The organism is Micromonospora sp. NPDC005686, assembly GCF_042871665.1.
Classification (GTDB): Bacteria; Actinomycetota; Actinomycetes; order Mycobacteriales; family Micromonosporaceae; genus Micromonospora.
This window is the reverse complement of sequence record NZ_JBIAIY010000008.1, coordinates 1-54,222: the sequence shown is the minus strand read 5'-3', so window position 1 is coordinate 54,222 and position 54,222 is coordinate 1. Positions and strand designations below refer to the sequence as shown.

Annotated in this window: 58 protein-coding genes and 2 pseudogenes (1 of these 60 only partly in view); 30 read left to right on the top strand and 30 right to left on the bottom strand. The window is 72.9% G+C overall.

Annotated elements, in window-relative coordinates; genetic code table 11:
• From ACFYON_RS19235 to ACFYON_RS19220, 4 genes are all read left to right on the top strand, one after another.
• On the top strand, positions 1-57 hold the 3' end of the coding sequence (locus tag ACFYON_RS19235) for an ATP/GTP-binding protein (protein ID WP_354871077.1). The gene continues 546 nt to the left of window position 1, outside the view; only the last 57 of its 603 coding nucleotides appear in the window; its start codon lies beyond the left edge, outside the window; the stop codon is at positions 55-57.
• Positions 58-154: 97 nt separating this feature from the next.
• A complete protein-coding gene (locus tag ACFYON_RS19230; RefSeq protein WP_387188696.1) occupies positions 155-1,198 on the top strand; it encodes a lactonase family protein in 1,044 nt (347 codons plus the stop codon).
• A gap of 176 nt (positions 1,199-1,374) precedes the next feature.
• The gene (locus tag ACFYON_RS19225; RefSeq protein ID WP_354871073.1) at positions 1,375-3,129 is read left to right on the top strand and encodes a VWA domain-containing protein; all 1,755 of its coding nucleotides are present in this window, start codon (positions 1,375-1,377) and stop codon (positions 3,127-3,129) included.
• A gap of 211 nt (positions 3,130-3,340) precedes the next feature.
• A complete protein-coding gene (locus ACFYON_RS19220; protein WP_354871070.1) occupies positions 3,341-4,822 on the top strand; it encodes a sugar transferase in 1,482 nt (493 codons plus the stop codon).
• Between the two features lie 10 nt (positions 4,823-4,832).
• Here ACFYON_RS19220 and ACFYON_RS19215 read toward each other — a convergent pair whose 3' ends face one another.
• On the bottom strand, positions 4,833-5,963 hold the full coding sequence (locus ACFYON_RS19215; RefSeq protein ID WP_355095278.1) for a PP2C family protein-serine/threonine phosphatase: 1,131 nt from the start codon (positions 5,961-5,963) through the stop codon (positions 4,833-4,835).
• Between the two features lie 95 nt (positions 5,964-6,058).
• On the opposite strand from ACFYON_RS19215, the gene ACFYON_RS19210 reads away from it, so the two are divergent.
• Entirely contained in the window at positions 6,059-6,574 is a 516-nt protein-coding gene (locus tag ACFYON_RS19210; RefSeq protein WP_387189172.1) for a MarR family winged helix-turn-helix transcriptional regulator, read from the top strand.
• Position 6,575: 1 nt separating this feature from the next.
• Here ACFYON_RS19210 and ACFYON_RS19205 read toward each other — a convergent pair whose 3' ends face one another.
• The 3 genes from ACFYON_RS19205 to ACFYON_RS19195 form a co-directional block, all read right to left on the bottom strand.
• Entirely contained in the window at positions 6,576-7,580 is a 1,005-nt protein-coding gene (locus ACFYON_RS19205; RefSeq protein WP_355095268.1) for a cobalamin-dependent protein, read from the bottom strand.
• Entirely contained in the window at positions 7,577-9,094 is a 1,518-nt protein-coding gene (locus ACFYON_RS19200) for a PP2C family protein-serine/threonine phosphatase (protein WP_355095265.1), read from the bottom strand. Before ACFYON_RS19200 ends, ACFYON_RS19205 begins: the two co-directional genes overlap by 4 nt.
• Positions 9,095-9,377: 283 nt before the next feature.
• A complete protein-coding gene (locus ACFYON_RS19195) occupies positions 9,378-10,637 on the bottom strand; it encodes an ROK family protein (protein ID WP_355095263.1) in 1,260 nt (419 codons plus the stop codon).
• A 53-nt stretch (positions 10,638-10,690) separates the two neighbouring features.
• On the opposite strand from ACFYON_RS19195, the gene xylA reads away from it, so the two are divergent.
• The 3 genes from xylA to ACFYON_RS19180 all read left to right on the top strand — a co-directional run bounded on the left by xylA (position 10,691) and on the right by ACFYON_RS19180 (position 14,855).
• A complete protein-coding gene (xylA, locus tag ACFYON_RS19190) occupies positions 10,691-11,878 on the top strand; it encodes a xylose isomerase (protein WP_354871058.1) in 1,188 nt (395 codons plus the stop codon).
• Positions 11,879-11,889: 11 nt separating this feature from the next.
• A complete protein-coding gene (gene xylB / locus ACFYON_RS19185; RefSeq protein ID WP_354871055.1) occupies positions 11,890-13,344 on the top strand; it encodes a xylulokinase in 1,455 nt (484 codons plus the stop codon).
• Between the two features lie 77 nt (positions 13,345-13,421).
• A complete protein-coding gene (locus ACFYON_RS19180; protein WP_355095261.1) occupies positions 13,422-14,855 on the top strand; it encodes an MFS transporter in 1,434 nt (477 codons plus the stop codon).
• A 58-nt stretch (positions 14,856-14,913) separates the two neighbouring features.
• Here ACFYON_RS19180 and ACFYON_RS19175 read toward each other — a convergent pair whose 3' ends face one another.
• The 5 genes from ACFYON_RS19175 to ACFYON_RS19155 all read right to left on the bottom strand — a co-directional run bounded on the left by ACFYON_RS19175 (position 14,914) and on the right by ACFYON_RS19155 (position 21,170).
• Positions 14,914-16,557 (bottom strand): alpha-amylase family glycosyl hydrolase, encoded by a 1,644-nt coding sequence (locus tag ACFYON_RS19175; RefSeq protein WP_354871281.1) that lies wholly within the window; start codon positions 16,555-16,557, stop codon positions 14,914-14,916.
• Between the two features lie 41 nt (positions 16,558-16,598).
• Positions 16,599-17,687 carry a LacI family DNA-binding transcriptional regulator gene (locus ACFYON_RS19170; protein WP_355095259.1) on the bottom strand — a complete coding sequence of 363 codons (1,089 nt, stop codon included), beginning with the start codon at positions 17,685-17,687 and terminating at the stop codon, positions 16,599-16,601.
• Between the two features lie 61 nt (positions 17,688-17,748).
• Positions 17,749-18,711, bottom strand: a complete 963-nt coding sequence (locus ACFYON_RS19165) for a carbohydrate ABC transporter permease (RefSeq protein WP_354871048.1) — start codon at positions 18,709-18,711, stop codon at positions 17,749-17,751.
• Position 18,712: 1 nt separating this feature from the next.
• Positions 18,713-19,759, bottom strand: a complete 1,047-nt coding sequence (locus ACFYON_RS19160; protein ID WP_354871045.1) for a sugar ABC transporter permease — start codon at positions 19,757-19,759, stop codon at positions 18,713-18,715.
• A 70-nt stretch (positions 19,760-19,829) separates the two neighbouring features.
• Positions 19,830-21,170, bottom strand: coding sequence for an ABC transporter substrate-binding protein (locus ACFYON_RS19155; RefSeq protein WP_354871042.1), 1,341 nt, complete (start codon positions 21,168-21,170; stop codon positions 19,830-19,832).
• Between the two features lie 235 nt (positions 21,171-21,405).
• Here ACFYON_RS19155 and ACFYON_RS19150 point away from each other — a divergent pair, with 235 nt between their 5' ends.
• Positions 21,406-22,182: a peptidoglycan DD-metalloendopeptidase family protein gene (locus ACFYON_RS19150; protein ID WP_354871039.1), complete on the top strand. Its 777-nt coding sequence runs from the start codon at positions 21,406-21,408 to the stop codon at positions 22,180-22,182.
• 43 nt (positions 22,183-22,225) lie between these two features.
• Here the strand turns inward: ACFYON_RS19150 and ACFYON_RS19145 are convergent, their stop codons facing one another.
• From ACFYON_RS19145 to ACFYON_RS19125, 5 genes and pseudogenes are all read right to left on the bottom strand, one after another.
• Positions 22,226-22,723, bottom strand: a complete 498-nt coding sequence (locus ACFYON_RS19145; protein ID WP_354871036.1) for a TspO/MBR family protein — start codon at positions 22,721-22,723, stop codon at positions 22,226-22,228.
• A 144-nt stretch (positions 22,724-22,867) separates the two neighbouring features.
• On the bottom strand, positions 22,868-23,014 hold the full coding sequence (locus tag ACFYON_RS19140; protein ID WP_013288160.1) for a GPGG-motif small membrane protein: 147 nt from the start codon (positions 23,012-23,014) through the stop codon (positions 22,868-22,870).
• Positions 23,005-23,785: pseudogene (locus ACFYON_RS19135) on the bottom strand (metallophosphoesterase). The gene ACFYON_RS19140 and the pseudogene ACFYON_RS19135 overlap by 10 nt, the downstream one beginning before the upstream one ends.
• A 10-nt stretch (positions 23,786-23,795) precedes the next feature.
• A complete protein-coding gene (locus tag ACFYON_RS19130) occupies positions 23,796-24,005 on the bottom strand; it encodes a hypothetical protein (protein WP_354871279.1) in 210 nt (69 codons plus the stop codon).
• Positions 24,006-24,061: 56 nt separating this feature from the next.
• Positions 24,062-24,643: a nucleotidyltransferase gene (locus ACFYON_RS19125; RefSeq protein WP_354871034.1), complete on the bottom strand. Its 582-nt coding sequence runs from the start codon at positions 24,641-24,643 to the stop codon at positions 24,062-24,064.
• Positions 24,644-24,789: 146 nt separating this feature from the next.
• Between ACFYON_RS19125 and ACFYON_RS19120 the strand changes: the two genes are divergently transcribed.
• Positions 24,790-25,539, top strand: coding sequence for a dTMP kinase (locus ACFYON_RS19120; RefSeq protein WP_354871032.1), 750 nt, complete (start codon positions 24,790-24,792; stop codon positions 25,537-25,539).
• Here the strand turns inward: ACFYON_RS19120 and ACFYON_RS19115 are convergent.
• Positions 25,524-26,201 (bottom strand): SDR family NAD(P)-dependent oxidoreductase, encoded by a 678-nt coding sequence (locus tag ACFYON_RS19115; protein WP_354871030.1) that lies wholly within the window; start codon positions 26,199-26,201, stop codon positions 25,524-25,526. The genes ACFYON_RS19120 and ACFYON_RS19115 overlap by 16 nt on opposite strands.
• A 261-nt stretch (positions 26,202-26,462) precedes the next feature.
• On the opposite strand from ACFYON_RS19115, the gene ACFYON_RS19110 reads away from it, so the two are divergent.
• The 3 genes from ACFYON_RS19110 to ACFYON_RS19100 all read left to right on the top strand — a co-directional run bounded on the left by ACFYON_RS19110 (position 26,463) and on the right by ACFYON_RS19100 (position 29,781).
• Positions 26,463-27,377 carry a MurR/RpiR family transcriptional regulator gene (locus ACFYON_RS19110; RefSeq protein ID WP_354871027.1) on the top strand — a complete coding sequence of 305 codons (915 nt, stop codon included), beginning with the start codon at positions 26,463-26,465 and terminating at the stop codon, positions 27,375-27,377.
• Positions 27,374-28,321, top strand: a complete 948-nt coding sequence (locus ACFYON_RS19105; protein WP_354871024.1) for an N-acetylmuramic acid 6-phosphate etherase — start codon at positions 27,374-27,376, stop codon at positions 28,319-28,321. Before ACFYON_RS19110 ends, ACFYON_RS19105 begins: the two co-directional genes overlap by 4 nt.
• A gap of 470 nt (positions 28,322-28,791) precedes the next feature.
• Positions 28,792-29,781: a sigma-70 family RNA polymerase sigma factor gene (locus ACFYON_RS19100; protein WP_354871276.1), complete on the top strand. Its 990-nt coding sequence runs from the start codon at positions 28,792-28,794 to the stop codon at positions 29,779-29,781.
• A gap of 70 nt (positions 29,782-29,851) precedes the next feature.
• On the opposite strand, the gene ACFYON_RS19095 is transcribed toward ACFYON_RS19100, so the two are convergent.
• Complete coding sequence (locus ACFYON_RS19095; protein WP_354871021.1) at positions 29,852-30,817, bottom strand: NlpC/P60 family protein; 966 nt, start codon at positions 30,815-30,817, stop codon at positions 29,852-29,854.
• 415 nt (positions 30,818-31,232) lie between these two features.
• Between ACFYON_RS19095 and ACFYON_RS19090 the strand changes: the two genes are divergently transcribed.
• A complete protein-coding gene (locus ACFYON_RS19090; protein WP_354871019.1) occupies positions 31,233-31,751 on the top strand; it encodes a DUF6232 family protein in 519 nt (172 codons plus the stop codon).
• Between the two features lie 7 nt (positions 31,752-31,758).
• Here the strand turns inward: ACFYON_RS19090 and ACFYON_RS19085 are convergent, their stop codons facing one another.
• Both ACFYON_RS19085 and ACFYON_RS19080 read right to left on the bottom strand, forming a co-directional pair.
• Entirely contained in the window at positions 31,759-32,088 is a 330-nt protein-coding gene (locus tag ACFYON_RS19085) for a DUF3817 domain-containing protein (RefSeq protein ID WP_354871016.1), read from the bottom strand.
• A gap of 25 nt (positions 32,089-32,113) precedes the next feature.
• Positions 32,114-32,566, bottom strand: coding sequence for a hypothetical protein (locus ACFYON_RS19080; protein ID WP_354871014.1), 453 nt, complete (start codon positions 32,564-32,566; stop codon positions 32,114-32,116).
• A gap of 124 nt (positions 32,567-32,690) precedes the next feature.
• On the opposite strand from ACFYON_RS19080, the gene ACFYON_RS19075 reads away from it, so the two are divergent.
• From ACFYON_RS19075 to ACFYON_RS19065, 3 genes are read left to right on the top strand one after another with little or no spacing between them, the layout of a single operon-like run.
• Entirely contained in the window at positions 32,691-32,984 is a 294-nt protein-coding gene (locus tag ACFYON_RS19075; RefSeq protein WP_354871012.1) for a DUF6158 family protein, read from the top strand.
• Positions 32,984-33,301 carry a hypothetical protein gene (locus ACFYON_RS19070; protein WP_120573496.1) on the top strand — a complete coding sequence of 106 codons (318 nt, stop codon included), beginning with the start codon at positions 32,984-32,986 and terminating at the stop codon, positions 33,299-33,301. Before ACFYON_RS19075 ends, ACFYON_RS19070 begins: the two co-directional genes overlap by 1 nt.
• 33 nt (positions 33,302-33,334) lie before the next feature.
• Positions 33,335-33,877 carry a DUF1360 domain-containing protein gene (locus ACFYON_RS19065; RefSeq protein ID WP_354871009.1) on the top strand — a complete coding sequence of 181 codons (543 nt, stop codon included), beginning with the start codon at positions 33,335-33,337 and terminating at the stop codon, positions 33,875-33,877.
• A 62-nt stretch (positions 33,878-33,939) separates the two neighbouring features.
• On the opposite strand, the gene ACFYON_RS19060 is transcribed toward ACFYON_RS19065, so the two are convergent.
• Genes ACFYON_RS19060 through ACFYON_RS19050 form a run of 3 tightly spaced genes read right to left on the bottom strand, consistent with a single transcriptional unit; the run spans position 33,940 to position 35,537 of the window.
• Positions 33,940-34,149 carry a hypothetical protein gene (locus ACFYON_RS19060; RefSeq protein ID WP_354871007.1) on the bottom strand — a complete coding sequence of 70 codons (210 nt, stop codon included), beginning with the start codon at positions 34,147-34,149 and terminating at the stop codon, positions 33,940-33,942.
• Positions 34,150-34,174: 25 nt separating this feature from the next.
• Entirely contained in the window at positions 34,175-34,408 is a 234-nt protein-coding gene (locus ACFYON_RS19055; protein WP_387188710.1) for a hypothetical protein, read from the bottom strand.
• Between the two features lie 40 nt (positions 34,409-34,448).
• Positions 34,449-35,537, bottom strand: a complete 1,089-nt coding sequence (locus ACFYON_RS19050; RefSeq protein ID WP_387188712.1) for a 3-deoxy-7-phosphoheptulonate synthase — start codon at positions 35,535-35,537, stop codon at positions 34,449-34,451.
• Between the two features lie 259 nt (positions 35,538-35,796).
• Here ACFYON_RS19050 and ACFYON_RS19045 point away from each other — a divergent pair, with 259 nt between their 5' ends.
• Positions 35,797-36,018 (top strand): hypothetical protein, encoded by a 222-nt coding sequence (locus ACFYON_RS19045; protein WP_354871002.1) that lies wholly within the window; start codon positions 35,797-35,799, stop codon positions 36,016-36,018.
• Here ACFYON_RS19045 and ACFYON_RS19040 read toward each other — a convergent pair.
• A complete protein-coding gene (locus ACFYON_RS19040) occupies positions 35,993-36,706 on the bottom strand; it encodes a phosphodiesterase (protein ID WP_387189174.1) in 714 nt (237 codons plus the stop codon). The genes ACFYON_RS19045 and ACFYON_RS19040 overlap by 26 nt on opposite strands.
• 85 nt (positions 36,707-36,791) lie before the next feature.
• On the opposite strand from ACFYON_RS19040, the gene ACFYON_RS19035 reads away from it, so the two are divergent.
• From ACFYON_RS19035 to ACFYON_RS19010, 6 genes are all read left to right on the top strand, one after another.
• Positions 36,792-38,081: a M16 family metallopeptidase gene (locus tag ACFYON_RS19035; RefSeq protein ID WP_387189175.1), complete on the top strand. Its 1,290-nt coding sequence runs from the start codon at positions 36,792-36,794 to the stop codon at positions 38,079-38,081.
• The gene (locus tag ACFYON_RS19030) at positions 38,081-39,424 is read left to right on the top strand and encodes a pitrilysin family protein (RefSeq protein WP_354870996.1); all 1,344 of its coding nucleotides are present in this window, start codon (positions 38,081-38,083) and stop codon (positions 39,422-39,424) included. The genes ACFYON_RS19035 and ACFYON_RS19030 overlap by 1 nt, the downstream gene beginning before the upstream one ends.
• 97 nt (positions 39,425-39,521) lie before the next feature.
• Positions 39,522-40,544, top strand: coding sequence for an aspartate-semialdehyde dehydrogenase (locus ACFYON_RS19025; RefSeq protein WP_354870993.1), 1,023 nt, complete (start codon positions 39,522-39,524; stop codon positions 40,542-40,544).
• 81 nt (positions 40,545-40,625) lie between these two features.
• Positions 40,626-41,042 (top strand): CBS domain-containing protein, encoded by a 417-nt coding sequence (locus ACFYON_RS19020; protein WP_354870991.1) that lies wholly within the window; start codon positions 40,626-40,628, stop codon positions 41,040-41,042.
• Positions 41,043-41,201: 159 nt separating this feature from the next.
• A complete protein-coding gene (locus ACFYON_RS19015) occupies positions 41,202-41,573 on the top strand; it encodes an SCP2 sterol-binding domain-containing protein (protein ID WP_354870988.1) in 372 nt (123 codons plus the stop codon).
• A complete protein-coding gene (locus tag ACFYON_RS19010; RefSeq protein WP_354870985.1) occupies positions 41,573-43,633 on the top strand; it encodes a glycogen debranching N-terminal domain-containing protein in 2,061 nt (686 codons plus the stop codon). Before ACFYON_RS19015 ends, ACFYON_RS19010 begins: the two co-directional genes overlap by 1 nt.
• A 25-nt stretch (positions 43,634-43,658) precedes the next feature.
• Here the strand turns inward: ACFYON_RS19010 and ACFYON_RS19005 are convergent, their stop codons facing one another.
• Both ACFYON_RS19005 and ACFYON_RS19000 read right to left on the bottom strand, forming a co-directional pair.
• Positions 43,659-44,048 carry a VOC family protein gene (locus ACFYON_RS19005; protein ID WP_354870982.1) on the bottom strand — a complete coding sequence of 130 codons (390 nt, stop codon included), beginning with the start codon at positions 44,046-44,048 and terminating at the stop codon, positions 43,659-43,661.
• A 9-nt stretch (positions 44,049-44,057) separates the two neighbouring features.
• Positions 44,058-44,717: an alpha/beta hydrolase gene (locus tag ACFYON_RS19000; RefSeq protein ID WP_354870980.1), complete on the bottom strand. Its 660-nt coding sequence runs from the start codon at positions 44,715-44,717 to the stop codon at positions 44,058-44,060.
• Between the two features lie 99 nt (positions 44,718-44,816).
• Here ACFYON_RS19000 and ACFYON_RS18995 point away from each other — a divergent pair, with 99 nt between their 5' ends.
• The gene (locus tag ACFYON_RS18995; RefSeq protein WP_354870978.1) at positions 44,817-45,569 is read left to right on the top strand and encodes a lysophospholipid acyltransferase family protein; all 753 of its coding nucleotides are present in this window, start codon (positions 44,817-44,819) and stop codon (positions 45,567-45,569) included.
• Between the two features lie 20 nt (positions 45,570-45,589).
• Here the strand turns inward: ACFYON_RS18995 and ACFYON_RS18990 are convergent, their stop codons facing one another.
• The 5 genes from ACFYON_RS18990 to ACFYON_RS18970 form a co-directional block, all read right to left on the bottom strand.
• Positions 45,590-46,333 (bottom strand): hypothetical protein, encoded by a 744-nt coding sequence (locus ACFYON_RS18990; protein ID WP_354870976.1) that lies wholly within the window; start codon positions 46,331-46,333, stop codon positions 45,590-45,592.
• 74 nt (positions 46,334-46,407) lie between these two features.
• On the bottom strand, positions 46,408-47,124 hold the full coding sequence (locus tag ACFYON_RS18985; RefSeq protein WP_354870974.1) for a response regulator transcription factor: 717 nt from the start codon (positions 47,122-47,124) through the stop codon (positions 46,408-46,410).
• A complete protein-coding gene (locus tag ACFYON_RS18980) occupies positions 47,094-48,239 on the bottom strand; it encodes a hypothetical protein (RefSeq protein WP_354871270.1) in 1,146 nt (381 codons plus the stop codon). The genes ACFYON_RS18985 and ACFYON_RS18980 overlap by 31 nt, the downstream gene beginning before the upstream one ends.
• 37 nt (positions 48,240-48,276) lie before the next feature.
• Positions 48,277-49,452 carry an ATP-binding protein gene (locus tag ACFYON_RS18975; RefSeq protein WP_354870971.1) on the bottom strand — a complete coding sequence of 392 codons (1,176 nt, stop codon included), beginning with the start codon at positions 49,450-49,452 and terminating at the stop codon, positions 48,277-48,279.
• Positions 49,453-49,587: 135 nt separating this feature from the next.
• Positions 49,588-50,388 (bottom strand): class I SAM-dependent methyltransferase, encoded by an 801-nt coding sequence (locus ACFYON_RS18970; protein WP_354870968.1) that lies wholly within the window; start codon positions 50,386-50,388, stop codon positions 49,588-49,590.
• A gap of 72 nt (positions 50,389-50,460) precedes the next feature.
• On the opposite strand from ACFYON_RS18970, the gene ACFYON_RS18965 reads away from it, so the two are divergent.
• Positions 50,461-50,901: a hypothetical protein gene (locus ACFYON_RS18965; protein ID WP_354870966.1), complete on the top strand. Its 441-nt coding sequence runs from the start codon at positions 50,461-50,463 to the stop codon at positions 50,899-50,901.
• A 41-nt stretch (positions 50,902-50,942) separates the two neighbouring features.
• Positions 50,943-51,353, top strand: a complete 411-nt coding sequence (locus ACFYON_RS18960) for a TIGR03618 family F420-dependent PPOX class oxidoreductase (RefSeq protein WP_354870964.1) — start codon at positions 50,943-50,945, stop codon at positions 51,351-51,353.
• A 3-nt stretch (positions 51,354-51,356) separates the two neighbouring features.
• Here the strand turns inward: ACFYON_RS18960 and ACFYON_RS18955 are convergent, their stop codons facing one another.
• Positions 51,357-51,803, bottom strand: a complete 447-nt coding sequence (locus tag ACFYON_RS18955) for a hypothetical protein (protein WP_354870961.1) — start codon at positions 51,801-51,803, stop codon at positions 51,357-51,359.
• Positions 51,804-51,924: 121 nt separating this feature from the next.
• On the opposite strand from ACFYON_RS18955, the gene ACFYON_RS18950 reads away from it, so the two are divergent.
• The 3 genes and pseudogenes from ACFYON_RS18950 (at position 51,925) to ACFYON_RS18940 (ending at position 53,884) form a co-directional block, all read left to right on the top strand.
• Entirely contained in the window at positions 51,925-52,572 is a 648-nt protein-coding gene (locus ACFYON_RS18950; protein ID WP_354870959.1) for an aminopeptidase, read from the top strand.
• Positions 52,573-52,598: 26 nt separating this feature from the next.
• A pseudogene (locus tag ACFYON_RS18945) lies at positions 52,599-53,138 on the top strand (barstar family protein); the annotation flags it as partial.
• Positions 53,139-53,482: 344 nt separating this feature from the next.
• Positions 53,483-53,884, top strand: coding sequence for a nuclear transport factor 2 family protein (locus ACFYON_RS18940; RefSeq protein ID WP_354870957.1), 402 nt, complete (start codon positions 53,483-53,485; stop codon positions 53,882-53,884).
• Positions 53,885-54,222 lie beyond the last annotated feature (338 nt).

Here is a 54,222-nt window from a genome sequence, read left to right as displayed (position 1 = left end):
ATCTCGCTCGTCGAGCACGTGGCGCGGCAGCGCGGCGAGCCGGTGCCGGTGGGATGAACCTCCCGCGGCGAATCCCGTCGGCTGTCGCGGGACTGATCGGCCGCCTTACCGGGAAGCCTCTGGTTGGATCTCCGGAGAACAGGACCGACGAGAGGTGGGAGCGGTGACCGGGCGGGACGAGATCGTCCACATCGGCGGCTACACGGCGCAGACGGGCGGGCGGGCCGAGGGCGTCGTGGCGGCCCGGCGGGACCGGGCGACCGGGGAACTGACCCCGCTGGGTGTCGTGGCGGTCACCCCGTCGCCGTCGTTCCTGGTGCGGAATCCCGTGCTGCCGGTGCTGTACGGGTGCAACGAGCTGCCGGACGGGCTGGTGAGCGCCTTCCGGGTGGCCCCGGACGGTGACCTCACGCCGCTGGGCGTACGCGAGACAGGTGGCGCGGAGCCGTGCCACCTGGCGGTCGCCCCGGACGGGCGGCACCTGTTCGTGGCGAACTACGGCGGCGGCAGCGTCGCGGTGTTCGGCCTGGACGCCGACGGCGTGCCGGGGGAGCGCACCGACCTGGTCCGGCACTCCGGTCACGGCGCCGACCCGCAGCGGCAGGAGCAGGCGCACTGCCACATGGTCTCGCCGGACCCGGCCGGTGACGGCCTGCTCGCCGTCGACCTGGGCACCGACTCCGTCTACCGGTACGACCTCGACGCCGCCACCGGCCGGCTGGCCGAGCGGGAGCCCCGGGTACGGACGGCGCCCGGTACCGGGCCCCGGCACCTGGCCCGGCACCCGGACGGGGGGCGCTGCTGGCTGGTCGGTGAGCTGGACGCCACGGTCACCGCGTACGAGCTGACGCCGGACGGCCCGCGGCAGCGCAGCCGGGTCGACGCCAGCGGCCGGACCGGGCACGTGCAGCCCTCCGAGGTGGCCGTCGGGCCGGGCGGGCGTTTCCTCTACGTGGGCAACCGCGGAGTCGGCACCGTCGCGGTCTTCGCGCTCGGCGGCGCCGCGCCGGAGCTGGTGGCCGAGGTCGACACCGGCGGCGAGTGGCCCCGGCACTTCGCGTTCGCCGGGGAGCACCTGTACGTGGCCGACGAGCGGGCCGACATGATCAGGATCTTCCGGGTCGATCCGGACGGCGGGGTGCCCGAGCCGGTGGGGGAGCCGGTGCCGGTGGCGAGCCCGACGTGCGTTCTCCCGTGACCGGGCGGTCACCGAAGGGCGTCCGAAGTGGACTGGAGTCACCTTAAATGACTGATCAGTAACTTAACGTATGGGTTGGCTGATCAACTGTTTCTGCTGCGTAACTTTCGTCCGAACGGTTGTGGTGGTAACCCCACGAGGTACGCAAGATGGTCACCGTGTCTGGCCGCCATCGCATGAGTTCCCACCTCCGCGGAGCAGGTGCCGCCGCCGTGGCGACAGCCCTTGTCGCCGTCGTAGCCGGCTCCTGGTTCGGCTACCAGCAGCTGGCCGGCCCGAACTGCTCGGGCCGGATCGAGCTGTCGGTGGCGACCGCCCCGGAGATCGCCCCCGCGGTGCGTGCCGCCGCCGACCAGTGGGTCTCCGACGGCGCCGCGGTGGGCGGAACCTGCATCGCGGTGAACGTCTCCTCGGCCGAGTCGGTCGAGGTGGCCGCCGCGGTTGCTAGCAAGCACGGCGCCACGCTGGCCGGCGTCGGGCAGGCCAGCGGCACCGCCGTCACCCCTGACGTCTGGGTGCCGGACTCCTCGACCTGGCTGGTACGGCTCAAGAGCGGTGGGGCCAGCGCGTTTGCGCCGGCGAACGGCGCCTCGATCGCGCGCAGCCCGGTGGTGGTGGCGCTGCCCGAGCCGGTGGCCTCGCGCATCGGGTGGCCGGACAAGAAGCTCCGCTGGTCCGACCTGCTCACCCAGGTCACCGCCAGCAAGCCGCTGCGCGCCGGGATCGTCGAGCCGACCCAGGACGCGGCCGGCCTGTCCGGCCTGCTGTCGCTGACCGCGGCGGCGAGCTCCACCGGCGAGTCCGGCTCGCCGAAGGCCCAGGAGGCTATGGTCGGTGCGCTGCGTGCGCTGGCGACCAACCGTTCCTCGCTGCGGCAGGACCTCCTCGCGCGGTTCCCGCGCTCGTCGGATCCGACGGCGATCGCCAACGCGCTCGGCGCGGCGGCGCTGTCCGAGGAGGACGTGATCGCCTACAACAGCACCAAGCCGCCGATCCGGCTCGCCGCGCTCTATCTGGAGCCGCCGCCGATCTCGCTGGACTACCCGTTCGCGGTGCTGCCCGGCATCGAGCCGGCCAAGGCGTCCGCCGCCAAGGTGCTCTTCGAGGTGCTGCGGACGCCGGGCTTCAAGGACCGGCTCGCCTCGCAGGCGCTGCGCGCGCCGGACGGCAACTGGGGGCGCGGTTTCCAGGCCCCGACCGGCGCGCCGAGCCCGGCCAACGGCGGCGAGCGCCAGGTGCCGCCGTCGGGTCAGGGCGGTGCCGCAGGCCTCGACCCCGGCGCCATCTCGACCGCGACCACGACCTGGTCGGTGGCCACCCAGTCGGGCCGGATGCTCTGCGTCGTCGACGTCTCCGGTTCGATGAAGAAGCCGGTCGCCACCGCCAACGGCGCCAGCCGGGAGCAGGTCACCGTCGCCGCCGCGAGCCAGGGCCTCGGGTTGTTCGACGACTCCTGGTCGATCGGCCTCTGGACGTTCTCCACCAACCTCGAAGGCTCGCAGGACTGGAGCGAGCTCGTCGGGATCAAGCCGTTGTCCAGCAACCGGGGCGCCCTCCAGCGCGGCCTGGCCTCGATCAAGCCCTCCAACGGCAACACCGGCCTGTACGACACGATGCTCGCGGCGTACAAGAAGGTGCAGCAGGACTGGGAGCCGGGCAAGGTCAACTCGATCGTGCTGTTCACCGACGGCAAGAACGAGGACGACAACGGCATCTCGCAGAAGGCGCTGCTGGACCAGTTGACCAAGCTGCAGGACGACGAGCAGCCGGTACAGGTCATCATCATCGGCATCGGCACCGAGGTGAACCGGGCCGAGCTGGAGTCGATCACCAAGGTCACCGGCGGCGGCGCCTTCGTCACCACCGACCCCAGCAAGATCGGCGAGATCTTCCTCCGGGCGATCGCGCTCCGGCCGCCCGCCCCCCGCTGACCTGAAGCTCAGCGCTAGTCTTCCGCCGTGCCGGAAATCCGGTACGGCGGAAGGCTTCCCGGGTCAAGACCGGGATGAGAACTGACGGTAATGCGTCCGAATCAATCGGTAACCATAATTGTCCAGGCATGATGACCGGGTGCCTCGACCGCAGGCTCCACACCGGAGTCGGGCGGGGACGAGGCGGTCCTGAACGAAGTGGGGAGGACCGGTGACCTCGGCGACGCTGTTGACCCCTGCCACGTCGTCGCGACCCGGTGGTGAACGCCCGGGCAAGACGACGCGATCCGCGGAGCGGGCCTACATCCGGGTCCTGCTGGTGCTGGACACGGCCGTGCTCGCCGTGGCCATCCTGGTGGGTTACCTGGCCCGGTTCGGCGACGAGGAGCCGACCGGCTCCAAGATCCCGTACGTGGTGGTCGCCCCGGTGCTCCTGCTGGTGTGGCTCGTCTCGCTCAAGGCGATGCGCTGCTACGACGACCAGGTGCTCGGCTACGGCGCCGACGAGTACCGCCGGGTCAGCGCGGCCAGCATGCGACTCGCCGGCGGCATCGCCATCGCCGGGTACATCGCCGACGTCGGCGTCTCCCGGGGCTTCCTGGCCATCTCCTTCGCGGTCGGCACGGTCGGCCTGGAGGTGGCGCGCTTCGCCGCCCGCAAGCGGCTGCACCGGGCCCGCGACCGGGGCGCCGGCTGGTCCCGCAAGGTGCTCGTGGTGGGCGACACCGCGCACGTGCTGGAGCTGGTGCACACGCTGCGCCGGGAACCGTACGCCGGCTACCAGGTGGTCGGCGCCTGCATCCCGGACGCGCTGCTCGCCCCGGTGCCGCAGCGGCTGGGCGACGTGCCGGTGGTCGGGAGTTTCCGGGGCATCCCGGAGGCCGCCACCGCGATCGGCGCCGACACGGTGGCGGTCACCGCCTCCGGCGAGCTGACCGCGACCCGGCTGCGCCGGCTCGGCTGGCAGTTGGAGGGCACCGGCGTCGACCTGGTGGTGGCGCCGGCGCTCACCGACGTGGCCGGTCCCCGCATCCACACCCGCCCGGTCGCCGGCCTGCCGCTGATCCACGTCGAGGCGCCCGAGTTCCGCGGCGCCCGCAAGCTCGTCAAGGGCTTCGTCGACCGGTCGATCTCGCTGATCGCCCTGCTCGTGCTGGCGCCGCTGCTGACCGTGATCGCGCTCGCCATCAAGATCGACAGCCGTGGCCCGGTGCTGTTCCGGCAGACCCGGGTCGGCCAGGGCGGCGAGGAGTTCGGCGTCTTCAAGTTCCGCACCATGGTGGTGAACGCCGACGCCCTGCTCGCCGAGCTGGCCGCGCGCAACGAGACCGACGGCCTGATGTTCAAGATGCGCGACGACCCGCGCGTCACCCGGGTCGGCCGGCTGCTGCGCAAGTGGTCGCTGGACGAGCTGCCCCAGCTGGTCAACGTGCTGCTCGGCCAGATGAGCCTGGTCGGCCCGCGCCCGCCGCTGCCGTCCGAGGTGGCCCGCTACGACGGCGACGTGGCACGCCGGCTGCTGGTCAAGCCCGGCATGACCGGCCTCTGGCAGGTCAGCGGCCGGTCGGATCTGAGCTGGGAGGACGGCATTCGGCTGGACCTGTACTACGTGGAGAACTGGTCGCTGGCCGCCGACCTGACCATCCTCTGGAAGACGTTCGGCGCGGTGGTCAACAGCCGCGGCGCGTACTGATCGGGGCGGGTCAGGGCTGCGGCCCCAGCCAGTCCAGGCAGACCACCACCGCGTCGTCCACCAGGTCACCGGCGACGAAGGCCCGCAGGTCGCCGATCAGCGACCGGACCGCGTCCAGCGGCTCCATCGGCCCGGTCCGGCGCAGGAACCGGTCCAGCGCCGCCTCGCCGTAGCGCACCTGCTCGGTGGTGGCGTCGATGACGCCGTCACTGACCACGAAGAGCCGGTCCCCGCGCTCCAGCCGGAACCGCTGCGGGCGGTAGTCGGTGCCCTCGAACATGCCCAGCGGGAACTGCTTGTCCAGCTCCTGCTCGGTCACCTCGCCGGACCGCAGACGCAGCAGCCGGGGCGAACCGGCGTCGACGACCGTCATCTCGCCGGTGGCCAGGTCCACCTCGACCAGGAGCACGGAGACGTGCTGTTCACCCCGATGCTGGGCGTAGATGGCCTGATCGGCCAGCGCGGCCTGGTCGGCCAGGTCCAGCCCGGCCCGGCGCGCGTTGCGCAGCGCGTACGTGGCCAGCGAGGCGAGCAGCGCGGCGGCCACCCCCTCGCCGTAGCCGTTCAGCACCGCCAGCCAGAGCCGGTGACCGTCGTCGGACCAGTCGAAGCTGTCCCCGCGCACCGCGTACGCCGGCTCCAACTGCCCGGCCAGGCTGAACGACGGCCGGATCCGGCTGCGTCCGGGCAGCAGATCCCACTGCATCTCGGCGGCCAGCGTGAGACGCCGGCTGCGCCGGGCCGTCCGGTAGAGGTCGGTGGTCGGCGTGACCGCGCTCAGCTCGTGCCCGAGCACCGTGGCGATGGTGTCCAGCTCCCGGCGGGCGTGCGGGTCGGCGGGCACCGGCGACACCTGGAGCACGCCCCGGCGTTCGCCGCGCATGCCCACCGGGAACCAGCCGACGCCGTCGGCGATCACCGGCTCCTGGTGGTCGAAGGCACGCCAGGCAGGGTGGCCCGGCCCGGTGAGCGATGGGCCGTCGTCCAGCGGCAGCAGTTCGGCGAGCCGGTAGTCGACCTGGTAGAGCGCGGTGCGGGTGACGCCGTACGTGCGCGCCAGCTCGGCGGCGAGGCGGTCCACGATGAGATCCGTCGGCGCCTCGGTCAGGAGCCGGCGCGCGCGGCCCTCCGCTCCGCTCATCTTTGCTCCTTTGCACAGGTCGCCCGGCAGGTCCGGGGAGTAGTCTCGGGCCCACCATGACCGAAGAGCGCGGTCCCCGGGGACCTGAAACGAGTATGTCCGCTGTCCTGGACGAGGCGGCAGGCACCTTGCTCGCCGTCTGGGAGGCGGCCCGGGAACGCACCACCAGCCGGCTGTCGAGTGCCCAACTACGCGCGATCATGGTCGTCGAGCAGTATGACGGCATCAACCTCCGCCGGCTCGCCACGCTCACCGACATGTTGCTCTCCTCCGCCAGCCGGCTGTGCGACCGGCTCGTCGCGGCCGGGATGCTGGAACGCGAGCCGGGCCGCTACGACCGGCGGGAGATCTCCCTGCACCTCACGCCCGCCGCCATCGGGCTCCTCGCCGAGCTGCGCGCCGACCGGCGGCGCCGGCTGGAGCGGATCATGGCCGGGATGAGCCCGGAGGGCCGGCTCGCGCTGGTGCGCGGCATGCGGGAGTTCGACGAGGTGGGCCGGCGCGGTGGGGCCGCGGTGGCGGAGGGCTGGCCGATGCTTCAGCCTTCCGGGGAACGGATCGGCGATCCCGCCCGGCCGTCCGGCGAGTCACCGGTGGCCCGTACCGCCTGACTCAGTCGGCGCGGGCGGAATCGTCCGGCACGCCTTCGCGCGCGGCCCGCAACCGGGCCACCACCCGGGGATGCTCGGTCAGCGCCCGTTCCAGCGTGTCGAGCACCTCGTCCAGCAGCGCCCGGCCACCCCGGGACGTGAGCGCCTCCTCCTGCCACTCGACGAAGTCGCGCAGCAGCCGGTCGTCGTCCACCCGTACGGCCGCGATCAGCGCGTCCACCAGGTGCGCGATGCCGGCGGCGACGTCCTCGGCTGTCTCCGGCGGCGGGTCCATCGTGGACAGCGCGAGCCGGACCAGCTCACGCCGCCGGTGCAGCACCGGCACGTACGAGTCGTCGGGCGGGGGCGGCGGCGCACCGGTGTGCGCGGCCGAGCGCGGCCGGTCCAGCAGCGCCACCGCGTCCCGGGCGCTGGCGCCCCAGGCCGCCGCGCCGATCGTGGTGGCCCACCGGCCGTCCGCGCCGAAGCCGGGGCCACCGGCGAGCACCGGCACCCCGGCCGCGCGGCTGGCCCCCACCATCCGCGCCGCCCGGACCAGCCGGTTCGGCTGCACGCAGCTCAGCAGCACCGCGTCCGGGCCGGTCTGGTGCAGGTAGGTGACCAGGTGCCGGGCCGGCACGCTGGCGCCGAGGAACGTCACCCGCCAACCGGCCGCCCGGACCACCTCGGTGACGATGCGGGCGGCCAGCGCGTGCCACTCACCCTCGACGCAGGCCATCACCACGTGCCCGCGGCGCGGCGGGCCGATCGTCGCGCTCACCGCGTCCACCACCTGCTCGCTGACGTGGGTGGCGGCGTGCTCCTGGGCGACGCTCCACGACCCGGCCAGCCAGCGCCGGCCGATCTCCCGCTGCGCCACGGCGACCAGGTCGACCAGGACGTCCGCGATCGAGAAGCCGTCGGCCAGCAGGCCGCACGCCAGCTCGACCGCACCGGCCCGATCGGCGGCGTCCAGGTGATCGAGGTACGCGGCGAGCGCCTCCGGCCCGATCCGCCGGGGCGTCATCCGGCCGCCACGGCGAGCATGGCGATGTCGTCGTGGGGTTGCCCGTCCAGCCACTCGTCGACGAGCTGGAGCACCCGCTCGACGAGCGCGGCGGGCGGAAGCCCGGCGCCGGTGGCGAGCGCCTGACGCAGCCGGGCGTCGCCGAACATGGCCGGCTCGGTCGGGCCGCCGCGGGCCTCGGTCACCCCGTCGGTGTACGCCAGCAGCAGGTCACCCGGCGCCAGCCGTACCTCGGCGCCGGCGAACCGGGCGTCGGTGAGCGCACCCACCGGCATGCCGCCCACCCGGACCGTCCCGACATCGCCGCCGGCGCGGACGACGAACGGTGCCGGGTGCCCGCCACCGGCGAGCCGGACCAGCAGCCCGCCGTCCGGCTCGCGGCGCAGCGCGCCCAGCAGGAGCGTGGTGAACTGGGCCCGGCGGGCCGCGTCGGGGGCGTCCAGCAGCGCCCGGTTGAGCAGTTCCAGCAGCTCCCGGGGGCGCTGCTCGACCAGGCGCAGGGTCTGCAGGGACTGGCGGACCCGGCCGGTCAGCACGGCCGCGCCGACGCCCTTGCCGCAGACATCGCCGAGCGCGAACAGGCCGCCGTCGCCGGTGGGGAACAGGTCGTAGAAGTCGCCGCCGATGCGCAGGCTGTCCCCGGCGGCGCGGTAGCCACCGGCGAGCGTCATCCCGGGCAGCCGGGGCAGCTCCGGCGGCAGCAGGCTGTTCTGCAGCACGCGGGCCAGGTGGGCCTGCTCGCCGTACAGCTCGGCGGCGGCCAGCGCGGCGCCGGCCCGGCCGGCGAACTCCCGGGCCAGGGCGATCTCGCGCTTGTCGAAGCCGGGCCGCTCCGGGCGGCGGGCCAGCAACAGCGCGCCGGCCGGACCGCCCGCGCTGGGCATCGGACTGATCAACACGGTGCCGGGGCGGCCGAACCCGGCGGGCAGCACCTCGGCCAGGTCGGCCAGTTCGGCGTCCAGCCAGGGAGTCGGTTCGGTGAGGTCGCCGTCGAGCGCCTCGACCAGGCCGGGTACGGACTCCACAGTGGCCCAGCCGGCCAGGCCGGTGACCGGGCCGGGGTCGCCCGTGGCGTACCGGATCCAGTGGGGTTGGTCCTCGGCGGGCGGCGGCGGGCGGTGCACCACCACGGCGGCGTCGGCCAGGTAGGGCACCGGCAACGTCACCGCGGTGCGCAGCGTCTGCTCCCGGTGCAGGGACAGCCCGAGCCGGCTGCCCGCCTCGGCGAGGAACGCGGTGCGGGACCGTTCGGTGAGCAGCGCGTCGGTGCGCGCGTGTTCCTCGGTGACGTCGCGGACGTACCAGGCGTTGCGGTCCTCGGCCAGAGGGCGCCGCAGGCCGCGCAGTCGTCGGCCGTCGTGTTCGGTCTCGAACGTGTCCGATCCGGCGACCGCCGCGCCGGCCAGGGCCGGCACCCGGCACGCGGCCAGGTCGACGCCAGGTGTGACCTCGGGGAGCAGGTCGGTGGCCATCGCGTTGACGAGCGTGACCACGCCGGCGTGGTCGACGGTCACGACCGCATCGGCGAGCCCGTCCAGCAGCTCCCGGGCCAGATGGCCGTCAGCCGGAAGCGCGGCCCCGGCGACCCGCTGGGGCCGTCTCCGCGGGGTGTGTCCGCCGCCGCTGACCGGCCCCGTGACACCGCCCCGGCGCGCGGCGGTCACCTCCGGTGGCCGGGCGCTTCGGTCGGTCGACCCCTGCGCATGCTGTCGGTGCACCCCTCGTTCGGTAAACAGGTTGCCTGCCGGCAAGAGTACCGAGCACAGGCACGGAATGCCTGCCGACGATCATCCGGGGTCAGGTGGTCCGGGCCAGCCAGCCCACCGGCCGGTCGACGATCCGGCGGACCACCGAGCCGGCCCCGCCGACCGCCGCGGACTGTGCCCCGAGCACGGCCGGGCGTACCGTGACCGGCGCCCAGGCGGCGGTGAGCACCCGCCGGGAGACCTCCGCCTCCACCGGCGGCCGTAGCCAGGGCGCGAGCCGGGCGTATCCGCCCCCGAGCACCACGGTATCCAGATCCAGCAGGTTCACCACACCCGCCACGGCGACCCCGAGGGCGGTGCCGGCGTCGGTCAGGGCGGTCAGCGTGGCCGCGTCACCGGCCTCGGCCAGGTCGGCGAGCCGGGCGGCGGCGGTGTCGGCCGGCAGTTCCGCGCCGGTCAGCCCGGCGGCGGCCAGGATCGCCTCCTGGCCCGCGTACCGCTCCAGGCAACCCTGGCCACCGCAGCGGCACGGCCGCCCCTGCGGCTGGACCGGGAAGTGGCCGATCTCTCCGCTCCAGCCGCGTGCGCCCCGGTAGAGCGAGCCGTCGAGCACGATACCGGCGCCGATGCCGATCTCGCCGGTGACGTGCAGGAAGCTGCGCGGGCCGGCCGGACCGGCGTACAGCTCGCCGAGCGCCGCCAGGTTGGCCTCGTTGTCGACCACCAGCGGCGGCACCCCGTCGACCGGCTCGGCCAGCGGGTGCCCGGCGAGCAGCGCCGGCACGTCCACGTCCCGCCAGCCCAGGTTCGGTGCGAGCCGGACCAGGCCGCCGTCGCCCACCAGGCCCGGCACGGCGAGCGCCGCGCCGGCCAGCGTCAGCCCGTCGCGTACGGCGGCGGCGCGCGCCTCGGCGGCCAGCGTGGCGAGCCGGGCGAGCGCGTCGGCGGGGGAGACCGGGCGCAGGTCGGCGCGGCGGACCAGGTGGTGCCGGACCGTGCCGGTCAGGTCGACGACGCAGGCGGCCAGGTAGTCGACGTTGACCTCCAGGCCGAGCCCGGCCGGGCCGTCGGAGGCGAGCACCAGGCCCCGGGCCGGGCGGCCCGCCCCGGTACGCGGCTCCGGCTCCGCCTCGGCGACCAGCCGGCCGGCGATCAGGTCGTCCACGACGGCGGAGACGGTGGCCCGGGTCAGGCCGGTGTCGGCGGCGATCCCGGCGCGGGAGGGCGGCCGCTCGGCGGCGGCGATCCGCCGGAGCACCACCGCGAGGTTCAACTCGCGCAGGCTGCCCTGCCGGACCGCCCCGGCGGTGCTGGCGCTTGTCACCTCTTGACACTGCCACATCGCCGCCATTTAATTCAACCGCTGAACAAATCGCGGACGACACCACCACCTGGAGGTCTGCCATGGCACCCCGCCCCACCCCCGCGGACAAGTTCTCCTTCGGCCTCTGGACGGTGGGCTGGCCGGCCCGCGACCCGTTCGGTGACGCCACCCGGCCCGAGCTGGACGCCGTCGAGGCGGTGCACCGGCTCGCCGAGCTGGGCGCGTACGGCATCACCTTCCACGACGACGACCTGGTCCCGTTCGGCGCGGACGCCGCCACCCGCGACGCCCGGCTCAGCCGCTTCCGCAAGGCCCTCGACGAGACCGGCCTGGTCGTGCCGATGGTCACCACCAACCTGTTCAACCACCCGGTGTTCAAGGACGGCGGTTTCACCAGCAACGACCGCGACGTACGCCGGTACGCGCTGCGCAAGGTGCTGCGCAACATCGACCTGGCCGCCGAGATGGGCGCGAAGACGTTCGTCATGTGGGGCGGCCGGGAGGGCGCCGAGTACGACGTCGCCAAGGATGTCCAGGCCGCGCTGGACCGCTACCGCGAAGCGGTGGACCTGCTCTGCGAGTACGTCGTCGACAACGGCTACGACCTGCGCTTCGCCTTGGAGCCCAAGCCGAACGAGCCGCGCGGCGACATCCTGCTGCCCACCGTCGGCCACGCGCTCGGCTTCATCTCCACCCTGGCCCGCCCGGAGATGGTCGGGCTCAACCCGGAGGTCGGGCACGAGCAGATGGCCGGGCTGAACTTCGCCCACGGCATCGCCCAGGCGCTCTGGCAGGGCAAGCTGTTCCACATCGACCTCAACGGCCAGCGCGGCATCAAGTACGACCAGGACCTGGTCTTCGGCCACGGCGACCTGCTCAACGCGTTCGCCCTGGTCGACCTGCTGGAGCACGGCGGCCCGAACGGCGGCCCGGCGTACGACGGCCCGCGTCACTTCGACTACAAGCCGTCCCGCACCGAGGACATCGCCGGCGTGTGGGCCTCCGCCGAGGCGAACATGCGGACGTACCTTCTGCTCAAGGAGCGGGCCGCGGCGTTCCGCGCCGACCCGGAGGTGGTCGAGGCGCTCGCCGTCGCCCGGGTGGCCGAGCTGGCCACCCCGACGCTGAACCCGGGCGAGGGCTACCGCGAGCTGCTGGCCGACCGGACCGCGTTCGAGGAGTTCGACCCGGAGTCGGTCGGCGCCAAGGGCTTCGGCTTCGTCCGGCTCAACCAGCTCGCCGTCGAGCACGTGCTCGGCGCGCGCTGAGGCGGGCCGCCATGCCGCTCGTCGCGGGGGTCGACTCGTCGACCCAGTCCTGCAAGGTGGTCGTCCGGGACGCGGAGACCGGCGCGCTGGTCCGGCAGGGCCGCGCGCCGCACCCGCCCGGCACCGAGGTCGACCCGCACGCCTGGTGGGAGGCCCTGCTGGCGGCGGTCGCCGAGGCCGGCGGCCTGGCCGACGTGGCAGCCGTCTCGGTCGGCGGACAGCAGCACGGCATGGTCTGCCTGGACGAGTCCGGGAAGGTGGTCCGCCCGGCGCTGCTGTGGAACGACACCCGGTCCGCCGACGCGGCCCGGGACCTGGTCGAGGAGGCCGGCGGCGGGGAGACCGGCCGCCGGTTCTGGGCCGAGGCGACCGGCGCGGTGCCGGTGGCCAGCTTCACCGCGACCAAGCTGCGCTGGCTGGCCCGGCACGAGCCGGACAACGCCGACCGGGTGGCGGCCGTCTGCCTGCCGCACGACTGGCTCACCTGGCGGCTGGCGGGTGCCCCCGGCCTGGACGGGCTGCGCACCGACCGGGGCGACGCCAGCGGCACCGGCTACTGGTCGCCGCGCACCGGCGAATACCGGCTGGACCTGCTGGAACGGGCGTTCGGCCGCCGCCCGAAGGTGCCGGTTGTGCTCGGCCCGGCCGAGGTGGCCGGGCACCTCGACCCGGCGGTGCTCGGCGACGGCGTGGCGTCCGGCCCGTCCGCGGGTTCGGGAGCCGGCGCCGCCGGCCCGGTGCTCCTCGGTCCCGGCACCGGGGACAACGCCGCCGCGGCGCTCGGCGCCGGAGCCGGCCCGGGCGACGTGGTCGTCTCGATCGGCACCTCCGGCACCGTCTTCGCGGTCGCGGACACGCCGGCCGCCGACTCCAGCGGCGCGGTGGCCGGATTCGCCGACGCCACCGGCCGGTTCCTGCCGCTGGTCTGCACGCTCAACGCGGCCCGGGTGCTGGACGCCACCGCGACGCTGCTCGGCGTCGACCTCGACACGCTCGGCGAGCTGGCCCTGTCCGCCCCGCCCGGCGCGGACGGGCTGGTGCTGGTGCCGTACCTGGAGGGGGAGCGGACGCCGGACCGGCCGCACGCCACCGGCGAGCTGACGGGCCTGACGCTGGGCACGTCGACCCCGGCGCACCTGGCCCGGGCCGCGGTGGAGGGCATGCTCTGCGGGCTGGCCGACGGCCTGGACGCGCTCATCGCGCAGGGCGCCCGCGCCGACCGGATCATCCTGGTCGGCGGCGGCGCCCGGTCCGCCGCGGTACGCCGGATCGCGCCACAGGTCTTCGGCCGCCCGGTGGTGGTGCCGCCGCCGGGCGAGTACGTGGCCGACGGCGCGGCCCGGCAGGCCGCCTGGGTGGCGTTCGGTGGCGACACCCCGCCCGCCTGGGCGATCGGCGACACCGAGGAGTACACGGGCGAGGCGGTCCCCGCCATCCGCGAGCGCTACGCCCGCGCCCGGGGGTAGGGAAGGGCCCCTTTCAACACGCGCGTCAGCCGGGGGCGGTGTCCCCGATCCGGCCCGCACCTGATTGGCTGCCCTGCATGAGGGGCACGAGGATCTCCCGGCGCGGGAACGCGGCACACCGGCTCTACAGCGTCGTGGTCTTCGTGGTGCTCGCCTCGCTGGACAACGTGGCGATCGGCCTGGTGCCCCCGCTGTACGGGCCGATCTCCACCGCCCTCGACGTGCCCCAGCGGATGCTCGGCCTGGTCACCGCCGTCAGCTTCCTGGTCAGCGCGGTGGCGGCGGTGGGCTGGGCGTACGTCGGCGACCGCACCAACCGCAAGCCGCTGCTCATGGTCGGCACGCTGCTCTGGGCCGCCGGCACCGGGGGCAGCGCGCTCGCCGGGGGGTACGCGACGTTCCTGACCGCGCAGTTCGTCGGCGCGGTCGGGCTCGGCGCGGTGGGGTCGGTCGGTTTCTCGGTGGTCACCGACCTGATCTCGCCGCGCCGTCGCGGCCTGGTGATGAGCTTCTGGGGGCTGTCCCAGGGCGTCGGCACGCTGGCCGGGACGCTGCTCGGCGGCCTGCTCGGCGCGACCGACTGGCGGCGGCCGTTCCTGCTGCTGACCGGCGTGGGCCTGGCCGCCACGGCGGCGTACCTGTTCACCTACGACATCGCGCGCGGGCAGAGCGAACCGGAACTGGCCGGGGCGATCGACGCCGGAAACGAGTACGACTACCGGATCAGCCGCGCCGACCTGCCCCGGATCCTGGCCCGCCGGACCAACCGCTGGCTGATCCTGCAGGGGCTCACCGCCCAGGCCGCGTTCGGCTCGCTGGTCTGGCTGCCGGTGCTGTTCAGCCAGCGGGCCGAGGCGCAGGGCTACTCGCCCGCCACGGCAGTGGTGGTGGGCAGCGTCTTCGCCACCCTGTTCCAGCTCGGCGGCGTGCTGTCCATCGTGGGCGGCCTGGTGGGCGACGCGCTGCAACGGCGTACACCGAGTGGCCGGGCCATGGTCGCGGCCGTCGGCATCCTCGCGGCGCTGCCGTTCTACCTGGTCCTGTTCTTCGTGCCGATCCGCATCGACGTGCCCGACGGCGCCGGCGCCGGCGCGGTGGTGACGGCCGTGCTCGCCAGCGTGCTGACCGAGCCGTCGGTGGGGCTGAGCCTGCTCACCGCCGTGGTGGCGCTGGCGCTGACCTCGGCGAACTCGCCGAACTGGTTCGCGCTGATCGCGGACGTCAACCCGCCCGAGCACCGGGGCACCGTCTACAGCCTGGGCAACCTGGTGAACGGCGTCGGCCGGGCGGCGGGCAACGGGCTGGTGGGGGTGGCGTTCGCCGGGTTGCGGGCGGCCTTCCCGCCGCCGCTGAACTACGCGGTCGGGCTGGCCGCGTTCCAGCTCTTCTTCATCCCGACCGGGATCATGTACTGGCTGGCCGCGCGTACTTCGCCGCGGGACATCGCGCAGGTGCGCGACCTGCTGCACGCCCGCGCCGACCGCTTGGAGGAAGGAAGGGCCCCTTCTTGACGGTGAGTGTTAAGAAGGGGCCCTTCCTCTACCGGAGGCGTCAATAAGGGGCCCTTCCTTACGCCCGGAACCAGACGGTGACATCCGTCGGGACCGCGGCGCCGTCCAGCGGCGCGCTCGACACCAGCACCTCGGCGCCGGCCGGCAGCGGCACCGGGGCGGCGCCGAAGTTGGTCAGCACGGTGAGGTCGCCGTTGGTGAACGTGAGCACTTCGTCGCCGGAGGACAGGAACCGCAGCGGGCCCCGGGCCAGCGCGTGCTCGCGGCGCAACCGCAGCGCGGTCCGGTACAGCTCGTACGTCGAGCCGGCCACGCCGCGCTGCCGGTCCAGCGCGTACTCGGCCCACGTCGCCGGCTGGGGCAGCCAGCTCGCGTCGGTCGGCCCGAACCCGTACGAGGGGGCGTCGGCCTCCCACGGGATCGGCACCCGGCAGCCGTCCCGGCCGCGCTCGGTGTGCCCGCTGCGTTCCCAGGTCGGGTCCTGCCGGGCCTCGTCGGGCAGCGTGGTGTGCTCCGGCAGCCCCAGCTCCTCACCCTGGTAGAGGTAGGCGGAACCGGGCAGCGCAAGCATCAGCAGGCTGGCCGCCCGGGCCCGGCGCAGACCCAGCGCGGCGTCCGGCTGCGGGTCGTCCACACCGACGCCGTTGGCCCGGCCGCCGCCGGTGCCGAGCCCGAGCCGGGAGGCGTGCCGGACCACGTCGTGGTTGGACAGCACCCAGGTGGTCGGCGCTCCGACCGAATCGGTGGCCTCCAGCGAACGGGTGATCACCGCGTACTGGGCCGGCGCGGACCAGGCGGCCATCAGGTACTCGAAGTTGAACGCCTGGTGCATCTCGTCCGGGCGCACGTACCGGGCCAGCCGCTCGGCCGGCTCCACCCACGCCTCGGCGACCAGGATCCGCTCACCGGGGTACGAGTCGAGCACCCGTCGCCACTCCCGGTAGATCTCGTGCACGCCGTCCTGGTCCCACATCGGCGGGCGCGGCTTGTCCACCTCACTGCCGGAGAGGATCTCCTGCGGTTCCTGCCAGTCGGCCAGGTCGGCCTGCTTGATCAGGCCGTGCGCCACGTCCACCCGGAAGCCGTCCACGCCCCGGTCCAGCCAGAAGCGCAGCACGTCGAGGAACTCCGCGCGCACCTCCGGGTTGTCCCAGTTGAGGTCGGGCTGGCCGGGGTCGAACAGGTGCAGGTACCACTGCCCGTCGGGCAGCCGCGTCCAGGCGGGGCCACCGAACACGCTCACCCAGTCGTTCGGCGGCTCGGCGCCGTCCGGGCCCTTGCCGTCGCGGATCACGTAGCGCTGCCGTTCCGGGCTGCCCGGCGCGGCGGCGACGGCCGCGGTGAACCAGCGGTGCGCGGACGAGGTGTGGTTGGGCACCAGGTCGACGATCACCCGCAGCCCGCGGGCCTTCGCCTCGGCGATCAGCTTGTCGGCGTCGGCGAGTGTGCCGAACAGCGGGTCGACGTCGCGGTAGTCGGACACGTCGTACCCGGCGTCGGCCTGCGGGGATGGATAGAACGGGGACAGCCAGACCGCGTCGACTCCCAGCTCGGCGAGGTGGTCGAGCCGGGACGTGATGCCCGGCAGGTCGCCGATCCCGTCGCCGTCGGAGTCGGCGAACGAACGCGGGTAGACCTGGTAGATGACCGCCTCGGTCCACCAGCCGGTGCCCGGGGCCTGCTGCGTCGCGTCGGTGTTCAGCGCCTTACTCCTGTCTGGGTGGTGCGGGACGAGCGAGTTGTTCAGTGTGCCCGGGGCGGCGCAGTCGATTCGCGCACCACCAGGCGAGTGGGCAGGATCACCGGGGGCGGCGTCCCGTCGTCGGTGCCGTCGCCGGTGCCGGTGCCGGTGCCGCGCGGCGCCGGCACCAGGCCGGGGTACGGCTCGGTGACCCGTAAGCCGAGCGGGTCGAGCAGGATGCGGGCGGCGAGCAACCCCTGGTCGGCGGCGGGCTGAGCGATGGTGCTCAGGCCGAGCACGCCGGCCAGGTCGTGATCGTCGATGCCGATCACGCTCACGTCCTGGGGCACCCGCAGCCCGGCGTCGCGCAGCGCGGTGATCGCGCCCATCGCCATCTCGTCGCAGGCGGCGAAGATGGCTGTCGGCGGCTCGCCCCGGGCCAGCAGTTCGGCGGTGGCCCGGACGCCCCCGTCGATGGTGAACCGCGACTCGGCGTCGAGGCTCGGGTCGGGCCGCAGCCCGGCGGCCCGCAACGCCTCCTGGTAGCCGAGCCGCCGGTCCAGGTGGGTGGTGAAGGCCAGTTCGTCGTCCGGGTCGCCGGAGATGTGCGCGATCCGGGTGTGGCCGAGGTCGAGCAGGTGGCGGGTGGCGGTCCGGGCGGCGGCCACGTCGTCGATCCGGACGCAGGGCCACCCGGGCACCTGGCCGCCGGAGCTGATCGTCACGCCCGGCAGGCCCAGCTTCGTCAGCGTGTGCACGTCGGCCGCCCGCATCGGGGTGGCGACCAGGATGATCGCGTCCACGCGCTTGTGCAGGCTGGCCGTGCCCAGCACCCGTTGGCGGGTCCGTTCCCGGCCACCGAGGTTGTAGAGGAGCAGGTCGTAGCCGCTGTCCTGGAGGAATTCCTCGACCGCCTCGACCACCGTGCCGAAGAACCATCTGGTGATCCGGGGCACCACCACCGCCACCGTGCCGGTCCGGCCGCCGGCCAGCCGGCTCGCGCTGGGCGACACCGCGTACTGGAGTTGTTCGGCGGCGGCGAGCACCCGGCGGCGGGTCGCGGCCGAGACCGTCGGCAGGCCGCGCAGCGCCCGGGAGACGGTGGCCGTGGACACCCCGGCCAGACGGGCGACGTCGTCAATCCTGGTCATGGTGGGCTCCCCGCACCGATCCGGGTCCCGCCGCCGGCCGTGCCGGCGGCGGGACGCCGGATCAACCCTTGACGCTGCCGGCGAGCAGGCCTCGCACGAAGAAGCGCTGGAGGGACAGGAACACGATCAGCGGTACGACGATCGACACGAACGCGCCTGCGGTGAGCCGCTGCCACTCGTTGCCCCGGGTGCCGGCCAGCTCGGCGAGCCGGACGGTCATCGGGGCGGTCTCGTCGCCGCCACCGGCGAAGATCAGCGCGACCAGCAGGTCGTTCCAGACCCAGAGGAACTGGAAGATGCCGAACGCCGCCAGCGCGGGCATGATCAGCGGCAGCACGATGGTGCGGAAGATCTTCGGGTGCGTGGCCCCGTCGACCCGGGCCGCCTCCATCAGGTCGCCGGGAAGCTGCGAGATGAAGTTGTGCAGCAGGAACACGGCGAACGGAAGCGCGAAGCAGGTGTGCGCGAACCACACCTGGGCGAACTTCTGCTCGTCGACCAGGCCCCATGCCGGGAGGATCTGCACGCCGGCGACCGTGACGCCGGTGGAGAAGAACCGCAGCAGCGGCACCAGGGCCATCTGCAGCGGCACGATCTGCAGCGCGAAGATCCCGATGTAGACCCAGTCCCGCCCCTTGAAGTTCATCCACGCCAGCGCGTACGCGGCGAGCGACGCGAACGCCAGCGGGAACAGCACCGACGGGACGGTGATCGCCAGCGAGTTGATGAAGTAGCTGGCGAGCTGCCCGGACGAGCCCCGGCTGAACAGCACCTCCTGGTAGTTCTCCAGGGTGAACTGCGGGTTGCTGAAGAACGTCCACCAGCCGGTGGTCTTGATCTCGTTCTCCGGCCGGATCGAGGAGATGAACAGGCCGAAGGTCGGGATCGTCCAGAGCATCGCGATGACGATCGACACGAGCGTGGCGGTACGGCTGTTCAGGCGCTTGCGGACCCGGGTGCCCCGGGTGGTCGGCTCGGTGGTGGCCTGGGCGCCGACTCCGACAGTGGGCGTGGCGGTGGTCATCTCAGCCCTCCCGCTGCTTGCGCAGGTTGCGGATCTGGTAGATCACGATCGGGATCACCAGCACGAACAGGAACACCGCCAGCGCCGAGCCCTGACCGTTCTCCTGGTAGCGGAACGCCTGGTTGTACATCTCGGTCGCGATGACGTTCGTGTCGTAGTTGCCGTTGGTGGCGGTCCGGACGATGTCGAAGACCTTGAGCGTGGCGATGGAGATCGTCACCACCACCACGATCAGCGCCGGCCGGATGCTCGGGATGGTGATCCGCCAGAACATCTGCCACGGGGTGGTGCCGTCCAGCCGGGCCGCCTCGACGATGTCGGCCGGGATGGCCTTGATCGCCGCGGAGAGCACCACCATCGCGAAGCCGGCCTGGATCCACACCATGATCACGATGAGCAGGAACGTGTTGAGCGGCGAGTCCAGCAGCCACTGCTTCGGCTCCCCGCCCAGGCTGACCACGATCTGGTTGAGCAGGCCGATCTGGTCGCCCTCGCCCCGGTAGGCGTAGACGAACTTCCAGATGATCGATGCGCCGACGAACGAGATCGCCATCGGCAGGAAGATCAGGGACTTGGCGACCGCCTCGAACCGGGCCTTGTCCACCAGGACCGCGTAGATCAGGCCGAACGCGGTGGCCACCAGCGGCACCAGCAGCACCCAGATCAGTGTGTTGATCAGGACCCGGACGATCGAGTCCTCGGCGAACATCCAGCGGTAGTTGTCCAGGCCCACCCAGTCGTTGCCGCTGGAGTCCATGAAGGAGAGCAGCGTGGTGCGGACGGCCGGGACCACCAGCCCGACGCCGAGCAGCAGCAGCGTCGGCAGCAGGAAGAAGAACGCGAACGAGCCTTCGCCCCGCTTGCGCGGCCGAGGCATCGGCGCACCGCTCGCCGAGACGGCGACCAGCCGTGCCTCCCGGCGCCGGGCGAAGAACGACGGCACCACGTCGAGGAGCAGGAGCAGGCCGCCCACCACCGCGACGAAGGCGATCAACCCATACATCAGCATGAGGAACTTCGGCTGCTCCGCCGCGAAGTCGAACTCCATCGACCCTCCCTCAAGGGTTCGGCTAGCAGAGGTGGTCCGGCCCGCGATGCGGACCGGACCACCTGCTAGATCACTTCCAGCTACCCTCGATGTCGTTCAGGACGGAGGTGGTGTCCTTGCCGTTGATCCAGGCCACCATGCCCTTCCAGAAGGTGCCGGCACCGACGGCGGCCGGCATCAGGTCCGAGCCGTCGAAGCGGAAGACCGTCTTCTCGTCCTGGAGGATGCCCACGGAGAGCTTGTCCACCGGGTTCGGGACGTTGTTGATGTCCAGCTTCTTGTTCGCGGACACCCAGTCACCGATCTTGGCGCGGCTGTTGGCGTACTCGCCGGAGGCCAGGTAGGTCTGCACCGCCTGGACCTCGGGACGGTCGGCGAACGCGCCGACGAACTCGCCGCCGCCCAGCACCGGCTTGCCCTTCGACGGGTCGATGGCCGGGAAGTAGAACGCGAAGACGTCGCCGTCCTCGGCCACCTTGGTGCCCTTAGGCCACTGGTTGGCGTAGAAGGAGGCCTGGCGGTGCAGCGCGCACTTGCCGGCGGTGATCGGCGTGCCGCCCTCCTGGAACGAGGTCGTGGCGACGCTCTTGACGCCGCCGAAGCCGCCGTTCATGTACTTCTCGTTCTTCAGGATGGTGCCGGCCCGGTTGAGCGCGTCGGCGACCTGCGGGTCGTTGAACGGGATCTCGTGGGTGGTCCACTTGTCGTAGACGTCCGGGCCGCCGGTGCGCAGCAGCACGTCCTCGATCCAGTCGGTGGCCGGCCAGCCGGTGGCGTCACCGGACTCGATGCCGGCGCACCACGGCTTGGTGCCGCTCGCCGCGATCTGGTCGGAGAGCTTGATCAGGTCGTCCCACGTGGTGGGGACGGTCCAGCCCTTCTCCTTGAAGGTCTTCGGCGAGTACCACACGAAGGACTTCACGTTGGAGCCGAGCGGGGCGCCGTAGAGCTGGCCGTTGACGGTGCTGTACTTCAGCCAGTCGGGGGAGTAGTTCTGCTCGGCCATCGCCTTGGTGTCGGCGCCGACCGGCTTGAGCTTGCCCGAGTCGACGAAGCGCTTCAGCAGGCCCGGCTGCGGGATGAAGGCGAGGTCCGGGGCGTTGCCGCCGTCCACCCGGACGGGAAGCTGGGCCTCGAACTCGCCGGAGCCCTCGTGGTCGATCTCGATGCCGGTGCAGTCCTCGAACTCCTTCCAGGACTGCTGGAGGCGCTCGTCCTCGATGTCACGGATCGAGGAGTAGATCGTGACCTTCTTGCCGTCGTGGCCCTCGTACTTCTCGTATGCGGCGCACTCGGCCGATCCGGCCTTGTCGCTCTTCTTGTCGTCGCCGGTGCCACAGGCGGCGACGCCGAGCGCCAGCCCCAGGACGCCGGCAACCGCGAGCGTCTGGCGCGATCTGGCAAACGCCATGCCGATCTCCTTCCTTGCCGGCGCGTGGAGGTATCGAACCCGCGCCGGTCCGATGTCGTCCTCATATGTAAGCGCTTGCATCGTGTCGGGTCCACCCCTGATCGGACACGGCCCGGTAACAATCCAGAAACCCTGGCCGCCGCGGTGGGTGCGCTCCCACGAATCTTCCCCGGAACGGAACTTTCTGTCACGATGTCCCCATCGTATTGAAGACTTTCAACATGGGAGGCAGTGGATGCGGAAGCGATGGCTCGCCCTCGGGGCGAGCGTGGCGGTCCTGGCGGCGACTCTCGTGCCGGCCGCGCCGGCGATGGCCGCACCGACGTTCAAGGTCCCGTTCCCGTGCGGCCAGTCCTGGACCGGTAAGACCCGGTCCGATCACAGCCCGGCCAACGCGATCGACTTCAACCGGACCAACGACGAGGGAGACCCGGTGGTCGCCAGCGCGCCCGGCACCGTCGACGTGGTGACCAACCTCGGCGGCGCCAGCTACGGCAGGTACGTCCGGATCAACCACGGTGGCGGCTACACCACCTACTACGCGCACCTGAGCGGCTTCAACGTGTCGGTCGGGCAGACCGTCGGCTACGGCAAGGTGATCGGCTACGTCGGCTCGACCGGCAACTCCAGCGGTCCGCACCTGCACTACGAGCAGCGCCTCAACGGCAGCGATATCAAGATCAAGTTCGGCGGGGTCCAGGCTCTCTACTGGGGCGCCAAGACCTACACCAGCGGCAACGGCTGCGACGGGGCGGACACCGGCGAGGGCACTGTGAACACCGCGGGCTCACCGTTGACGGTCCGGTCCGGGCCGGGCACCGGTTACAGCTCGGTCGGCACCGTGGCCGACGGGGCGACGGTGACCATCCAGTGCCAGACCAACGGCACCAGCGTCAGCGGCACCTACGGGACCAGCACGATCTGGGACCGGATCGGCTCCGGCCGGTTCATCTCCGACGCCTACGTCTACACCGGCTACGACGGCTACATCCCCGGCGTACCCCGCTGCTGAACCCGGCGGGCGCGGGGGCCGGCGGCCCCCGCGCCCGGACCGGTCACGAGTTCAGCCGCCACACCGCGAAGTTCAGCGCGGACGCGAACGTCACCCAGGCCCAGTACGGCAGCATCAGCAGCGTGGCCGGCCGGGAGACGCGCCGGAACAGGGCCACCGTCACGCCGATCGCCAGCCACATCAGCACGATCTCGGCGAACGCCAGCCCGTACGCCCCGGCGCCGAAGAACAGCGGGCTCCAGATCGCGTTGAGCACGAGCTGCACGACCCAGGCCCAGATCGGGGGGCCGAAACCGGCCCGGCGCCAGACCAGCCAGCCGGCGATCGCGATGAGCGCGTAGAGCACGGTCCAGACCGGGCCGAACAGCCACGACGGCGGCGCCCACGCGGGCTGCTCCAGGCTCTGGTACTCGGCGGAGGTGCCCTGGACCCCCAGCCCGCCGATCGCGGCGGCGGCGAACGTGGCGGCGCCGAAGCCGAGCAGCGCCCACCATCTGCGGGCTCCGGTGGTGCGCCGGGCGACACTTCGCGACATCTCCATCGTCGAGATGTTTCCGCTCGGCGGCCCGGCAAACGCGGCACTGCCGCCGGACGCGAAAAGGCCGGGGTCACCCGGCCCGGACGTTCCGGTCCCGCAGGACGGAACACCCGGGCCCGGCGACCCCGGCGGGTACGTGAACCTCGGTTACGTGTTGAAGATGCTGACGCCACCCGGGCCGACCAACAGGCCGACGACGATGAGGACGATGCCCCAGAGGATCTGCCGACGGAACAGGGCAAGAATTCCGGCGACCACCAGTACGACTGCGAGAATCCAGAGAATCAGCTCCATGTCGGCTGAATACCCGGGCGCCCGATCCCGGAAACCTCGCGTTCAGTCGAGCTGATCACCGCCCAGGTGGTAGACGCTGTACGCCTGTTTGATCACCGGGTGCGCCACGTTGCGGACCCGGACCCCGCCCGGCGTGGTGCCGCGCTCGGTGCCGTGGTGGGCGTGCCCGTGCAGCGCCAGCGCGGTGGGGGCGGAGTCGATCGCCTGGCCGAGCTGGTAGCAGCCGAGGAACGGATAGATTTCCAGCGGCTCGCCGGCGAGCGTGTCCGGCACGGGGGAGTAGTGGGTGAGCGCGACGAGCGCGTCGCACTCCAGCGAGAGCAACGCGTCGGCGAGCGCGTCGGCGGCCTCCCGTGTGGTGCGCACGAACGCCTTCATCTCCGGCTCGCCGAAGTCGCTGGCGCAGCGCCCGGCGAACCCGCCGCCGAACCCCTTCACGCCGGCCACCCCGAGCCGTCCGCCGGGGGTGTCCACCACGGTGCCGGTGCCCTCCAGCACGGTGATCCCGGCGTCCTCCAGCACCTTCACCACCTGCGGCACCTCGTCGCACTGGTGGTCGTGGTTGCCGAGCACGGTGATCACCGGTACGCCGAGGCCGCCGAACTCCTGGGCCACGCACCGCGCCTCGGCCTCGGTGCCGTGCCGGGTCAGGTCACCGGCGAGCAGCAGCGCGTCGGCGCGGCCGGGCAGCTCCTCCAGCGCGGGGCGGAACCGGCCCACCACGTCCTCGTCCAGATGCACGTCGCCCACGGCGGCGATCCGGATCACCATCGAACCTCCCTCACGGCAACTCCTCGACCTGGGTGGGCGCCTGGGTGCGGATCACCCCGATGTCGCCGGTCACGGGCGTGTCCGGGAAGCGCTCGGCCACCCGCCGCAGGATCTCCTCCCGCCGGTGCGGGCTCTCCACCTCGCCGTAGAGCACCAGCCCGTTCTCCCGCCGCACCACCGTGATGCCCTGTTCGGCCACGGTCGGGTCCTCGGCCAGCATGCTCTGGATCTCCGCCTCGACGTACTCGTCGGGGGGAACATCGCCGGACTGTCCGGTCACAGGGTCTCCCTTCCGCCGGGCGTGCCGCCGGGCAGCACGTCCAGCCGGTCCAGCAGCACCAGGAACGCCTCCGCGTACGGCGAGTGCTGCGTCTCCTTCCGTACCCGTTCCCAGTCGATCTGTTCCCGCAGTGAGCGGGCCAGCGGCAGGGCGCGGGCGAAGTCGCAGTAGTGCTGGGAGAAGCTCAGCAGCTTGTGCACCATGAGCTGGCTGGCCGAGAGCACCGGCATGTGGATCGCGTCGACCGGGCGCACGATGGTGTCGGCGAACGTCTCCTCGGTGACCGGCGTCTCCACCGGCCGGTGGATCAGGTCCACCATCCGGTCCTCGTCGTAGACCTTCACCAGCCAGTCCTCCGGCGGGCGCTCGGCGGTGAAGCCGGCCTCGACGAGCACCTCCAGCGCCCGCTCGATGTCCGCCTCGCGGAGCAGGAAGTCCACGTCGTGGTCGCTGGAGTGGCCGCCGTGGGCGTACACCGCGAAGCTGCCGCCGAGCGCGAACGGGATCTCGGACTGTTTGAGCACGGCGGCGACCTTCTTCAACGTGTGCACCAGGGTCTCGTCCCCGCGCTCGGCCATCTGCGGCTCCCTCGTCGTCATGGGCGGTGGGACCACGATGCGTACCCGGAGGACGCTTCTGTCACACCTGTCGCCGCGCGATCCGTGCGCCGGGGCAGCAAAGCGACGAACGGCCGAGCGAGCATCGGTCGGATAACCTCGGGAGGGTGGCCAGCTCACTGCGGACGCGGCGGGGCGGGGCCCGACCGCGCATCGTCGCCCTGATCGGCATCGACGGCTCGGGCAAGACCACCCAGGCCCACCGGCTGGCCCAGGCGCTCACCGCCGCCGGTCTTCCCGCCACCTACCACCGCAACGCCGGTGGCCGCCGCTGGCTCGGCCGGCTCGCCCAGCGGGTGGGCCGCGCGGACGCGCAGCGGCTCGTCGGGCGTGACGGCCTGCTCGCGGTCGAGTCGGTGCTGCGGTGGCTGGCCATCGCGCTCGCCCTGTTCAGTCGCCTGGTGACCGGCCGGACCGCGGTGATGGACAGGTGGTCCGCCTGCCAGTACGCCAGCATCCGCGCGCACGGTGGGCAGCGGTGGGAGCGGCTGGCCCGGGCCGGCTACCGGATCTTCCCGGCACCCCGGGTCACGTTCCTGCTCACCGTCGACCCCGCCGAGGCGTACCGCCGGATCGAGCGGCGCGGCACCGACCACGAGAGCATGGCGTGGCTGACCGCCGCGGACGCCGCGTACCGGGAGCTACCCGAGTACGGCGGCTTCGTGGTGGTGGACGGCAACGGCCCGCCGGAGGACGTCGCCCGCCGGATCCGGGCGCACCTGAGCGAGTGGCTGCCCGAGGACCCGTCCGCCGGCCCCGGCCCCGTGCCGGCCGTCCCGCGATGTCCGGCCGGCGGCACCGGCCCGGCCGGCGGCACCGGTCGCGCCGGGCCGCTGCCGGTTCAGGCCCGCCCGTAGACCGGGATGCTCGCGCCGCTCGTGGGCGCGGACTCGGGGGAGGCCAGGAAACGGATGACCTCGGCGATCTCGGCCGGCGGCACCCAGCGCCCGTGGTCGGCGCCGGGCTGGGCGGCGCGGTTGGCCGGGGTGTCGATCACGCTCGGCAGCACCGTGTTGCACCGCACGCCACGCTGCCGGTACTCGACCGCCACCGTGTCGGCGAATGCGCGCACCGCCGCCTTGGCGGTGGCGTAACCGGAGGCGCCGGGGAACGGTGAGACCGCCGCCCGGGCCGAGACGCAGACCACCGCGCCGTCGCCGGAGGCCGCCAGGTGCGGCAGCGCCGCGTGGGTCACCAGGTACGTCGGGCGGAGGTTGAGCCGCAGCATCCGCTCGAAGTCCTCGACCGGGGTCTCGTGCACCAGCCCGCCGGCGGCGTACCCACCGACGAGGTTGACCACCGCGCGCAGCGGCGCCCCCGGCTCGCCGGTCCCGGCCTCGACCGCACGCGCGGCCCCCTCCGGGGTCAGCAGGTCGGCCACGACCCGGACCGGGCCGTCGTCGGTCCCGGGCTCCCGCTGGGGTACGACCACCCGCCAGCCGGCGTCGAGGAAGGTGGCGGTGACCGCGCGGCCGAGTCCGCCCGTGCCTCCGGTCACCAGCACCGTGCGTCGCGTCATGGACACACGCTAGCCAACCGTCGGGCCGACCGGTGGCCCGTGCGGACCGTCCGGCCTGCCCGGCCGAGGCTGACCAGACAGGCCGGGCGGCACGACGGGGGACCGGTGCGCCGGGCGGCAGGAGGGACTCGACCGGACCGGATGAGGCGGTCGGGCTGGGAGAATGGGATCCTTGGCCCGGAGGGGACACGGAAGACGGTAAATTTCCCGATACGCGGTGTCATGGTTGACGCTCACGCCGTGTGAAAGTAAGTTTCATCCGTGGCGAAGAGTCCGAAGATTTCTGCGAGTCACGAGCCCGGTGGACTGATCGTCCACATCAGCGGCCTGCTGCCCTCGCTGTCCCCGGCCGAACAGCGGGTGGCCCGGCTGGTAGTCGCCGATCCGGCGGACGCGGCCCGACGCACGATCACCGACCTCGCCACCGCCGCCGAGACGTCCGAGGCGACAGTGATCCGCTTCTGCCGCTCGGTCGGCATGAACGGCTACCCCCAGTTACGGATCCGGCTCGCCGCCGAGGCCGCCCGCCGGGTCGATCCGCCGGACGCACGGGTGGTCGGCGGCGACATCCCGCCGGGCGCGGATCTCGCCCAGATCATCGCCACGATCGCGTTCAACGACGCCCGGGCCGTCGAGGAGACCGCCGAGCAACTCGACCCGGCGGTCTGCGAGCAGGTGGTCGAGGCGATCGGCGCGGCCGGCCGGATCGACGTCTACGGCGCCGGCGCCAGCGGCTTCGTCGCCTCCGACTTCCAGCAGAAGCTGCACCGCATCGGCCGCATCGCGTTCTACTTCCCGGACGTGCACACCGCGCTCACCTCCGCCGCCCTGCTGGGCCGGGGCGACGTGGCGGTCGGCATCTCGCACACCGGCACCACCTCCGACGTCATCGAGGTGCTGGAGCAGGCGCGGGCACGCGGGGCCACCACCGTGGCGCTCACCAACTTCCCACGCTCGCCGATCACCGAGGTCGCCGACCACGTGCTCACCACCGCCGCGCGCGAGACGACGTACCGCTCCGGCGCGACGGCCAGCCGGCTGGCGCAGCTCACAGTGGTCGACTGCCTCTTCGTCGGGGTGGCCGCCCGCAGCCGGGCCCGGACCAAGAAGGCCTTGGAGGCCACCGCCGAAGCGGTCAAGTCGCACCGGGTCGGTCCCAGCCGGAGGCGGGGATGACGGCGGGCCGGGTGGAGCCCGACGGCGTGGCGGCGATCCAGCCGGTGGTACGTGTCGGCGCACCGACCGAGCGGCGCAACCCGCACAGCGTCGACCTCGACCTGATGTCCACCCGGGACGTGCTCACCGTGATCAACGAGGCGGACCGGCGGGTGCCGGCCGCGGTCGCCGCGGTGCTGGACGAGATCGCCGAGACAGTCGATCTGGCCGTGGCCGCGCTGTGCGACGGCCACTGCGTGCACTACTTCGGGGCGGGCACCTCCGGCCGCCTCGGCGTGCTCGACGCGGCCGAACTGGCACCCACGTTCAACTCGCCGCGGCACTGGTTCTGCTCGCACCTGGCCGGTGGCCCGGACGCGATGTGGCACGCGGTCGAGGACGCCGAGGACGACGAGCGCGCCGGCGCCGCCGAGGCCGCCGAGTGCGTACGCCCCGGTGACCTCGTGGTGGGCCTGGCGGCCAGCGGGCGCACCCCGTACGTCCTCGGGGCGCTCGCCGCGTCCCAGGCCCAGGGGGCCGGTACGGTGCTGCTCTGCGCGAACCCGGAGGCCGCGGCCGCCGCGTCGGTGGACGTCTTCATCGGGGTGGACACCGGGCCGGAGGTGGTCACCGGGTCGACCCGGATGAAGGCGGGCACGGCGCAGAAGCTGGTGCTCAACACGTTCTCCACGGCCGTGATGGTGCGTCTGGGCCGGGTCTACTCGAACCTGATGATCGACATGGTGGCCACGAACGCCAAACTCCGTGGCCGCATGATCTCGATTCTCATGGAGGCCACCGGCTGCGCCGAGGAGGTGTGCCAGGTCGCCCTGCGGGAGGCCGACGGCGACCTCAAGACAGCGCTCGTCGCGCTGGTGTCCGGCGCCGAGGTGCCGGCCGCCCGGGCCGCGCTGGCCCGCTCCGCCCACCAGGTACGCGACGCGCTCGCCCTGCTCGCCTCCTGACCGTCCCGGCCCCTCCCGCCCGCCCGATTCCACCCGCCGGTGCATCCGCCCGGCGGGTGCGAGGCGTATCACGTGCAGGGAGGGGACGACTCCTCCGGTACGGATTGTTCAACGAGGCGGAGGGTAATCCTTGAGCATGGCTGAACCGGCCGGCCCGCAGGCGCGTATCTCGCAGTGAGCAGGATCGCAACGACCCGGTGACGCGGCTCGCTGTGTTCATGGAAGAGGCAATGGTGCCATTCCATGGGCAAACGGTGATTCCGCAGCTCCGGTATGCGTCGAAATCGGCGGCCGGGAACGCCGGAACCGGGCCGGTAACAGGAAACATGGACCGGGCTCTCAGCTACTACTCAGGCATTCGTGACAGTTTCGACTCACGACATGGAATCCCCGACACGTCGCATCTGTTGTGTAGGTGTCAGCACCTACGGGCACAGCGGAGGCTGCGGGGAGGGCTGATGAACGTGGGGATGGCAAGGAACCGGGCAACCGGCGCGAGCGAGGGGACCGTGGCAATCGTGGACAAGAACATCGGCATGCGTACCGACGAGGTCGCCGAGGAGCGGGACCTGGTCGGCGTCTACCTGCACGAGATCTCCCGGACGCCGCTGCTCGACGCCGCCCGGGAGGTCGACCTCTCCAAGGCGATCGAGGCGGGCCTCTACGCCGAGCACCTGCTCGACGAGGGGCGCATCCCCGACGGCGCCGACCGGGAGGACCTGGAACGGCTGGTCATCGAGGGCGAGCGCGCGAAGGACCTGTTCATCCGCGCGAACCTGCGACTGGTCGTGTCGATCGCCCGGCGCTACGTGCGCTCCGGCATGCCCATGCTGGACCTGATCCAGGAGGGCAACACCGGCCTGGTCCGGGCGGTCGAGAAGTTCGACTACGAGCGCGGCTTCAAGTTCTCCACCTACGCGACCTGGTGGATCCGTCAGGCGATCAGCCGGGCGATCGCCCAGCAGGAGCGGACCGTACGGCTGCCCGTGCACCTGGTCGAGGACGTCAACCGGATGCGCAACGTGGCCCGGCAGCTCACCCGTGAGCTGGGCGGCGACCCGGAGCCGGAGCAGATCGCGACCGCGCTCGGCGTGACCGTCGAGCGGGTAAACGAGCTGGTCCGCTGGTCGCAGGACACCGTCTCGCTGGACACCCCGGTCGGTGACGACGGCGACACCAAGCTCGGTGACCTGGTCGCCGACAGCGACGCGCCGTCGCCCGAGGAGATCGTGCTGACCGGCCTGGAGCGGCAGCGGATCGAGGGTCTGCTCAACCACCTCGACGACCGCTCCGCGGGCATCATGCGGGCCCGGTACGGCCTGGAGGACGGGCGTGAGCACTCGCTGACCGAGGTCGCGTCGCGGTTCTCGCTGTCCCGCGAGCGCATCCGCCAGCTGGAGATCCAGGCTCTCGGCCGGCTGCGTGAGCTGGCTCGCGCGGAGGGGCTCCAGGCGGCCTGACCTGGTAACAATTAACGGCGAACGGCCGGCGTCCGACAGGGGGACGCCGGCCGTTCGCCGTCTGTCGTGCTCAGACCCGGCCGTAGCCGGCGATCGACATGATGTTCATACCGCGCTTGCTGACGTTGCGTCCGGCGCTCGGCGCGTCGATGATCTGGCCGTTGCCGACGTACAGCGCCACGTGCCCGAGCCCGGAGTAGAACACCAGGTCACCCGGTTGCAGCTCGCTGCGACTGATCCGGGTGGTGGCGCTCCACTGCCGCGCCGCGCTGTGCGGCAGCGACTTCCCGGCCGCCCGCCACGCGGCGAGCGTCAGACCGGAGCAGTCGTAGCTGCCGGGGCCGTCCTGGGCGTAGCCGTAGGGCTTGCCGACCGCGCCGTAGGCGTAGCGCACCGCGGTGCCGGCGGCACCGGAGACGGCCGGCGGCTTGCCCGCCGAACTCGGCTTGGCGGGCGCCTCGGTGGCCCGCCCGTACGCCTTGCGCCGCATCTCGTAGAGGCCGGACAGGTCCGCCTCGATCCGCGTCTTGGCGGACTTGAGCTGCTTGGCCTGCGCGGCCTCCCGGGCGAGCGTGGCGTCCAGCCGGGTCTTCTGGTCGATCAGCCGCTGCTGGTCGGCGGTGAAGCTGTTGATGGTGCGCTGCCGCTGGCGGGTGAGCTGATCGAGCGTGCCCAGCCGCTCCGGCAGTGTGGCCTGGCCACCCGGGTCCAGTAGGGCCGCCGCGGTGCGCATGCCACCGGTCTTGTACGCCGTCGCGGCCAGTACGCCCACGTCGGCGCGGCTGCGTTCGGCCTGGTCCTGCAACGGCCCGATCCGGGCCTCCAACTTGGCCGCGGTGGCCTTGTTGGCCTTGATGTCCTCGTTGAGCTTGTTGTAGGACTCGACGATTCGCTCCAGCTCAGTCGAGGACTTCTCGATCTGCTTCGTCAGCTCGGTGGGGGTGGGCTCGGCCCGGGCCACCTGCGCCGGGGCGAGCAGTGCGGCCGAGAGGCCGGCCACCGCCAGCGAGCGGAGCAGCATCCGTAAGGACGACAAGAGCGGAAAGCTCCTCTCCCACCGGTCGCCTGGCACGTACAGCGGCCCGGCGACACCGGCCCGGGGCCATCCGGGTGGATGGCTGTCGACCGGGCCGACCTGGACAACCTAACCCGTGATCGCAGTAACCGGGAGTTCAAGCAGGGGCGAAAGTTGGCAAAGTGGCGGAAAGTGACGAGAGGGAGTCGGCGGGTGGATGAGGCGACTCGCCCGATTCGTCGTTCTGGGCGGATGTAGCCAGGCAACGGCGGGCAAAGTCGTGACAAAGACGGAAATCATTCTCTGTTTCCGGCTGGCATGGCCGGGCCGGTGGGTCGCGCGAGCGCCGAAACCCGAGGTCAGGTGGCGCAAGGCCACCACAATGAAGCCCGGACGGGAAATCCCACCACGGGATCCCTGCTCCCGGGAGGCCGCCGTGCAGACCGACCGCTCCGCCACCCAGCCGACCCGCTCGCCTCGACCGGCCGCCCCCAGGCTGCTCTACGCCCGGCCGGGCATCGTCGTCACCGCCGAGCGCTTCACCGTCGGCCGCAACACCTGGCCGGTGGCCGGGATCACCCAGCTCCGGACCGACCGCGGGCCGCACGACCGGCTCGCCGTCCGGGCCGTCGCCGTCTCCGCCGCGATGATCGCCGCGGTCGGCCTGCTGCTGGGGTTCACCGGCGGCCTGCACCGGCTCACCGCCGGTGCGTACCTCGTGCTCGGCGCGGTCGGGCTGGTGCCGCTGCTGCTCGTGCTGGTCGGCGACCGCGTGCGGCCCCCGGCGCACGAGCTGTGGGGCCGGGTGGGCGGCACCGAGGTGCTGCTGTTCAGCAGCGACGACGAGCGGCAGTTCGGTCAGGTCGCCCGCGCGCTGGCGCGGGCCCGGGAGGCGTCGCGGCCGGGCGGCTGGGCCGATCCGCCGTCGGCCGAGCCGTGGCGGCCGGCTCGATGAGCCGCGGTCAGCCCGCGACCGGCTCCGGGATACGCGACCGGCTCTCGGCAGCCACCCAGTGGCTCACCCGGCGCTCGGCGTAGAACGAGACGAACGGCACGGTGCCGGCGAGCATCACCAGCAGCATCCGCTTCAGCGGCCAGTCCGCCCGGCGGGACAGGTCGAACGTGAGCGCCAGATAGAGCATGTACAGCCAGCCGTGCGCCACGCCGACCACGGCCACCACGCTCGGGTTGTCGAAGCCGTACTTCAGCGGCATGCCGATCAGGACCAGCACCACGAGCGCCACGCCCACGATCCAGGCGATCACGCGGTACCGGGTAAAGGCTCCGCCCACCGTCGTCCGTCCTTCCGCACCGGCCTCAGCCGGGATAGTCGCCGGGCCGGGCGCCCGGATTGGCGTTCAACCAGGATAGGTAGCGGTTGTACGCGGCCAGCTCGGCGTCGTCCGCCCCGTCGGCCGGAGCGGCCGGCACCCGCACGACGCGCACCGGCCGGCGTACCGCCGGGGCGCCGACCGGTACGGCGCCGGCGGTCACCGACGGCGGGCGGTCATCCGACGGCGCGGGGCCGTCCGACGGCGCCGGATCGTCCGACGCCGGGTCGGCGGCGCGCAGCGTCTGACGCACCTCACGCCACCAGACGAAGACCACGAAGGCGGCGAACACCGGCCATTCGATCGCGTAACCGAAGCTGAGCGCGTTCCCCCCGGCGGCGCGGGTGACCTGCCACCAGCCCAGCGCGAGGAAAGCCACCACGAGCACGACCATGGCCACGTGGCGGACGATCCACGCCGGTGTCCAGAGCCGATTCATGCCAACGAGAGTACCGGGGCCGCCGGTTGTCTCCGACACGGCGTCGTAGTCCGGGCGGTGGTTTGGTGACACGCCCGCTGGGCATCCGTTTAGTTGCCAACCCGAACGAGACGAGGGGGCGACCATGACCGAATCGGTACGCCGGGACGCGAGCCCGGAACAGCGGGTCGCGGAGTGGGACGGCGACCACGCCCGCACCGTCGACGGCGAGCAGCTCGGGGTGGACCCGGCGGAGCTGGGCGACGACGACCTGGTCCGGGAGATGCAGAGCCTGCACCGGACCCGGCTGGACACGCTGCGGCACGCCACCGACTCTGCACTCGCCAACCACCTGCGGCGCACCGCCGAACTGGAGACGGAGTACCTGGCCCGGCACCCCGGCCGGGAGGTCGACCCGAGCCGGCTGCGGGACGCCTGATGGCCAGCCACGCCGAGCGCGGCATGTCCGCGCCGCCGGAGGTGGTGTTCAACACCGCGACCGATCCGGACCGCTCCTCGGCCTGGCTGCCCGAGCGGTTGCGCAGCTCCGGCGCCTGCCGGGTGGAGGTCGTCGACGCCGACGACATGCGGGCCCGGTGGAGCGCCGCGGACTGGTCCGCCGAGATCGACGTGGAGCCGGCCGACGCGGGCGGTGCCCGGGTACGGCTGGACCTGGCCGGGCCGGACCACGACCTGGCCGACGAGATCCTGGCCAACCTCGACCGCGAGGTGGCCGACAACCTGACCGCCGGCTGAGCACGGCCGCACGACTAGTACGAGGAGGCCGGGTTGACCGGGAGTGGCCTGAAGCAGAAGGTGGCGCGCCTGCGCCAGGCGTACGCGCCGCACGAGCATCGGCCGCTGGAGGGCTATCTCAAGGCGATGGGCACGTACGCCGGGGTGACCGCCGGGCTCGTCGGCCTGGTCCGGGCGACCGGCCGACCGGTGCCCGAGCGGCCCACGCCCGCGGACGTGGTGCTGCTCTCGATCGCCACGCACAAGCTCAGCCGGCTGCTGTCCAAGGACGCGATCACCAGCCCGCTGCGGGCGCCGTTCACCCGTTACGACCACCCGATCGGCAGCGGCGAGGTGATGGAGCAGGTCCGCGACGAGGGCAGCCCGACCCGGCACGCGCTCGGCGAGCTGGTGAGCTGCCCCTTCTGCCTCGCGGTCTGGGTGGCCACCGGGCTGACCGGCGGACTGGTGCTGGCACCCCGGCTGACCCGGCTGGTCGCCACCGCGCTGACCGCGGTGGCCGCCTCCGACTTCCTTCAGATGGGGTACGCGGTGGCCCAGCAGGCGGCCGAGGGTGGTTGCCACCACCAGGAGTGAGAAGCGGACACGAAAGGGGGCCGGCGCGCGGGCGCCGGCCCCCTTTCCGTGCCTCCCACCCGTCAGGTGGGGGTGGTGCCGTGGTCCTCGCCGGCCCAGCCGCGCGACGCCTCCGGCTCCCGCTCGTCCTCGTCCTCCCCGGTGACGATCTCCCGGTCCACGGCGGTGCGGTCGTGCTCGTTGGCGAAGTCCGGCTCGGGCAGTGTGTCGACGCCCTCCGGGGGCTGGCCGAGCGCCGCCAGGTGCTCGTGGTCGGGGTTGCGGTCGGTCATGTCGCGTCCTCTCGTCGGCGGGGGCTCAGGCGACCGTGCCGCCCAGCAGATCGGCCGCTTCGTCCGCCGCGTACTCGCCCTCGGGGAGGGCGGCGATCCGGGTGAGCAGTTCCGCGGGGAGTTCGGCGGCCACCGCCCGGCGGTAGATGTCCGCCTGGGTGATCCGCTCCTGGCCGTGGTAGACGTCGTCGAGCAAGTCGTCGAGCGGCCGGGTGTCGGGCTGCTCGGTCACGGGCGCGTCATCGGTCACGCCGACCACCTACCCGACCCCGAACCGGTCAAACTCGCCCCAACCCCGCTCAGGCCCGCGCCGGAAGCGTGGCGCGGCGGGCCCGGACGGCCCGGGCCAGGTGCTCCAGGACCTCGGCCGTGGTGTCCCAGCCGATGCAGGCGTCGGTGACCGACTGGCCGTACGCCAGCTCCCGGGTCGGGTCCAGGTCCTGCCGGCCGGGGACCAGGAAGCTCTCCAGCATGATCCCGGCGATCCCGCGCTGGCCGGCGGCGAGCTGGGCGGCCACGTCGGCGGCGACGAGCGGCTGGTTGCGGTGGTCCTTGCCGCTGTTGGCGTGGCTGGCGTCGACCACCACCCGCTCCGGCAGGCCCGCGGCGCGCAGCAGTTCCAGCGCCCCGGCCACCGACTCCGCGTCGTAGTTCGGCCGCCCGCCCCCGCCGCGCAGCACCAGGTGGCCGTCCGCGTTGCCCCGGGTGTGCATGATCGCCGGGGTGCCGGAGACGTCGATGCCGGGGAACACGTGCGGCACACCGGCGGCGCGGATCGCGTCCACGGCGGTGGCGATGCTGCCGTCCGGCCGGTTCTTCATGCCGATCGGCATGGACAGCCCGGAGGCGAGCTGCCGGTGCACCTGGCTCTCCACGGTCCGCGCGCCGATCGCGCCCCACGCCACCGTGTCCGCGATGTACTGCGGGGTGATCGGGTCGAGGAACTCGCAGCCCACCGGCAGGCCCAGTCGCAGCACGTCGAGCAGGAGCGCCCGCGCGGTACGCAGGCCGGTGTTCACGTCGCCGGAGCCGTCCAGCGCCGGGTCGTTGATCAGGCCCTTCCAGCCCACCGTCGAACGGGGCTTCTCGAAGTACACACGCATGACCACGAGCAGGTCGTCGGCGACCCGCGTGGCGGCCTCGCGCAGCCGGCCCGCGTACTCCAGGGCGGCGGCCGGGTCGTGCACGGAGCAGGGGCCCACGACGACGAGCAACCGGTCGTCGGCGCGGTCCAGCACCCGGGCGACGGCCCGCCGGCCCGCCACGACGGTCTCGGCCAGCGGGGTGTCGAGCGGCAGGTGGTGGTGCAGCAGGGCCGGGGTGGTCAGCGGCACCACACGGTCGATGCGCTGGTCGATGATCGGATGGGCGTCCTGGGGGGTGGCCACGGTGGGGATCCTTCCGCCGACCGTGCCCCCGTGCCGGCGCCCGGGGATCGAGCCGGCTGCTCGCGTGCGAAAGGCAAGGAAACGATCCCTGCCCGGCCGGCTCGAAGAGGAAGTGACGTCAGCTCATGGTCGAGTCACCGGCTCCTCCAGCCGGCTGCCTAAACCATCGATACGACCGCGTCACGTCGGCCAGCGTACCCGACGCGCGGCGAAAAGCCCGCTCCGTTCCGAAGTGCGGAACGCGGGGTATGAGATCGCCATGACCACGAGCCACGACCCGAGTGACCAGGAACGAATCGAATCCCGGGCGCATCTGCTGCCGGAGGAGGCGGCGGCGGGCAGCGACGACGCCGAGGCGCAGGCCGACGCGATCCTCGCCGAGTCCGACATTCGCGAGGCGGACCAGAACGCCGCCCCCGACACGGTGCTGGAGCACCGCACCTCCGAGCAGACCGTCACCCCCATCGAGCCGCCCGACTGAGCCCGGCGCCCCGGGCCCGGCGGGACCCCCGGTAACTGTCGTCCCGCAGCCGGGCCAGCGGGCCGGTCAGGCACAACCCCGGCGGCACGTTGCCGATCGGATCGAACGCGAGCGCGGCGTCCTCGGCGGCGCCGCGCTCGTCGTCGAGGCGTACCTCGCCGAACGGCCGCCAGCGGCCCACCGCCGAGGCCACCGCGAGCACCAGCCGGGGCTCGCCGCCCGCCACCGCCGCGCCCGCCTCGGCCAGGCCGCGGCCCAGGTCCGGCGAGTCCGGGTCGGCCAGCACGGCCAGGAACAGCCGCCGCCCGCCGGCCCGGAACGGCATGATCGACGTGTACGTCCCGGTGAAGCGCCGCCGGGGCAGCGGCAGGTTCCGCAGCACCGGCGCGGCGCCGCTGGAACTCCACAGCAGGTCCACCGGCGGCTCCGGGTCGCGGTGCAGCCGTACCGCCACGCCCAGCACGTCCGGCCAGGCGCCCGGCGTCGGCACGCCCTTGGAGAGGCGGATCGTGGCCGGCCACCGGCCGGGTGAGTCGAGCAACGGCACCCCGGTCGGCGGTCCCGGCGTACCCCAGATCCGGGCCTCGCCGGCGAACGTGCGCCCGGCCGGGTGCAGCAGCCGGGCGTGCCGGAGCCGGGCCAGCGCGGCGGCGGCGCGCTCGACGGCGGAAGACGTGGTGGTGGCCATGCCCGCCGGGTACCCCGGCGCGCACCGACGATGCCTCCGGCGTGCGTGTCACCTTTCCGCCTCCGAGATCGGATAGCGTCACCTCATGCCCGACAGCGGTTTCCCCTGGCCGATCGAGACGACCCGACTGGACAACGGCCTGCGTGTGGTGGTGAGCGAGGACCGCACCGCCCCGGCCGTGGCGGTCAACCTCTGGTACGACGTGGGCTCACGCCATGAGCCGACGGGACAGACCGGCTTCGCCCACCTCTTCGAGCACCTCATGTTCGAGGGCTCGGTGAACGTGGCGAAGACCGAGCACATGAAGCTGATCCAGGGCGCGGGCGGCTCGCTCAACGCGACCACCAACCCGGACCGGACCAACTACTTCGAGACGGTCCCGGCCGAGCACCTGGAGTTGGCGCTCTGGCTGGAGGCCGACCGGATGGGCGGGCTGGTGCCGGCGCTGACCCAGGAGACGCTGGACAACCAGCGCGACGTGGTGAAGAACGAGCGCCGGCAGCGCTACGAGAACGTGCCGTACGGCGACGCCTGGCTGCGGCTGCTGCCGCTGCTCTACCCGCCCGGCCACCCGTACCACCACGCCACGATCGGGTCGATGGCCGACCTGAACGCCGCCGACCTGGCCACCTTCCAGGAGTTCCACAGCACCTACTACGCGCCCAACAACGCGGTCCTCACGGTGGCCGGCGACACAGAAGCGGCGGAGGTGTTCGCGCTCGCCGACAAGTACTTCGGCGGCCTGGCCGCGCGCGCCGAGATCCCGGCCGCGCCGGACGGCCGTACCGTGCCGGCCACCGGCCGTCCCGCGCTGGAGACGGTCACCGCCGACGTGCCCGCCCCCCGCGTCTACCTCGCGCACCGCACCCAACCGTTCGGCACCCAGGGGTACGACGTGACGACGGTGCTGGCCACCGTGCTCGGCAGCGGCCGGGGCAGCCGCCTCTACCAGCGGCTGGCCGACGGCGAGCGGATCGCCCAGCCGGACCTGGTCGGCGCGTACGGGGTGGATCTGGCGCACGCACCCGCCCCGCTGATCGCCACCGCCACGGCCCGCCCCGGAGTGAGCGCCGAGCGGCTGCGCGACGGGCTGGCCGAGGTGGTCGACGAGCTGGCCACGGTGCCGGTGACCGCCGCCGAGCTGGATCGGGCCAAGGCGCTGCTGAGCACCATGTGGTGGCGGCAGATGGCCACTGTGGACGGGCGGGCGGACACGCTCGGCCGCTACGCCACCCAGTTCGGCGACCCGGCCCGCGCCGCCGACCGGCTGCCGGCCTGGCTCGCGGTGACCGCGGAGCAGATCGCCGAGCAGGCCGCCGAGCTGCTCGGCGCCGCCGACCGGGTGATCCTGACCTACCTGCCCGAGGAGAAGTGATGTCGCTGATCACCACCCGTCCCGGCCCCGGTGCCGCCCGCGCCTACCGGTTTCCGCAGGTGGTCCGGCGAACGGTGGCCGGCGGCCAGGTGGTCGCCGCGCACCTGCCCGGGCAGAACCTCGCCGTCGCGCTGCTGCTGCTCGACGGTGGCGCCGGCCGGGAGCCGGTCGGCAAGGAGGGCCTCGGCGCGGTGCTGGCCAAGGCGCTGGAGGAGGGCACCGCCCAGCGGGACGCCACCGCGTACGCGCTGGCCATCGAGGCGCTCGGCACCGAGCTGGCGACCGGGCTCGACTGGGACTCGTTCCAGGTGAGCGTGCAGGTGCCGGTGGACCGGCTGAGCGCCGCCGTGGAGCTGCTGGCCGAGGCGGTCCGTACGCCCCGGCTCGACCCGGCCGACGTGCTGCGCGTGCGCGACGACGAGGCGACCGCGCTGCGGATGGACTGGGCCAATCCCGGCCCGCGTGCCGACGCGGTGCTGCGCGCCGAGCTGTTCGGCGCGCAGCACCGGTGGGGCCGCCCGCTCTACGGCGACCCGGACAGCGTGGCCGCGCTGGAGGTGGACGACGTCACCGTCTTCCACTCGGAGTGGTTCATCCGCCCCGGCACGCTCGTCGTCGTCGGTGACCTGGAGCGGATCGACCTGGACGCGCTCGCCGCGACGGCGTTCGCCGGCACCGGCGGGGGGCCCGTGGAACGCGGCGCCCCGATCGACGTGCCGATGGCCGGGCAGCGGCGGATCGTCCTGGTCGACCGGCCCGGCTCGGTGCAGTCCACGCTGCGCCTCGGCCACCCGTCCCCGCACCGGGCCAACCCGGACCACGTGCCGATGACGCTCGCCGGCACCGTGCTCGGCGGCGCGTTCACCTCCCGGCTCAACCATCTGATCCGTGAGGTACGCGGCTACACGTACGGGATCCGGGGCGACTTCGCCTCGTCCCGGCGGTTCGGCCGGTTCGCGGTCAGCTCCGGAGTGCAGACCGGGGTGACGGCGCCGGCGCTGGTCGAGTCGGTGGGCGAGATCTCGCGTACCCAGCTCACCGGCGTCACCGAGGACGAGCTGGAGGTGGCGCGCTCCTGGCGGGCCGGGCAGCTCTCGGTCGAGTTGCAGAGCCCGCGGGCGATCGCCTCGGCCCTGACCACGCTCGTCGTGCACGACCTGCCGGACGACTACCACGCGCGGCTGCGGGAGCAACTGCTCGCCGCGACCGTCGAGGAGGTCTCCGCCGCGGCCGCGACGTACCTGCGCCCCGAGTCGCTGACGATGGTGGTCGAGGGCGACGCGGCGGTCATCCGGGACGAGCTGGTCGCCAGCGGTCTCGGCGAGGTGGTCGACCACACCTGACCGGGCGGGGCGGCGGGCCTGTGATTCCCGTCGCCCCCCATCCGCGCGGTGGGAAACGTTTCCCACCCGCGCCGCCCGGCTGGGTAGCCTCGCGGGCATGAGGATCGGCATTGTGGGAGCCACTGGTCAGGTCGGTGGCGTCATGCGGCAGGTGCTGGCGGCGCGCGAGTTCCCGGCGGAGCAGGTTCGCCTGTTCGCCTCGGCCCGGTCGGCCGGGCGCACGCTGCCCTGGCGCGACGGCGAGGTCACGGTCGAGGACGCGGCCACGGCGGACTACCGCGGGCTGGACATCGTGCTCTTCTCGGCGGGCAAGGGCACCGCGAAGGAGCTGGCTCCCCGGGTCGCCGAGGCCGGCGCCGTGGTGATCGACAACTCCTCGGCGTTCCGGATGGACCCGCAGGTGCCGCTGGTGGTGGCCGAGGTCAACCCGCACGCGATCGCGGACCGCCCGAAGGGCATCGTGGCGAACCCGAACTGCACCACGATGGCCGCCATGCCGGTGCTGCGTCCGCTGCACGACGAGGCCGGACTGGTCAGCCTCGTCGTCGCCACGTACCAGGCGGTCTCCGGTGCCGGCCTGGCCGGGGTGGCGGAACTGGACGAGCAGGTCCGCAAGGTGGCCGGGGACGCCACCGGGCTCGCCTTCGACGGCGGGGCCGTCGAGTTCCCGGCGGCGCGCTCGTTCGCCCGCCCGATCGCCTTCAACGTGCTCCCGCTCGCCGGCTCGATCGTCGACGACGGCTCCTTCGAGACCGACGAGGAGCAGAAGCTGCGCAACGAGAGCCGCAAGATCCTGGAGATCCCCGGCCTGAAGGTCTCCGGCACGTGCGTGCGGGTGCCGGTCTTCACCGGCCACTCGTTGCAGATCAACGCCCGGTTCGCCCGGCCGATCGACCCGGCCCGCGCCCGTGAGCTGCTCGACGGCGCACCCGGCGTGGCGCTGCGTGACGTGCCGACGCCGCTGGAGGCGGCCGGCCAGGACCCGACGTTCGTCGGGCGGATCCGGGCCGACGAGACCGTCGAGCACGGGCTCGCGCTGTTCTGCGCCAACGACAACCTGCGCAAGGGCGCGGCGCTCAACGCCGTGCAGCTCGCCGAGTTGGTCGCCGCCGAACGCTGACGCCGCCGTCGTGGGCGCCCCCGCGTTACCCCGGCTCGGCCGGCGGGTAGACCGCCGTGCCGACACCGAGAGGGGAGCACCATGACAACGGTCGGAGAGTTCATGACGACCCGGTTGGTGACGATGGACGGCAACGACACGCTCGTCGCCGCGGCGCAGGAGATGCGCGACAGCGCCATCGGCGACGTGGTCGTCACCGACGGCGACAACGTGGTCGGCATCGTGACGGATCGGGACATCACGGTACGGGGCGTCGCGGAGGACATGGACCCCACCGCCACCCGGCTCAACCAGATCACCAGCCGGGACGTGGTGACCGTGAGCCAGAACGACGATGTCGTGGCCGCCGCCGACCTCATGCGCACGTACGCGGTCCGCCGGCTCCCGGTGGTCGACGACGGCCGGCTGGTCGGCCTGATCTCCATGGGTGACCTGGCTGTGGAACGGGAACCCCAGTCGGTGCTCGCGGACATCAGCGCCGACGATCCCAACAACTGACCTGTCCGCCGCGAGGACGCCGGTCCCCGGTTCGGGGACCGGCGTCGCGTGTCCGCGCCGTGGTGCCGGGCTCACCCGGTCCGGGCGAGGTTGACCCCGGACCGGGTGGGGACACGGAGCTGGGCAGGTGGACCGCGGATCGCGGGAGGAGTCACCCGGATGGTGGACATGACCACGAGATTCTTCGAGGACCTGGATCGGCGCGGGTTCGAGCCGCTGCTCGCCAAGACATCCGGAACGCTCCGCTTCGACCTGCACGAGGGCCCGCACACCACGCACTGGCTGCTGGAGATCGATCACGGGAACCTGCGGGTCCGGCAGGAGGACGGCGAGGCGGACACCGTCGTCGGCACCGACCCGCGTCTGTTCGCCGAGATGGTCGGCGGCGAGGAGAACCCCATCGCGGCGCTGCTGCGCGGCGACATGACAGTCGTCGGCGACCTGCGGCTCGTGTTGCAGGTCGAGCGGGTCTTCCCCGGCCCGCCGGACTCCCGGGGACCGCACCACACGTTCGCCGGGAGGGCTGCCTGATGCCCGGCGGCAACACGGTCCGGATCCTGGACGGCAACACGTTCGTGGTGAGCCAGGACACCGGCGACATCGAGGCCACAGCGAGCGAGCCGACCGGCCTGTTCTCGCTCGACACGCGGTACCTGTCGAAGTGGGTGCTCACCGTCAACGGCGAGCGGCTCAACGCGTTGTCCTACGACGACCTGCAGTACTACGAGGCCCGGTTCTTCCTGGTGCCCGGCGTGGCCACGCACTACACGGACGCGAAGCTGTCGGTCATCCGGGAGCGGGCTGTCGGCGGCAGCTTCCGCGAGACGGTGACCATCCTCAACCACGACGAGAAGGCGATCGACCTGGAGATCCGGATGGACGCCGGGGCCGACTTCGCCGACCTCTTCCAGGTCAAGGACGAGATCCTCAACAAGAAGGGCGAACACTACGCCGAGGCCGAGCCGGACCGGCTGCGCCTGGGCTACCGGCGCGGCAACTTCCGGCGCGAGACGTTCGTCTCCGCCAATCGGCCGGCCCGCTACGACCAGCGCGGCTTCGCCTGGAGCATCCGGCTGGAGCCCAACGAGCAGTGGGACGCCGTCATCGACGTGCAGACGTTCGCGATCGGCCCCGGCGGCCGGGACCTGCGGATGGGACTGCGCGCGCACGGCACCGAGCGGCTCGCGCTCCAGCACGACCTGGAGGAGTGGATCGCCCGGGCCCCGAAGGTGAACAGCGAACACGACGAGATCGCCGCCACGTACCGGCGCAGTCTGGTCGACCTCGCCGCGCTGCGCTTCTCGCCGCTGTCGCTCGGCGGGCAGACGCTGCCCGCGGCGGGCCTGCCCTGGTTCATGACCATGTTCGGCCGGGACAGCATCCTCACCTGCCTGCAGGTGCTGCCGTTCGCGCCGGAGATGTCGAAGACCACGCTGCGCATCCTCGGCGCGCTCCAGGGCGCCCGGTTCGACGACTTCCGGGACGAGGACCCGGGCCGGATCCTGCACGAGATGCGGTACGGCGAGACCGCCGCGTTCGAGGAACAGCCGCACTCGCCGTACTACGGCTCGGTGGACGCGACGCCGCTGTTCGTGGTGCTGCTCGACGAGTACGAGCGGTGGAGCGGCGACGGCGCGCTGGTCAAGGAGCTGGAACGGGAGTGCCGGGCCGCGCTGAAGTGGATCGACGACTACGCCGACCTGCTCGGCAACGGCTACATCTGGTACGAGCGGCGCAACACCGACACCGGCCTGGAGAACCAGTGCTGGAAGGACTCGTGGGACTCCATCTCGTACGCCGACGGCACGCTGCCGCCGTTCCCGCGGGCCACCTGCGAGGTGCAGGGGTACGCGTACGACGCGAAGACGCGGGCCGCCCGGATGGCCCGGACGTTCTGGGGCGACCCCGCGTACGCCGATCAGCTGGAACGCGAGGCGGCGGAGCTGAAGCGGCGCTTCAACAACGACTGGTGGGTCGCCGACCAGGGCTTCTACGCGCTCGCGCTGGACCCGGACGGACGCCAGTGCGACGTGCTCAGCTCCAACATCGGCCACCTGCTGTGGAGCGGGATCGTGGACGAGGAGCGGGCGCCGAGGATCGCGGAGCATCTGCTCGGGCCCCGGCTCTGGTCCGGCTGGGGGGTGCGGACGCTGGCCGAGGGCGAGGTCCGCTACAACCCGATCGGCTACCACAACGGCACGATCTGGCCGTTCGACAACTCCTTCGCGGCGTGGGGCCTGCGCCGGTACGGCTTCGCCGAGGAGGCGGCCACGGTGGCCAACGGCATCCTGGACGCGGCCACCTACTTCGGCGGCCGCCTGCCGGAGGCGTTCGGCGGTTACCAGCGCGAGCTGACGAATTTCCCGGTCGAGTACCCGACCGCGTGCAGCCCGCAGGCCTGGTCCACCGGTGCGCCGCTGCTGCTGCTGCGGACCATGCTGGGGCTGGAGCCGCACGAGGGGCACCTGGTGGTCGACCCGCAGCTGCCGGTGGGCATGGGACGGATCGAGGTGCTGGACATCCCGGGCCGCTGGGGTCGGGTGGACGCGTTCGCCAGGGGCCGGCTCGACCTGGACGAGCTGCCCGACTGAGCCGGCTCGGTGGCGGGGCGGCGGCTCAGTGGCCCGGCGGCGGTGCGGTGTGCGCCTCGTTCGGCGGGAGCAGGCAGAACTCGTTGCCCTCCGGGTCGGCCAGCACGGTCCAGCGCGGCAGCTCGCGCACGACCGTCGCGCCCGCCTCCAGCACCGCGGCCCGCTCCTCGGCGTCGCCGACCAGGTCGAGGTGGATCCGGCCGGGCGCCGGCAGCACGTCGGCCGGGCTGATCCACAGGTCCGGACGCCGGCCGTGCGGATCACGCAGCAGCACCGCCTCGGCCGGTGCGAGCGTGCCCTCGGCGAGCTTCACCCGATCGTCCTCGACCACCGGCAGCCCGGTGACCGCACTCCAGAACGGGGCCAGCAGGTAGGGGTCGCGGCAGTGGATGACGATCGCGGCGAGGTCGGGCATGCCTCGAAACTAGTCGCCCGCGACGGCGGGCAGGACGCTGTCCAGGAACGCGGCGGCAGCCGCGCGTAGATCGGGCCGGGCCAGGTCGAGCGCGTGCCCGCCGTGGGTGAGCCACAGATGCGCCGGGTGGCCGGCGGCGAGCAGCCGGCCGGTCAAATCGATCGACTGGGCGGCCGGCACCGCGACGTCGTCGCGCCCCTGCACCAGCAGCACCGGCACGCCGGAGCCGAGGTGGGTGGCGACTGTGGCGTCGATCGTGGCCGGATCGTCCGCAGCCGGCGGTCGGCCCAGCAGGTCGGTCCACGGGTCGTCGCCGGGGGCACGCCGGCGCCGCTGCTCCGGGTCGAGCGGGTCGACGGGTGCCCAGTACGCGAGCACGCCCGCCACGTCGCCGGGGCGGTCCACCCCGCGCAGGCCGAGCTGAAGGGCCAGCATCCCGCCGGCCGAGTCGCCGGCCACCAGCAGCGGAAGGCCGCCCGCCGCGGCCCGGGCGGCCCGGGCCGCGTCGCGTACGTCGTCGAGCTGGGCCGGCCAGTGCGCCTGGTGGGAGAATTGGTACGTGGCCGCGACCACGCGCAGCCCGAGCGACGCGAGCGCCGCCCCGTCCTCCTCGGCGCGGGCCCGCCAGCCGCCACCGTGGATCCAGAGCAGCACAGCGCGTTCGGTCATGGCGTCATCGTCACCGCAGCCGGGCCGGTGCGCCACCCGGTTCTGCCGAGGGCAGGTCGGCCCTGGGGTCGCGTAACCTACTCGGGGTAAAGTTTCGGCATGTCGGAACTCGTGTACCCACCTGTGATCACCGCCGCCAAGACGATGTTCCGGCTGCTCGACCTGCGTCTGGACGTGTCCGGCAGCGAGCACGTGCCGGCCACCGGCGGCGCCGTCCTCGCGTCCAACCACGTGAGCTACCTCGACTTCATCTTCTGCGGCTACGGCGCCCACCCGGCGAAGCGGCTGGTCCGGTTCATGGCCAAGGACAGCGTCTTCCGGCACCGCGTCTCCGGTCCGCTGATGCGCGGCATGAAGCACATCCCGGTCAACCGCGCGGCCGGCGCCGGCTCGTACGCCGCAGCTGTCGGCGCGCTGCGCCGGGGCGAGGTGGTGGGCGTCTTCCCGGAGGCGACGATCAGCCGCTCCTTCACCGTCAAGGACCTGAAGAACGGCGCGGCCCGGATGTCGCAGGAGGCAGGCGTGCCGCTGCTGCCGGTGGCGCTGTGGGGCACGCAGCGGCTGTGGACCAAGGACCGCCCGCGTACGCTGACCCGCCGGCACACGCCGATCACCATCATCGTCGGCGAGCCGATGGACCCGGCGGCCTACCCGGACGCCACCGTCATGACCGCCGACCTGCGTACCCGCCTGTCGGCGCTGGTGGACCGGGCCCAGCGGGAGTACCCGGACAAGCCGTCCGGCCCGGACGACGCCTGGTGGCAGCCGGCCCACCTGGGCGGCGGCGCGCCGACCCCGGAGGAGGCCGTCGAGCTGGACCGGTCCGGGCGCCGCACCCGCAGCGCCTCCTGACCTTCGCGCCCTTTCGAGCGTCAGCAGGCGGAGCCGGGCTGGTCGTGTGCCGGGAAGCCGGACCACGACCACTGCGACGTCTCGGCCTCCGGCGAACGGTAGTAGTCGTCGCGCGACAGGAACTCCACCGGCAGCGAGCCCGGCAGCGTCACGGTGCCGAGCATCGGGCCGGGGGAGGCGGCCACCCGGACGGCGAGCACTTCCCGTTCCGGCGGGGACAGATCGACCAGTTCGGCGTTCGCCAGCCGGAAGCCGGCCACCGCGCGGCGCACCTGCCGGGCCAACGCGGCCACCGGGCCGACCGGGCCGGTCAGCGCCAGCGCGGGCTGCCGGATGGTACGCAGCGCGTCGCAGACGACGCGCAGCTCACCGCTGCCGTCGCCGACCTCGGCCAGGTGCAGCCGGGACGGCCACTGCCAGCGGATCTGCGCGCTGACCAGGCGGGACGGCCGGACCGGGCGCCGGTGCCGGGCGCCCGTCCGGCCGTCCCGCCCGGAGACCAGTGACAGCTCGGAGCCGGTGCAGACGTACGCCATCCGGCGGTCGGTCACGGTGACCGTCGCCGGGGTGGGCAGCGACCAGCAGCGGACGTCCTCGCTCGGGCCGAGCAGGTGGCCGGCGACGCGCAGGCGGTGCTGGCCGAGCAGGCGTTCGCCCGGCTCGGGTACCAGCTCGTAGCGCCGGTCGAGCACGGGACGGGTGGGGTCGTCGTCGGCGTCGAACCGGTGTGGTCCGACGAAGAAGGGTGTGGCGTCCTCCGGCACGGTACGACCTCCCGGTGACGGTTGGCGGTATCGGTGAGCCTGCCGGGTTCCTGGGGTGACTGTCATGACGCCTGTTAGGGGGTCGTCCGGTCGGCCGACGCCTGCGACCGGTAGATGCCGATATCTTCCGGTCGGACGAGTCCGTCCTCGATCGCCCGGGCGAGCAGCGCCGCCTTCGTGGCAGCCGGACGACCCGCTCGGGTGTACTTGATCCGCGCACGGTCGACGTACTGCTTCACCGTGTGCTCACTGATCTGCATCCGGCGTGCCACAGACGCCTTCGACATCGACTGGAACCACAGCAGCAGCGCCTCGCGTTCCTTGTCCGACAGGGACGGACGGTCCGGACGGGCGTCACCGACCATCGCGCCGGCCAGCGCCGGCGGCACGTACGGCCGGTCGCTCGCCGCCGCCAGCACCGTGGCCACACAGTGCTCGCGCCCCTCGTGCTTGGCCAGGAACGCGACCGCGCCGGCATCGAGCGCGGCCAGCATGGTCTGCGGGTCGCTGTGCTCGGAGTAGACCACCACCCGGCGCCCCGCCGCGCTCAGCTCGGCCAGCTTGTCCAGCACCATCCGGCCGTGCAGGCGCAGGTCGAGCAGCACCACCTCGGCGTCCGGCGCGGCCCGCAGCACCTCGTCCGGGTCGTCGCCGGTGGCCAGCACCCGCAACCGTGGTTCGCCGGCCAGCCAGGCGCGCACCCCGTCGATCACCACCGGGTGGTCGTCCACGATCGCCACCCCGATCGGGGTGCCAGCGTTCACGTCCGCCGCCAGCGGGTCTGCGTCCATCTGATCTCCCCGTCGCGTTCGTGCAGGTGCTCCACCGGCCCGTACGCGCCGGCCGCCGGCTCGTCCGGGCCGTCGTGATCCGGTGTCACCAGGCTCACCACCACCTCGTCCGGGCCCGCGACCACCGTCAGCCGGGCCCAGCCCTGGGCGGCGGCGAGCGCCGCCGTGAGCGGGTCGGCCAGCCCGCGGCGGATCTCCACCGGCAACTCCGGTGGCGTGCCGACCGACACCAGGTCGATCGGTAGTCCGTTGCGCTCGGCCAGGTCGGCCGCCGCGCGCAGTTCGTGCAGCAACGCGTCCGGCACGTCGTCCGACTCCGCGATCAGACGGCGCAGCCGGGCCGCGGCCAGCACCGCGCGTCGCCGTACCGCCGGGTCGGCCGGGTCGGCCGCGCCGGCCGCCAGTTCGGCCAGCACCTCCTCGGCGGTGCCGCTGACCAGGGCCAGTCGCGCCTGCCGTTCGGTGCGGGCCCGTTCGGCCGCCTCCTGCTCCGCCGCCACGGCGAGCGTCGCCGCAGCGGTGGCCGCCCGGTCCCGGGCCTGCGCGGTGAGCGCCGCCGCGCCGACGAACACCGCCACCGGCAGCGTGGAGGTGCCGTAGACGTACATCGCGGTGCGGCTCAGGTCGGCCGGAGCGGTCGCCCCGTACAGCACCACCGCCGCCAGCGCGATCGCGCCGTGCGCGGCGAGCATGACCAGCAGCCAGCGTGCCGGCCGCTGCCAGATGGCCAGGAGGAAGAACCAGGCCAGGCCGCCCCACACCCAGTTGGCGGTGCTGAACAGGAACCGCTCGCCGGCCCCCGCGACCACCGCCGCGTCGACCACCAGCAGCACCGCGGCAAGCGGCCCGGCCGGCGGCAGTCCGCCGCGCAGCAGCCGTACCCCGGCCCCGACCCCGACCAGCGCGGTCACCAGCCAGCCCGTCGCCACCACGGCCGGGGCCGCCATCCCCTGCCCGGCCCGCGACACGGCCGGCAACGCGACCCCCAGGTGCCAGGCCGCCGCGATGACGATCACCGCGATCCGCGCGCCCTGGTCGGACGCGTCGGCCACCGCGTGCGCCTCGGGCGGGGCCGTCGGCGCTCCGGCGCGCGTCGCCGCCCGCGGCCGGGGCAGCCGTAGCGCGGGGCCGGCCGTCGCCGCCGTACCGGACTCAGTCGCCACCGGACCACTCCAGCCGGATCCGGGTGCCGGCGCCAGGGGCGGAAGTCACCACCGCCCGACCGCCCACAGTGCTCATCCGCCCGTGGATCGACTCGCGCAGCCCGTACCGGTGGGCCGGAACCATCGACGGGTCGAAGCCGGGACCGTCGTCGGTCACCTCGACCACGACGGTGTCGCCCTCGCGGGCCAGGCGCAGCGAGGCGGCCGCACCCGGCGCGTGCCGCGCCACGTTCGCCAGCGCGGCGGCGGCGCTGTCCGCGAGCGCCGTGGCGGCCTCCGCCGGCAGCCGGCACGGTTCCAGGGTCGCGGCCACCGTCGGGCCGGGCGCACCGGCGAGCACGTCGCGCAGCCGTTCGTCCAAATCGGCCTCGCCGGCCGCGCTCGCGGTCCGCGCCCCCGCCAGGGCGGTGAGGGTACGCAGGTCGTGCGCGCAGCGTTCGCGCAACGTCGCCGAGTCGGGGACCGCGCCGAGTCCGACCATGGTGAGCGTGCCCAGGACCGTGTCGTGCAGATCGCGGTTGTGCCGCCGTTCGGCCTCGCGGGCGGCGCGCGCCACCACCGCCTCGCGGGACAACCGCTGGTAGTCGGCGAACGCGGCGTCGGCGCGGCCGATCCGGCGGCGCATCACCGCTGTCATCACCGCGGTGCTGCCGGTCTGCACCAGCAGTGTCGCGGCGTGCGCCCGCGCCTCGGCCGGGTTGCCGGCCAGCGTGGCGCCGGTGCCGTACGCGGCGGCGACCAGCAGGCCGGCCGGCACGGACCAGCGGGCCGGTGCGGTGGCCTGCGCGTTGATGATGGTCGAGCTCGCCAGCACCGCGATCCAGCTCGCCTCGCCCGGCAGCACCTCCGGCGCGACGAGCCACGGTACGGCGAGCGCGGCGGCAGTGGTCAGCGCCACGTCACCGGCGACCAGCGCGCCGTCGATGCCGTGCCGGAACGCCCGCCACGCGTACCGGACCGACCAGGCGGTGAGCACGACGACCGCGGGGATCAACAGCGCGACCCGCACCGGCGGCGTACGCACCGACAGCGCGACCACCGCGCCGACCAGGCCGCAGGTGAGCCGCAGCAGCGCCGGCAGGGTGGTGAAGATCAGGGTGAACGCGTCACCCGCCGGGCGGGCCAGCGGGGGCCGTGGCAGCGGCATGGCGGCAGCGACCGGCATCGGGGGGATGTCCTTCCGGCAGCGACCCGGCCGGGTCCGCGCGGCTTAGATTGACGCCGGAGAATAACATGTTTTGTCGCAACTGGTCACCCTTGGTGTTTGACGAGTTTCACTCCGCCGTAAAGCGTCCGGTGCTCAACGCCGCACGGCGGCGAGCAGGTGAGCGCTGGCGCCGACGATCGCGGCGTCCCGCTCGAACGTCTCGGCGCAGGTCACCGCGTCGGCGAACAACCGCTCGTGCGACCCGGTGCCGAGCGCGTTCAGCAGCGGCCACAGCGGACCCTCCACCCCGTACACCTCCGGGGTGGGCAGTCCGGCCGCGACGAAGTCGGCGGCCAGTTCCTCCGGCCGATGGAAGAACGCGGTGGTGAAACCGGTGCGCGGATCGTTCACGCCGGTCTCGTACTCGACGCGCAGCAACCGCCGGTTGTGCTCGTCCACGCGGCCCTGCGCGCTCAGGTCGATCAGCGCGGCGTGGCGGCTGATCGCCGCCGCCACGATCGCCCCGCCCGGCCGGGTCACCCGCGCCGCCTCGCGCAGCGCCGCCACCCGGTCGGCCTGCCGTGGCAGGTGGTAGAGCGGGCCGAGCAGCAGCGTCGCGTCCGCCGCCGCGTCGGGCGACGGCAACGCGCGGGCGTCACCCACCGACGCGGTCACGAGCGGGTACGCGGACCGCGCCGCCGCCACGTGTGCGGGCACCAGGTCGACCAGGTGCACCCGGTAACCGGCCGCGGCGAGCGGGCCCGCGTAGGCCCCGGGACCGCCGCCGACGTCCAGCACGTCCGCGGGTGCGGCGGGTAGCAGCCGGGCGAGCAGGTCCCGGGTACGGCGAGCCTCCAGCCGGCCCTGCGGTGATCCTTCCAGCCGGTCGGCCTCGACGTAGACCTCTGTGTAGTAGCGACGGACGTCCGGCTCGGGTAGGCGGTTCGCAGACATGCGTCGATGGTTGCCGAGAAGGGGAGCTCCGGCATCTGCTTTAGGTTGCCGGAGCCGCCTATCCTGCCGGGCATGGCATACCAGCCGGCCATGGCGCCGCCGAAGAAGTCCAAGCGAACCCTGTTCATCGTGCTGGGCGTGGTGCTGGCGCTGTGTTGTTCCGGGGGTGTGCTGGGTGGCTTCCTCCTCTTCCGGGTGGTGCAGGACGCCACCGGCCCGGCCCGGTCCGTGGCGGAGAGCTACGCCGAGGCGATCGTCGACCGGAACTATCCCGCCGCGTACCGGCAGTTCTGCTCCCAGGTGCGCGACCAGGTCAGCGAGACGGACTTCGAACGCCTGCAGTCCTCGCAGCCGGAGTTCACCGGCTACGACATCGTCGGGCTGAACGTGTCGAACAACAACGGACGGGTGAGCGGGTCGACGACCATCCGCTTCACCCCGAAAGTCGGCAGCAAGGTGACGCAGTCGTTCCCGCTGGTGAAGGAAGACGGGGAGTGGCGGCTCTGCGAGTGAGCCGGTCGCGCGCCTCCGCGCGCACCTGATCCACTTGTGGCATGGCTTCCTCTCCCACCGCACCGATTCCGCCGGCCGTCGAGGACCGGCTTGCCCGCGAGCGCAACGTCTGGCTCTGCACGCTGCGCCGGGACGGCTCCCCGCACGTCACGCCGGTGTGGTTCGTCTACGCCGGCGGCGTCTGGTGGATCGGCTGCGAGGGGCGCAGCGTCAAGGCCCGCAACGTGGCGGCCGACCCCCGCGTCTCGCTAGCCCTGGAGGACGGCGTCCACCCGGTCGTCGCGGAGGGCGACGCCCGCGTGCACCGCGCCGACTTCCCGCCCGGGATCGTCGCGGCGTTCGCGGAGAAGTACGGCGGATGGGACATCCGGCAGCCGGTCACCGCGGACGGTGACCGGGTGCTGCTGGAGGTACCCGTCCGGCGGTGGCTGCTGGCCGGCACGGCACGCTGATCCTCAGTCGCCGGAGAACCCCCAGAAGTAGAGCTCGCTCGGGGCGCCCGCGTCGTCGTGCAGCACGGCGTACCGGCCGAACCAGCGCTGCTCGGCCAGCGGCGCGAGCGCGTCGACGTGGGCGCGGGTCGGCCGGGCGACGCCTGCTCGTTCGAGCGCCTCCGCCTCGGTCACCGGCGCAAACGCCCCGAAGCCTGGCGCCTCGCCGTCGGCCAGCACCCGCGTCATGTCCAGGATGGAGTGTGTGCCGGACTCCTGCACCCGCTCGTCCACCCACAGCTCCTCCTCGCTGCGGGGGCGGTCCGGGAAGTCGGCGGCGGACGAGCCGAACTCGCCCGGCACCGCCCACCAGTAGTCGCCGGCCTCGAAGACCTGTCGGCGCAGTTCGTCCAACGCGGCCTGGGCGTCCGGCTGGTATGCCACGAAATAGTCCCAACCCGATGCGCCCACGCTGCCTCCCGGTGAATCCGCTCGTCGACCGCCACCGCAGGCGGCCATGCGATCATGCCCGAGGCCACCGACGAAACCGCCGGGTCATCGCGGCTCGGATTCCTGTGCCACTCTCTCCGCCATGCGCTTGTCGTCCAGCCTTGGAGTGGCCGCGCTCGTGGCCGGCCTGCTGTCGGTCGGAGCGGCACTGCTCGCCATGCCGGACGCGTCACTCCTGTGGGCCGTGGTCACCTTGGGGGCGTTGTGCGGCCACGCGTTCACGGCCTCCGGCACGCCCCGGGTGAGGTGGGGCGCCGCCGCCGGTGCCGGGATGTTCGCCCTGGTGGCGGCCGCGAACCTGCTCTGGCACCGGCAACAGGCGGCTGACGCGGGCGAGCCGGCACGGGGCCAGCCGGCGACGCGGGCGTACCTGCTGGAGAGCTGGCAGGACGGCATGGACCGGCAGCGGTTGACCGCGTGGGGTCTCGTTCTCGGCGTACTCCTGCTCGCGGTCGCCGTGTCGGCGCTGCCGGCACGCGGCGGGCGACGGGGTGTGGTGACGGCGGTCCTGGCGGTGGCCGCGCTCGTCTGGTGCGGGCTGAGCGCGGCGACGACGCCCGGCGAACCGCCGCTGCCCGACCTGGCCGACGCGGCGCTCGACGGCGTCGAGGCAGGTGCCGCCGAGGTGCTGGCCGACCAGTGGAGCCGGGACGTCAAGTCCCGGCTGACGCTGAAGCCGGAGGAGTTCAACGCCGCGATGGACCGGGCTCTGGCGGCACTGACGACCTGAGCGGGCTTGGCTGTACCGTCCCGGTCGTGGCCGCATTCGACGCGGAGACCGATCCCCGCACAGACCTGGGCTTCCGTCTCCTGAGCAACACACCGGTGACCCTCTTCTGGCGCACGTCGGTCCTCGACCGGACGACGGAGTGGTTGCGCGATCACGGTTACCAGGTCACCGAACTGGACGCCTCGGGCTGGACGACCGAGGAGGCCATGCACCGGGACGTGGCGGCCGTGCTCGGGTTCCCCGGCTACTACGGGCACAACCTCGACGCCCTCAACGACTGCATGCGTGACGTCGTGAGGCAGGACTACGGCTGGCCGCCCGCGGCAACCGGCCTCGCCCTCGTGTTCACCGGCTACGATGCGTTCGCCACGCACTGCCCGAGGGCCGCGCAGGTCGTGCTGGACATCATGGCGCTTCACTCCCGCCGGGCGGGTCTGATCGGCCGGCGTCTGGTGTGTCTCGTGCAGAGCAACGATCCGCAGATCCGGTTCCAGCCGGTCGGCGCGGTACCCGCGACCTGGAACGACGCGGAGTGGGCGAACGCCGACCGGCGGCCGGACGGGCCCGAGACGCCCGGTCCGGTCGCCGGTCGGCGTGGGCGAGTGGTCCTGGCCGTACGGCGAGCACTGCACCGGATCCGTCCGAGCCGGTAGGTCCCGCAGCGCAGTGCGTCACCGGCCGGGCGGACGGACTCCGGCAGAGGAGCACCGCTCGCCTTCGTCGCCCTGCAGGCCGGCCCGCCGGCCGCGCCCGGCAGGATTCGAACCTGCGGCCTCGGGATTCGAAGAGGATCGCGGATGGCTGGTCACGGTAGCCTGCCCCTGCTCACGCAGTCTGCTGCTGTCCGGCCGTGCCGGCGTCTGCTGGCAGTCTCGGCTGTACAGATAGCTGTACGGGGAGGGGTTCGCTGATGACGCTCTCGGCGGAAGACAAGTTGGCGGTCCACGAGCTGATAGCTCTGCACGGGCATCTCATGGACGCTGGCGAATTCGACAGGATGGACGAGCTGTTCGCTGTCGACGTGGTGTACGACGTGACAGCCTTCGGAGCTGGCGAGTTGCACGGCTATGAGGAAATCAAGCAAGCAGCTCTAGCCCTAGGGGACAGGAATCCTGTGGGCCACCATGTCACGAACGTCTACGTGACCGAGGACGCGGATGGCACCGTCCGGGCTGTGTCGAAAGGAATTGGCATCAATTCCGACGGATCAGTCGGCAGCGTGGTTTACGAGGACGTCGTTCGTCGAGAGGCCGCAGGGTGGCGGATCGCCTATCGGAAGGTGAAACCGCGACGGGCGCCGCTGCGTCCATGACTTCTTCATTGCCTTGTCGTCCCCCAGCAGGGTCGGCTGTTGGCCGAGAAGACGGGGCGCTGGTCTCTCGGCAACGACTGGCCTGGAGGCGTTGTCCGTCTGTGCCTCAACGGTCGGGCTTCGTCGCGGGGAGCTGCTCGGGCCGGCCTGGTCGGATATCGACTTCGACGCCGGCACGCTGACCCTTTGCCAAACCGTGCAGCGGGCCGAGGGTCGCCTCCATTGCGGCCATTTAGAGGACGTCTAAGGCGTGTTTCGTAACTCGGGGTTGGCCGGTTGAAGTCACGGCGTGGCGGTGATCGATAACTGAAGAGGTCTCCGGTACTTGGTACAACGAC

Bases quoted from the DNA above. Each gene is read 5' to 3' on its own strand.
- ACFYON_RS19225 (WP_354871073.1), top strand. From the start codon at position 1,375: ATGAGTTCCCACCTCCGCGGAGCAGGTGCCGCCGCCGTGGCGACAGCC.
- ACFYON_RS19215 (WP_355095278.1), bottom strand. From the start codon at position 5,963: ATGAGCGGAGCGGAGGGCCGCGCGCGCCGGCTCCTGACCGAGGCGCCG.
- ACFYON_RS19210 (WP_387189172.1), top strand. From the start codon at position 6,059: ATGTCCGCTGTCCTGGACGAGGCGGCAGGCACCTTGCTCGCCGTCTGG.
- ACFYON_RS19205 (WP_355095268.1), bottom strand. From the start codon at position 7,580: ATGACGCCCCGGCGGATCGGGCCGGAGGCGCTCGCCGCGTACCTCGAT.
- ACFYON_RS19195 (WP_355095263.1), bottom strand. From the start codon at position 10,637: ATGGCGGCGATGTGGCAGTGTCAAGAGGTGACAAGCGCCAGCACCGCC.
- xylA (WP_354871058.1), top strand. From the start codon at position 10,691: ATGGCACCCCGCCCCACCCCCGCGGACAAGTTCTCCTTCGGCCTCTGG.
- xylB (WP_354871055.1), top strand. From the start codon at position 11,890: ATGCCGCTCGTCGCGGGGGTCGACTCGTCGACCCAGTCCTGCAAGGTG.
- ACFYON_RS19180 (WP_355095261.1), top strand. From the start codon at position 13,422: ATGAGGGGCACGAGGATCTCCCGGCGCGGGAACGCGGCACACCGGCTC.
- ACFYON_RS19170 (WP_355095259.1), bottom strand. From the start codon at position 17,687: ATGACCAGGATTGACGACGTCGCCCGTCTGGCCGGGGTGTCCACGGCC.
- ACFYON_RS19165 (WP_354871048.1), bottom strand. From the start codon at position 18,711: ATGACCACCGCCACGCCCACTGTCGGAGTCGGCGCCCAGGCCACCACC.
- ACFYON_RS19160 (WP_354871045.1), bottom strand. From the start codon at position 19,759: ATGGAGTTCGACTTCGCGGCGGAGCAGCCGAAGTTCCTCATGCTGATG.
- ACFYON_RS19155 (WP_354871042.1), bottom strand. From the start codon at position 21,170: ATGGCGTTTGCCAGATCGCGCCAGACGCTCGCGGTTGCCGGCGTCCTG.
- ACFYON_RS19150 (WP_354871039.1), top strand. From the start codon at position 21,406: ATGCGGAAGCGATGGCTCGCCCTCGGGGCGAGCGTGGCGGTCCTGGCG.
- ACFYON_RS19145 (WP_354871036.1), bottom strand. From the start codon at position 22,723: ATGGAGATGTCGCGAAGTGTCGCCCGGCGCACCACCGGAGCCCGCAGA.
- ACFYON_RS19140 (WP_013288160.1), bottom strand. From the start codon at position 23,014: ATGGAGCTGATTCTCTGGATTCTCGCAGTCGTACTGGTGGTCGCCGGA.
- ACFYON_RS19130 (WP_354871279.1), bottom strand. From the start codon at position 24,005: ATGCTGGCCGAGGACCCGACCGTGGCCGAACAGGGCATCACGGTGGTG.
- ACFYON_RS19125 (WP_354871034.1), bottom strand. From the start codon at position 24,643: ATGGCCGAGCGCGGGGACGAGACCCTGGTGCACACGTTGAAGAAGGTC.
- ACFYON_RS19115 (WP_354871030.1), bottom strand. From the start codon at position 26,201: ATGACGCGACGCACGGTGCTGGTGACCGGAGGCACGGGCGGACTCGGC.
- ACFYON_RS19105 (WP_354871024.1), top strand. From the start codon at position 27,374: ATGACGGCGGGCCGGGTGGAGCCCGACGGCGTGGCGGCGATCCAGCCG.
- ACFYON_RS19100 (WP_354871276.1), top strand. From the start codon at position 28,792: ATGGCAAGGAACCGGGCAACCGGCGCGAGCGAGGGGACCGTGGCAATC.
- ACFYON_RS19080 (WP_354871014.1), bottom strand. From the start codon at position 32,566: ATGAATCGGCTCTGGACACCGGCGTGGATCGTCCGCCACGTGGCCATG.
- ACFYON_RS19075 (WP_354871012.1), top strand. From the start codon at position 32,691: ATGACCGAATCGGTACGCCGGGACGCGAGCCCGGAACAGCGGGTCGCG.
- ACFYON_RS19070 (WP_120573496.1), top strand. From the start codon at position 32,984: ATGGCCAGCCACGCCGAGCGCGGCATGTCCGCGCCGCCGGAGGTGGTG.
- ACFYON_RS19060 (WP_354871007.1), bottom strand. From the start codon at position 34,149: ATGACCGACCGCAACCCCGACCACGAGCACCTGGCGGCGCTCGGCCAG.
- ACFYON_RS19045 (WP_354871002.1), top strand. From the start codon at position 35,797: ATGACCACGAGCCACGACCCGAGTGACCAGGAACGAATCGAATCCCGG.
- ACFYON_RS19040 (WP_387189174.1), bottom strand. From the start codon at position 36,706: ATGGCCACCACCACGTCTTCCGCCGTCGAGCGCGCCGCCGCCGCGCTG.
- ACFYON_RS19035 (WP_387189175.1), top strand. From the start codon at position 36,792: ATGCCCGACAGCGGTTTCCCCTGGCCGATCGAGACGACCCGACTGGAC.
- ACFYON_RS19030 (WP_354870996.1), top strand. From the start codon at position 38,081: ATGTCGCTGATCACCACCCGTCCCGGCCCCGGTGCCGCCCGCGCCTAC.
- ACFYON_RS19025 (WP_354870993.1), top strand. From the start codon at position 39,522: ATGAGGATCGGCATTGTGGGAGCCACTGGTCAGGTCGGTGGCGTCATG.
- ACFYON_RS19020 (WP_354870991.1), top strand. From the start codon at position 40,626: ATGACAACGGTCGGAGAGTTCATGACGACCCGGTTGGTGACGATGGAC.
- ACFYON_RS19015 (WP_354870988.1), top strand. From the start codon at position 41,202: ATGGTGGACATGACCACGAGATTCTTCGAGGACCTGGATCGGCGCGGG.
- ACFYON_RS19010 (WP_354870985.1), top strand. From the start codon at position 41,573: ATGCCCGGCGGCAACACGGTCCGGATCCTGGACGGCAACACGTTCGTG.
- ACFYON_RS19005 (WP_354870982.1), bottom strand. From the start codon at position 44,048: ATGCCCGACCTCGCCGCGATCGTCATCCACTGCCGCGACCCCTACCTG.
- ACFYON_RS19000 (WP_354870980.1), bottom strand. From the start codon at position 44,717: ATGACCGAACGCGCTGTGCTGCTCTGGATCCACGGTGGCGGCTGGCGG.
- ACFYON_RS18995 (WP_354870978.1), top strand. From the start codon at position 44,817: ATGTCGGAACTCGTGTACCCACCTGTGATCACCGCCGCCAAGACGATG.
- ACFYON_RS18985 (WP_354870974.1), bottom strand. From the start codon at position 47,124: ATGGACGCAGACCCGCTGGCGGCGGACGTGAACGCTGGCACCCCGATC.
- ACFYON_RS18975 (WP_354870971.1), bottom strand. From the start codon at position 49,452: ATGCCGGTCGCTGCCGCCATGCCGCTGCCACGGCCCCCGCTGGCCCGC.
- ACFYON_RS18970 (WP_354870968.1), bottom strand. From the start codon at position 50,388: ATGTCTGCGAACCGCCTACCCGAGCCGGACGTCCGTCGCTACTACACA.
- ACFYON_RS18965 (WP_354870966.1), top strand. From the start codon at position 50,461: ATGGCATACCAGCCGGCCATGGCGCCGCCGAAGAAGTCCAAGCGAACC.
- ACFYON_RS18960 (WP_354870964.1), top strand. From the start codon at position 50,943: ATGGCTTCCTCTCCCACCGCACCGATTCCGCCGGCCGTCGAGGACCGG.
- ACFYON_RS18950 (WP_354870959.1), top strand. From the start codon at position 51,925: ATGCGCTTGTCGTCCAGCCTTGGAGTGGCCGCGCTCGTGGCCGGCCTG.
- ACFYON_RS18940 (WP_354870957.1), top strand. From the start codon at position 53,483: ATGACGCTCTCGGCGGAAGACAAGTTGGCGGTCCACGAGCTGATAGCT.